Origin of the sequence: Listeria sp. ILCC797 (assembly GCF_900186185.1) — a bacterium.
GTDB lineage: Bacteria > Bacillota > Bacilli > Lactobacillales > Listeriaceae > Listeria > Listeria goaensis.
Map to the genome: position 1 here is coordinate 57,672 of NZ_FYBS01000010.1, position 56,927 is coordinate 114,598.

The 56,927-nt window shown below is 40.1% G+C and carries 61 protein-coding genes (2 of these 61 cut by a window edge); 40 read left to right on the plus strand and 21 right to left on the minus strand.

Annotation, left to right across the window (positions count from 1 at the left end; translation table 11 throughout):
• Positions 1 to 135 carry the 3' end of a tRNA (uridine(34)/cytosine(34)/5-carboxymethylaminomethyluridine(34)-2'-O)-methyltransferase TrmL gene (gene trmL / locus BN1609_RS10780; RefSeq protein ID WP_088809121.1) on the plus strand. Its footprint begins 375 nt before the window's first position, so the window shows 135 of its 510 coding nt (coding positions 376-510); the start codon falls outside the window, past its left edge; the stop codon is at positions 133 to 135.
• A 13-nt stretch (positions 136 to 148) separates the two neighbouring features.
• Positions 149 to 886, plus strand: a complete 738-nt coding sequence (gene nfsA, locus BN1609_RS10785) for an oxygen-insensitive NADPH nitroreductase (protein WP_088815325.1) — start codon at positions 149 to 151, stop codon at positions 884 to 886.
• 44 nt (positions 887 to 930) lie between these two features.
• On the opposite strand, the gene BN1609_RS10790 is transcribed toward nfsA, so the two are convergent.
• The 3 genes from BN1609_RS10790 to BN1609_RS10800 form a co-directional block, all read right to left on the minus strand.
• A complete protein-coding gene (locus BN1609_RS10790) occupies positions 931 to 1,095 on the minus strand; it encodes a lmo0937 family membrane protein (RefSeq protein ID WP_088809119.1) in 165 nt (54 codons plus the stop codon).
• A 65-nt stretch (positions 1,096 to 1,160) separates the two neighbouring features.
• Positions 1,161 to 1,631: a low molecular weight protein-tyrosine-phosphatase gene (locus tag BN1609_RS10795; RefSeq protein WP_088815324.1), complete on the minus strand. Its 471-nt coding sequence runs from the start codon at positions 1,629 to 1,631 to the stop codon at positions 1,161 to 1,163.
• On the minus strand, positions 1,628 to 2,353 hold the full coding sequence (locus BN1609_RS10800; RefSeq protein WP_088815323.1) for an SMI1/KNR4 family protein: 726 nt from the start codon (positions 2,351 to 2,353) through the stop codon (positions 1,628 to 1,630). The genes BN1609_RS10795 and BN1609_RS10800 overlap by 4 nt, the downstream gene beginning before the upstream one ends.
• Positions 2,354 to 2,536: 183 nt before the next feature.
• Between BN1609_RS10800 and BN1609_RS10805 the strand changes: the two genes are divergently transcribed.
• The 5 genes from BN1609_RS10805 (at position 2,537) to BN1609_RS10825 (ending at position 6,326) form a co-directional block, all read left to right on the plus strand.
• Entirely contained in the window at positions 2,537 to 3,010 is a 474-nt protein-coding gene (locus BN1609_RS10805) for a DNA starvation/stationary phase protection protein (RefSeq protein WP_088840847.1), read from the plus strand.
• A gap of 211 nt (positions 3,011 to 3,221) precedes the next feature.
• Positions 3,222 to 3,524, plus strand: coding sequence for a HesB/YadR/YfhF family protein (locus BN1609_RS10810; protein ID WP_088809115.1), 303 nt, complete (start codon positions 3,222 to 3,224; stop codon positions 3,522 to 3,524).
• Between the two features lie 100 nt (positions 3,525 to 3,624).
• Positions 3,625 to 4,764, plus strand: a complete 1,140-nt coding sequence (locus tag BN1609_RS10815; protein WP_088815322.1) for an MBL fold metallo-hydrolase — start codon at positions 3,625 to 3,627, stop codon at positions 4,762 to 4,764.
• A 9-nt stretch (positions 4,765 to 4,773) separates the two neighbouring features.
• Positions 4,774 to 5,004, plus strand: coding sequence for a DUF3006 domain-containing protein (locus tag BN1609_RS10820; RefSeq protein WP_088815321.1), 231 nt, complete (start codon positions 4,774 to 4,776; stop codon positions 5,002 to 5,004).
• 200 nt (positions 5,005 to 5,204) lie between these two features.
• Positions 5,205 to 6,326 (plus strand): M20 family metallopeptidase, encoded by a 1,122-nt coding sequence (locus BN1609_RS10825; RefSeq protein WP_088809443.1) that lies wholly within the window; start codon positions 5,205 to 5,207, stop codon positions 6,324 to 6,326.
• Between the two features lie 63 nt (positions 6,327 to 6,389).
• Here BN1609_RS10825 and BN1609_RS10830 read toward each other — a convergent pair whose 3' ends face one another.
• Complete coding sequence (locus BN1609_RS10830; RefSeq protein ID WP_088809442.1) at positions 6,390 to 7,595, minus strand: MFS transporter; 1,206 nt, start codon at positions 7,593 to 7,595, stop codon at positions 6,390 to 6,392.
• A gap of 6 nt (positions 7,596 to 7,601) precedes the next feature.
• Complete coding sequence (locus tag BN1609_RS10835; protein ID WP_088840848.1) at positions 7,602 to 8,270, minus strand: FadR/GntR family transcriptional regulator; 669 nt, start codon at positions 8,268 to 8,270, stop codon at positions 7,602 to 7,604.
• 125 nt (positions 8,271 to 8,395) lie between these two features.
• Between BN1609_RS10835 and BN1609_RS10840 the strand changes: the two genes are divergently transcribed.
• Entirely contained in the window at positions 8,396 to 9,448 is a 1,053-nt protein-coding gene (locus tag BN1609_RS10840) for an AI-2E family transporter (protein ID WP_088809111.1), read from the plus strand.
• The gene (locus BN1609_RS10845; RefSeq protein ID WP_088809110.1) at positions 9,438 to 9,881 is read left to right on the plus strand and encodes a GNAT family N-acetyltransferase; all 444 of its coding nucleotides are present in this window, start codon (positions 9,438 to 9,440) and stop codon (positions 9,879 to 9,881) included. The genes BN1609_RS10840 and BN1609_RS10845 overlap by 11 nt, the downstream gene beginning before the upstream one ends.
• 41 nt (positions 9,882 to 9,922) lie before the next feature.
• Here the strand turns inward: BN1609_RS10845 and BN1609_RS10850 are convergent, their stop codons facing one another.
• Both BN1609_RS10850 and BN1609_RS10855 read right to left on the minus strand, forming a co-directional pair.
• A complete protein-coding gene (locus BN1609_RS10850; RefSeq protein ID WP_088840849.1) occupies positions 9,923 to 10,798 on the minus strand; it encodes an alpha/beta hydrolase in 876 nt (291 codons plus the stop codon).
• 21 nt (positions 10,799 to 10,819) lie between these two features.
• A complete protein-coding gene (locus BN1609_RS10855; RefSeq protein ID WP_088809108.1) occupies positions 10,820 to 11,638 on the minus strand; it encodes an alpha/beta hydrolase in 819 nt (272 codons plus the stop codon).
• A 136-nt stretch (positions 11,639 to 11,774) separates the two neighbouring features.
• On the opposite strand from BN1609_RS10855, the gene BN1609_RS10860 reads away from it, so the two are divergent.
• From BN1609_RS10860 to BN1609_RS10890, 7 genes are all read left to right on the plus strand, one after another.
• On the plus strand, positions 11,775 to 12,236 hold the full coding sequence (locus BN1609_RS10860) for a DUF4064 domain-containing protein (RefSeq protein ID WP_088840850.1): 462 nt from the start codon (positions 11,775 to 11,777) through the stop codon (positions 12,234 to 12,236).
• 92 nt (positions 12,237 to 12,328) lie between these two features.
• Positions 12,329 to 12,568 carry a hypothetical protein gene (locus tag BN1609_RS10865; RefSeq protein WP_240310325.1) on the plus strand — a complete coding sequence of 80 codons (240 nt, stop codon included), beginning with the start codon at positions 12,329 to 12,331 and terminating at the stop codon, positions 12,566 to 12,568.
• 165 nt (positions 12,569 to 12,733) lie between these two features.
• A complete protein-coding gene (locus tag BN1609_RS10870; RefSeq protein ID WP_088809105.1) occupies positions 12,734 to 13,051 on the plus strand; it encodes a hypothetical protein in 318 nt (105 codons plus the stop codon).
• 15 nt (positions 13,052 to 13,066) lie between these two features.
• Positions 13,067 to 13,915, plus strand: a complete 849-nt coding sequence (locus BN1609_RS10875) for a PspA/IM30 family protein (protein ID WP_088809104.1) — start codon at positions 13,067 to 13,069, stop codon at positions 13,913 to 13,915.
• Positions 13,916 to 14,072: 157 nt separating this feature from the next.
• Complete coding sequence (gene nagA / locus BN1609_RS10880) at positions 14,073 to 15,206, plus strand: N-acetylglucosamine-6-phosphate deacetylase (protein ID WP_088840851.1); 1,134 nt, start codon at positions 14,073 to 14,075, stop codon at positions 15,204 to 15,206.
• Positions 15,207 to 15,225: 19 nt separating this feature from the next.
• Positions 15,226 to 15,930: a glucosamine-6-phosphate deaminase gene (locus BN1609_RS10885; RefSeq protein ID WP_088809102.1), complete on the plus strand. Its 705-nt coding sequence runs from the start codon at positions 15,226 to 15,228 to the stop codon at positions 15,928 to 15,930.
• Positions 15,931 to 15,946: 16 nt separating this feature from the next.
• A complete protein-coding gene (locus BN1609_RS10890) occupies positions 15,947 to 16,669 on the plus strand; it encodes a GntR family transcriptional regulator (protein WP_088815317.1) in 723 nt (240 codons plus the stop codon).
• 33 nt (positions 16,670 to 16,702) lie between these two features.
• On the opposite strand, the gene BN1609_RS10895 is transcribed toward BN1609_RS10890, so the two are convergent.
• A complete protein-coding gene (locus BN1609_RS10895; RefSeq protein WP_088809100.1) occupies positions 16,703 to 17,659 on the minus strand; it encodes an LCP family protein in 957 nt (318 codons plus the stop codon).
• A 212-nt stretch (positions 17,660 to 17,871) separates the two neighbouring features.
• On the opposite strand from BN1609_RS10895, the gene BN1609_RS10900 reads away from it, so the two are divergent.
• From BN1609_RS10900 to BN1609_RS10915, 4 genes are all read left to right on the plus strand, one after another.
• The gene (locus BN1609_RS10900) at positions 17,872 to 18,936 is read left to right on the plus strand and encodes a glycosyltransferase family 4 protein (RefSeq protein ID WP_088809099.1); all 1,065 of its coding nucleotides are present in this window, start codon (positions 17,872 to 17,874) and stop codon (positions 18,934 to 18,936) included.
• Between the two features lie 129 nt (positions 18,937 to 19,065).
• Positions 19,066 to 19,974 (plus strand): peptidase U32 family protein, encoded by a 909-nt coding sequence (locus BN1609_RS10905; protein ID WP_088809098.1) that lies wholly within the window; start codon positions 19,066 to 19,068, stop codon positions 19,972 to 19,974.
• Positions 19,975 to 19,985: 11 nt separating this feature from the next.
• Complete coding sequence (locus BN1609_RS10910; RefSeq protein WP_088809097.1) at positions 19,986 to 21,212, plus strand: U32 family peptidase; 1,227 nt, start codon at positions 19,986 to 19,988, stop codon at positions 21,210 to 21,212.
• Between the two features lie 358 nt (positions 21,213 to 21,570).
• Positions 21,571 to 24,591 (plus strand): putative mucin/carbohydrate-binding domain-containing protein, encoded by a 3,021-nt coding sequence (locus BN1609_RS10915; RefSeq protein WP_088840852.1) that lies wholly within the window; start codon positions 21,571 to 21,573, stop codon positions 24,589 to 24,591.
• 90 nt (positions 24,592 to 24,681) lie between these two features.
• On the opposite strand, the gene yjbH is transcribed toward BN1609_RS10915, so the two are convergent.
• Both yjbH and BN1609_RS10925 read right to left on the minus strand, forming a co-directional pair.
• Entirely contained in the window at positions 24,682 to 25,491 is an 810-nt protein-coding gene (yjbH, locus tag BN1609_RS10920; protein WP_088809095.1) for a protease adaptor protein YjbH, read from the minus strand.
• A gap of 208 nt (positions 25,492 to 25,699) precedes the next feature.
• Positions 25,700 to 26,284, minus strand: coding sequence for a CYTH domain-containing protein (locus BN1609_RS10925; protein ID WP_088838802.1), 585 nt, complete (start codon positions 26,282 to 26,284; stop codon positions 25,700 to 25,702).
• Between the two features lie 104 nt (positions 26,285 to 26,388).
• Between BN1609_RS10925 and BN1609_RS10930 the strand changes: the two genes are divergently transcribed.
• From BN1609_RS10930 to BN1609_RS10965, 8 genes are all read left to right on the plus strand, one after another.
• The gene (locus BN1609_RS10930; protein ID WP_088809441.1) at positions 26,389 to 27,051 is read left to right on the plus strand and encodes a GTP pyrophosphokinase family protein; all 663 of its coding nucleotides are present in this window, start codon (positions 26,389 to 26,391) and stop codon (positions 27,049 to 27,051) included.
• Between the two features lie 24 nt (positions 27,052 to 27,075).
• Positions 27,076 to 27,870, plus strand: coding sequence for an NAD kinase (locus BN1609_RS10935; protein ID WP_088809093.1), 795 nt, complete (start codon positions 27,076 to 27,078; stop codon positions 27,868 to 27,870).
• Positions 27,871 to 27,884: 14 nt separating this feature from the next.
• On the plus strand, positions 27,885 to 28,766 hold the full coding sequence (locus tag BN1609_RS10940; protein ID WP_088840853.1) for an RluA family pseudouridine synthase: 882 nt from the start codon (positions 27,885 to 27,887) through the stop codon (positions 28,764 to 28,766).
• Between the two features lie 71 nt (positions 28,767 to 28,837).
• On the plus strand, positions 28,838 to 29,626 hold the full coding sequence (gene fabI / locus BN1609_RS10945; protein WP_088840854.1) for an enoyl-ACP reductase FabI: 789 nt from the start codon (positions 28,838 to 28,840) through the stop codon (positions 29,624 to 29,626).
• A gap of 148 nt (positions 29,627 to 29,774) precedes the next feature.
• Positions 29,775 to 30,026: a hypothetical protein gene (locus tag BN1609_RS10950; protein WP_088809090.1), complete on the plus strand. Its 252-nt coding sequence runs from the start codon at positions 29,775 to 29,777 to the stop codon at positions 30,024 to 30,026.
• 13 nt (positions 30,027 to 30,039) lie between these two features.
• Entirely contained in the window at positions 30,040 to 30,402 is a 363-nt protein-coding gene (locus BN1609_RS10955; protein ID WP_088815313.1) for a hypothetical protein, read from the plus strand.
• Positions 30,393 to 32,006 (plus strand): T7SS effector LXG polymorphic toxin, encoded by a 1,614-nt coding sequence (locus BN1609_RS10960; protein ID WP_088809089.1) that lies wholly within the window; start codon positions 30,393 to 30,395, stop codon positions 32,004 to 32,006. The genes BN1609_RS10955 and BN1609_RS10960 overlap by 10 nt, the downstream gene beginning before the upstream one ends.
• Positions 32,007 to 32,046: 40 nt before the next feature.
• Positions 32,047 to 32,862 (plus strand): hypothetical protein, encoded by an 816-nt coding sequence (locus BN1609_RS10965; protein ID WP_088809088.1) that lies wholly within the window; start codon positions 32,047 to 32,049, stop codon positions 32,860 to 32,862.
• Between the two features lie 55 nt (positions 32,863 to 32,917).
• On the opposite strand, the gene dltD is transcribed toward BN1609_RS10965, so the two are convergent.
• The 5 genes from dltD to BN1609_RS10990 are packed head-to-tail and all read right to left on the minus strand — an operon-like array spanning position 32,918 to position 37,333.
• On the minus strand, positions 32,918 to 34,201 hold the full coding sequence (gene dltD, locus BN1609_RS10970) for a D-alanyl-lipoteichoic acid biosynthesis protein DltD (protein ID WP_088838797.1): 1,284 nt from the start codon (positions 34,199 to 34,201) through the stop codon (positions 32,918 to 32,920).
• The gene (dltC, locus tag BN1609_RS10975) at positions 34,198 to 34,437 is read right to left on the minus strand and encodes a D-alanine--poly(phosphoribitol) ligase subunit DltC (RefSeq protein WP_088809086.1); all 240 of its coding nucleotides are present in this window, start codon (positions 34,435 to 34,437) and stop codon (positions 34,198 to 34,200) included. The genes dltD and dltC overlap by 4 nt, the downstream gene beginning before the upstream one ends.
• A gap of 13 nt (positions 34,438 to 34,450) precedes the next feature.
• Positions 34,451 to 35,635 carry a D-alanyl-lipoteichoic acid biosynthesis protein DltB gene (dltB, locus tag BN1609_RS10980; RefSeq protein WP_088840855.1) on the minus strand — a complete coding sequence of 395 codons (1,185 nt, stop codon included), beginning with the start codon at positions 35,633 to 35,635 and terminating at the stop codon, positions 34,451 to 34,453.
• A complete protein-coding gene (gene dltA, locus BN1609_RS10985; protein WP_088838895.1) occupies positions 35,632 to 37,152 on the minus strand; it encodes a D-alanine--poly(phosphoribitol) ligase subunit DltA in 1,521 nt (506 codons plus the stop codon). Before dltA ends, dltB begins: the two co-directional genes overlap by 4 nt.
• 34 nt (positions 37,153 to 37,186) lie before the next feature.
• Positions 37,187 to 37,333, minus strand: coding sequence for a teichoic acid D-Ala incorporation-associated protein DltX (locus tag BN1609_RS10990; protein ID WP_088809084.1), 147 nt, complete (start codon positions 37,331 to 37,333; stop codon positions 37,187 to 37,189).
• A 237-nt stretch (positions 37,334 to 37,570) separates the two neighbouring features.
• On the opposite strand from BN1609_RS10990, the gene rpiA reads away from it, so the two are divergent.
• Positions 37,571 to 38,239 carry a ribose-5-phosphate isomerase RpiA gene (rpiA, locus tag BN1609_RS10995; protein ID WP_088809083.1) on the plus strand — a complete coding sequence of 223 codons (669 nt, stop codon included), beginning with the start codon at positions 37,571 to 37,573 and terminating at the stop codon, positions 38,237 to 38,239.
• On the opposite strand, the gene BN1609_RS11000 is transcribed toward rpiA, so the two are convergent.
• The 3 genes from BN1609_RS11000 to BN1609_RS11010 form a co-directional block, all read right to left on the minus strand.
• Complete coding sequence (locus BN1609_RS11000) at positions 38,236 to 38,859, minus strand: DUF1361 domain-containing protein (protein WP_088838796.1); 624 nt, start codon at positions 38,857 to 38,859, stop codon at positions 38,236 to 38,238. The genes rpiA and BN1609_RS11000 overlap by 4 nt on opposite strands.
• A gap of 92 nt (positions 38,860 to 38,951) precedes the next feature.
• Positions 38,952 to 39,383, minus strand: coding sequence for a GNAT family N-acetyltransferase (locus BN1609_RS11005; RefSeq protein ID WP_179946371.1), 432 nt, complete (start codon positions 39,381 to 39,383; stop codon positions 38,952 to 38,954).
• Between the two features lie 17 nt (positions 39,384 to 39,400).
• Positions 39,401 to 40,150 (minus strand): esterase family protein, encoded by a 750-nt coding sequence (locus BN1609_RS11010; RefSeq protein WP_088809081.1) that lies wholly within the window; start codon positions 40,148 to 40,150, stop codon positions 39,401 to 39,403.
• Between the two features lie 197 nt (positions 40,151 to 40,347).
• Between BN1609_RS11010 and BN1609_RS11015 the strand changes: the two genes are divergently transcribed.
• From BN1609_RS11015 to BN1609_RS11030, 4 genes are all read left to right on the plus strand, one after another.
• Positions 40,348 to 41,394: a branched-chain amino acid aminotransferase gene (locus BN1609_RS11015; RefSeq protein ID WP_255377373.1), complete on the plus strand. Its 1,047-nt coding sequence runs from the start codon at positions 40,348 to 40,350 to the stop codon at positions 41,392 to 41,394.
• A gap of 346 nt (positions 41,395 to 41,740) precedes the next feature.
• Entirely contained in the window at positions 41,741 to 44,725 is a 2,985-nt protein-coding gene (locus BN1609_RS11020) for an immunoglobulin-like domain-containing protein (RefSeq protein ID WP_088840856.1), read from the plus strand.
• A gap of 155 nt (positions 44,726 to 44,880) precedes the next feature.
• Positions 44,881 to 45,072, plus strand: a complete 192-nt coding sequence (locus BN1609_RS11025) for a hypothetical protein (RefSeq protein WP_088811074.1) — start codon at positions 44,881 to 44,883, stop codon at positions 45,070 to 45,072.
• Positions 45,073 to 45,094: 22 nt separating this feature from the next.
• Positions 45,095 to 45,757: a type II CAAX prenyl endopeptidase Rce1 family protein gene (locus BN1609_RS11030; protein ID WP_088816518.1), complete on the plus strand. Its 663-nt coding sequence runs from the start codon at positions 45,095 to 45,097 to the stop codon at positions 45,755 to 45,757.
• A gap of 33 nt (positions 45,758 to 45,790) precedes the next feature.
• Here the strand turns inward: BN1609_RS11030 and pdxT are convergent, their stop codons facing one another.
• Together pdxT and pdxS are read right to left on the minus strand one after the other, a co-directional pair.
• Complete coding sequence (gene pdxT, locus BN1609_RS11035; protein WP_088811072.1) at positions 45,791 to 46,357, minus strand: pyridoxal 5'-phosphate synthase glutaminase subunit PdxT; 567 nt, start codon at positions 46,355 to 46,357, stop codon at positions 45,791 to 45,793.
• Between the two features lies 1 nt (position 46,358).
• Positions 46,359 to 47,246, minus strand: coding sequence for a pyridoxal 5'-phosphate synthase lyase subunit PdxS (gene pdxS / locus BN1609_RS11040; RefSeq protein ID WP_088811071.1), 888 nt, complete (start codon positions 47,244 to 47,246; stop codon positions 46,359 to 46,361).
• 111 nt (positions 47,247 to 47,357) lie between these two features.
• Here pdxS and BN1609_RS11045 point away from each other — a divergent pair, with 111 nt between their 5' ends.
• The 3 genes from BN1609_RS11045 to BN1609_RS11055 all read left to right on the plus strand — a co-directional run bounded on the left by BN1609_RS11045 (position 47,358) and on the right by BN1609_RS11055 (position 50,802).
• Complete coding sequence (locus tag BN1609_RS11045) at positions 47,358 to 48,773, plus strand: PLP-dependent aminotransferase family protein (protein ID WP_088816519.1); 1,416 nt, start codon at positions 47,358 to 47,360, stop codon at positions 48,771 to 48,773.
• Positions 48,774 to 48,830: 57 nt separating this feature from the next.
• Entirely contained in the window at positions 48,831 to 49,298 is a 468-nt protein-coding gene (locus BN1609_RS11050) for a MarR family transcriptional regulator (protein WP_088811069.1), read from the plus strand.
• Positions 49,299 to 49,398: 100 nt separating this feature from the next.
• On the plus strand, positions 49,399 to 50,802 hold the full coding sequence (locus tag BN1609_RS11055; RefSeq protein WP_088840857.1) for a DHA2 family efflux MFS transporter permease subunit: 1,404 nt from the start codon (positions 49,399 to 49,401) through the stop codon (positions 50,800 to 50,802).
• A 20-nt stretch (positions 50,803 to 50,822) separates the two neighbouring features.
• Here the strand turns inward: BN1609_RS11055 and BN1609_RS11060 are convergent, their stop codons facing one another.
• On the minus strand, positions 50,823 to 51,164 hold the full coding sequence (locus BN1609_RS11060) for a YxeA family protein (RefSeq protein ID WP_088816522.1): 342 nt from the start codon (positions 51,162 to 51,164) through the stop codon (positions 50,823 to 50,825).
• A gap of 194 nt (positions 51,165 to 51,358) precedes the next feature.
• Between BN1609_RS11060 and BN1609_RS11065 the strand changes: the two genes are divergently transcribed.
• The 4 genes from BN1609_RS11065 to BN1609_RS11080 all read left to right on the plus strand — a co-directional run.
• Positions 51,359 to 52,693: an MATE family efflux transporter gene (locus tag BN1609_RS11065; protein ID WP_088840858.1), complete on the plus strand. Its 1,335-nt coding sequence runs from the start codon at positions 51,359 to 51,361 to the stop codon at positions 52,691 to 52,693.
• 439 nt (positions 52,694 to 53,132) lie between these two features.
• Positions 53,133 to 55,406: a ribonucleoside-diphosphate reductase subunit alpha gene (locus tag BN1609_RS11070; protein ID WP_088811065.1), complete on the plus strand. Its 2,274-nt coding sequence runs from the start codon at positions 53,133 to 53,135 to the stop codon at positions 55,404 to 55,406.
• A gap of 86 nt (positions 55,407 to 55,492) precedes the next feature.
• A complete protein-coding gene (locus BN1609_RS11075; RefSeq protein WP_088811064.1) occupies positions 55,493 to 56,542 on the plus strand; it encodes a ribonucleotide-diphosphate reductase subunit beta in 1,050 nt (349 codons plus the stop codon).
• On the plus strand, positions 56,539 to 56,927 hold the 5' portion of the coding sequence (locus BN1609_RS11080) for a flavodoxin (RefSeq protein WP_088840859.1). It continues 46 nt past the right edge of the window; only the first 389 of its 435 coding nucleotides appear in the window; it begins with the start codon at positions 56,539 to 56,541; its stop codon lies beyond the right edge, outside the window. Before BN1609_RS11075 ends, BN1609_RS11080 begins: the two co-directional genes overlap by 4 nt.

Sequence of the window (56,927 nt, forward strand, 5' to 3'; positions counted from 1 at the left end):
CCGATGACGGATAAAATCAGGTCGCTTAATTTGTCGAATACGGCTGCGATTTTAATTTATGAAGCTTTGCGGCAACAAAATTTTGGCGAACTAGATCAGGCGCCGCACTATGAACACCAAGTTTTTGAAGATTAAAGGGGTAGTTAAAATGAATGAAACGATTGAACAAATTTTAGGGCATTATTCGGTACGTGAGTTTGAAGATAAGCCGCTTTCGGAGGAGCAAATTACCTTGCTCGTGAAAAGTGCACAAGCGGCTTCTACTTCCAATTTTGTTCAAGCCTATTCGATTATCGGGGTAAGTGATAAATCGCTTCGCAGGGAACTAGCAAAAATTGCGAACAATACGGGCTACATTGAAAAAACGGGGCAATTTTTCGTTTTTGTCGCAGATTTAGCAAGGAATAAACGCATTGCGGAAGCATACAACGCTTCGGCCGATTCTTTAGAAACAACCGAGAAGTTTTTAGTGGCGGTTATTGATGCGGCGCTTGCGGCCCAAAATATGGCGCTCGCAGCCGAATCGATGGGGCTCGGGGTTTGCTATATTGGTGGAATCCGGAATGATTTGAAGAAAGTGTCGGAGCTATTGAACATTCCGGATTATGCGATTCCACTATTCGGTTTAACAGTGGGACAGCCCGTGCAAAATTCTGCGCCTAAACCGCGAATGCCAGAAGGGTTAATTTATCATGAGAACACCTATAGGAATAAAGAAAAAGAATTGTATTATGCGTATGATGAAATCATTCGTGACTATTACAAGGAACGAACTGGCGGCGCGCGCATTGAAGCTTGGACGGAACAAATTGCAAAAGGCATGAGCCAAAAAACGCGTATGGAATTGAAGGCTTTTATCGAAAGTAAGCATTTAGGAACAAAATAAAAAAAGCGTTAGTGATAAACTCACTAGCGCTTTTTTCGGTTCTATTACTGGTTTCGCTTGTTTCTAGCAGATTGAATTAAGTTCCAGATAATGAGAACTAAAATCACAACGAGGAGGATGTTAATTAAGCCACCTGCGATATGAAAAATCAATCCGATAAGCCAAACGACGAATAAAACGACAATAATTCCCCAAATGATACCTAACATATTAAAACCTCAAATCCTTTGATTGTACGTTAATTAGTACCACAATTTGGCATGCGCCAAACATTTTAAAGGTTATGTTTCGTTCGAATCGTTTGTAAAAGTCCTTCTGTTCCCGCTGTGACAAGACGTTCTGTTTCATCAAAATCTCCCGTATAATACGGATCGGGGACGCTCGAACGGTCACTATTTGGTACAAAATCCATCAATTTATAAATCGAGGCTGAGCTGTTTGCACCGCCTAACGCTAAAATATCTTCTAAATTGGCATCGTCCATTCCGATAATGTAATCCGCCGTTTCAAAATCCGCTAAACTAATTTTCCGCGCGCGCATATGACTGAAATCAATTTGATGTTTTTCTAAAACCTTTTGCGTACCGCGATGAGGCGGATTTCCTAAATTCCACGTACCCGTTGCCGCCGAATCGATTTCGAATTGGTCAGCTAAATGCGCGTCCTCCACTTGTTTTCTAAAAAAGCCTTCCGCCATCGGAGAACGACAAATATTCCCAAGGCATACAAAAATCACTTTAATCATGATGATTCTCCCTTCCATTCCTTCTCTAAAGTCGAAATATCAATACCGCAAGCTTGAAACTGCTGAAAAAGTTCGTTCACAAGAGCTTTTGGTAATTTTCGTCTAAAATATAAAATTTGATTTTCGAATAGCGTAAAAGCATTTTTCGCGTCACCTTCCAAAATAAGCGTCCTAATATGATGTAAAAACCACGGCTTATCTGCTTCGTCTTCAAGCAAGGTCAAAATTTTCCTTCTCCCATCAAAGTCCGCCTGAAGGAGCATCTGATCAAGTTTCGCGTGCCCATAAGTTGTCACATTTTCATATTCAAATGGCTCAAAGTAAAGCTGCGCTAAAAATGTATCAAAGTTTGCGGCAATCGTAAGCGTCTGCAAGGTTTCAAAATCGGCGTATAAAATGCTCGGCAAAGCCGTTTTATAATCAAAACCAAGATAGCGTTCGCCGTCCTTAGAAAAATAAATAATCTTTCCAGAAAGTGGATTTTCAGATGCTGCCGGAGGCTCTGTGATTAAATTGTGCAGGCCAAAAATTTGATAGACTTCCAGAAAATCAAAGCCATAAGATGTTGGCTCGCTCGTTTTAAAATGATTTTTTTGAATGAAGCCGCCATTTTGTTTCGCGATTAGTGCCCGGTACGCCGTAGGTAACTGAATTTGATTTGCCGCTTCAAACGCTTCGATGTCACGCGCTAAAGCAGGCGCCGTTTTGGATGCTAGCCACATTTTAAACACCTCCAAATTCCATTATGCTAAAGATTTTTAAACGTTGCAACAATAAATCGTTTAGGAAAATGATTTTGTGGTAAACTTAGATTGTGATACTTTCCACACTGGACAAAATGTGGGGATTAGTTTATAATAATTATTATATAATAGTAATTATTATTTAGGAGGAGAAAAGATATTATGAAAACAATTAACTCGGTAGATACAAAGGAATTCTTAAACCACCAAGTCGCTAATTTAAACATATTCACGGTAAAAATTCACCAAATTCATTGGTATATGCGCGGACGCAGTTTCTTCACCTTACACGAAAAAATGGATGACTTATATAGCGAATTTGGGGAACAAATGGACGAAGTAGCGGAACGTTTACTTGCGATTGGCGGTAGCCCGTTCAGCACATTAAAAGAATTTTTAGACAATGCGAGTGTTGAAGAAGCACCTTACACGAAACCAAAAACGATGGAAGAGTTGATGGAAGATCTTGTAGGCACGTTGGAACTTCTCCGCGATGAGTATAAGCAAGGGATTGAGCTTTCTGAAAAAGAAGGCGATGATGTTACAAATGACATGCTAATCGGCTTCAAAGCAGAGATTGACAAACATATTTGGATGTTTAAAGCTTATCTTGGCAAAGGCCCTTTGGATAAATAAGGAGAGAAAGATGTGGCGCGCAGTCACATCTTTTTTTTGCACAAATGATGTTATATAACAGAACTTGTATGGGAAAATTGTTATCTAACAAAATGTTTAAAGTTTTGCGAAAAGAGGTATAAAAAAATCAAGCATAAAAGCAGAATGCATGATTAATCATTAAAAATCTGCTAATCTAACTATAAACCATTAAGGAATGAGGAGTGAAATTATGGAAATCAAAGTGACGGAAAATGCCCAAAGCTGGTTTAAAGATGAGTTCGATGTATCAGGCGATAACGGTATTCGCCTTTTCGCTAAATACGGTGGCTCCAATAGTTCCTTGCATCCAGGTTTTTCAATTGGAGTTTCTGCTGCTGTCCCGAACGAAGCCGTTGTAACCGATCAAGAAGAAGGCATTCTGTTCTTTATCGAAGAGCATGATTATTGGTTCTTCAAAGAGCACGACTGGGAAATTGACTATAATCCTGAAACAGAGGAAGTCAAATATTCCTTCACGGAAACGGTCAAGTAAATGCAAAGTTAATGAACTGCAAGCGTAAAGCTTGCAGTTTTTTTAGATTGACGCAAAACGTACGTTCTGTTAAGCTACTAAAACAGGGGGTTTTTACTAGATGAAAAAATTAGTAGTTTTATTTGCTGCACTACTCGTATTATCGGGTTGTAGCAACATGTCCATCGTTTCAGGAGAAGCGGAAAGCAAGGTTTCTTCGGAAAAGTTAGATGGCGCAAGTTTTACATTTTTTGACGTTGGTCAAGGGGACAGCACCCTAATTGAGGCGGACGACGGCACGACCATTTTAATTGATACTGGGCGGAGCGATGACAATCGCATTTTGACGTACTTAAAAGAAAAAAATGTCGAAAAAATTGATTTGCTTCTTTTGACGCATCCGCACGCCGATCATATTGGCAACGCCGATAAAATTATTCAAACATACAAGCCAAAGGAAATTTGGATGGACGGCTTAACTTTTAATAGCTCAATTTATGAGCGCGTTATTGATGCGGCGCTTGATTCCGGAGCGGCATATAAGGAACCCAGAACAGGAGATGAGGCGTCTTTTGGACCGTTTGAACTCTCCGTTTTAAGCCCAAAAACACTTAGTAACGATGCAAATAATGATAGTATTGCAATCAGGCTTACATACAAGGACATTTCGGCGATTTTCACTGGGGATGCTGAAAAGGGGCGCGAAGAGGAGATGGTGGACAGCGGCATCAACCTGAAAGCCGACATCTTAGACCTCGGGCACCATGGTTCTTCCACTTCAAACCAACCTTTTTTCTTGGATAAAGTAGAGCCGGAAGTAGCAATTTATTCTGCGGAAAAGGGGAACAGTTACGGGCATCCTCACGTCGAGGTTTTGGAATGGCTAAAAGAGCGAAACATTCAAACTTACGGAACAGATGTGAACGGTACGGTGACGATTACGACAGACGGACAAACGCTTAATGTGGCTACGGAAAAAGCGGGCACGCCCAAATCCGGAAGCAGTTATAAAGCGGATACGAAACAACGGGCAGAATCCAAAACCGACGAAGGAAAGTCGGAAGAAATGCCAACTTCCATCAATTTAAATACGGCTTCACTAGAGGAATTACAATTTTTACCGCTTATCGGTCCAGAACTGGCAGGCAAAATCATTGCGGAGCGGCCTTATGAAAAGGTTGACGATTTAAAACGGATTAACGGAATTGGTGATGGCATTGTAAGACAAATCAAAGCGCAAGGAATTGCGGTAACGAAGTAGGTGAACAGAATGGAAGCAGTGCTTGACCGAATTGAAGATGGCATCGCGGTGTTTCTTATAAAACCAGATGAAACGGAATTTGAAATCGCACAAGCTAAAATTCCAACCGACCTAAAAGAAGGCGACGCCGTTTTGATTGCAGAAGACGGTACGGTGACAAAAAATGAAGCAGCCACTGCAGCGGCCAAATCGCGTATCGCAGAAAAATTGGAACGCCTTCGGAAACAAAACAGGCGTTGACATGAACGTGTAAGCGCGGTATATTAATAAAAAATCGGACCTCTTTTCTTTGAAAAGAGGTCTCAGATTGTAAGGAAAACTCTAAACTGAAGCAAAACGTACCATGGCACAATCAGACTGAGGTCTTTTGAATAGGGGGATGGATTTTGGAAGAGCAAATTTTGACGTATTTAGAGGAAAATCAGGCGACGTTTGTGGCGATGAGTCACGCGATTCATGCGCGGCCGGAAATTGGGAATGAAGAGTTTTTTGCGAGTCAGCTTTTGGCGGACACACTTGAAAAAGAAGGTTTCACTTTGAAACGCGGTGTTGCTAGTCATGAAACAGCCTTTATTGCCGAAAAAAGCAGTGGAAAAAAAGGGCCTCGAGTTGTCTTTTTGGCGGAGTACGATGCGCTTCCTGGGCTCGGGCACGCGTGCGGTCATAATCTTATTGGAACGACGAGTGTATTTGCGGCGATTTCGCTTGCGCGTGTTTTGGCGGAAATTGGTGGAGATGTGCTCGTTTACGGTACGCCAGCTGAGGAAGGCGGGCCAAATGGCAGTGCGAAGGGAAGTTTCGTGCGCGAGGGATTATTTGCTAATATTGACGCAGCACTTATGATTCACCCAAATGGGAAAACACATGTTACGGTGCCAGCCCCGGCCGTTGATGTGCTTGATTTTGAATTTATTGGAAAGGCGGCACACGCAGCAACTAATCCGGAGGCAGGAATTAACGCGCTGGACGGCGTCATTCAATTCTACAACGGGATTAATGCGCTTAGACAGCATTTGCCAAAAGATGCGAGCATTCATGGTATCATAACGGACGGCGGTAAAGCGGCGAATATTGTGCCAGATTACGCGAAAGCGCGCTTTTTCGTTCGCGCCGCGAAGCGCAAGAACTTAAATACTTTAACCGAACGCGTTATCCAAGTCGCAGAAGGTGCCGCTTTACAAACCGGCGCTAAGATGAACGCAATTCGTATTCAAAACGGAGTTGACAATGTCTGGGTAAATAAGCCGTTTAATCACCTTTTCGCCGAGATTGCAAAGCAGTTAGATATTCCGTGCGATACAGACGGGGCTGGGGTCGGGTCGAGCGATGCAGGCAACGTCAGCCAAGTCATTCCAACCATTCACCCCTTTATTAAAATCGGACCAGAAACGCTCGTCGCTCACACAGATGAATTTCGCGAAGCAGCAAAATCAAGCGAAGGAGATAAAGCCCTTTTACTTGGGGCAAAATTACTCGCTTTGACTGCGCTACAACTTTACAAGGATAGCGACCTACTTGAAGAAATCAAACAAGACCAGTTGCGCCTTGCGAAATTAGAATAAAATAAGACGGAAGACAGATGGCCAGTCTCGCCATCTGTCTTCCGTCTTATTTGGCGTGAGCTTTTAAGCATCAAAAATCGTTTTATTGCGAGCCGCGCCCATACCACAAATACAAAAAACGCCAAGTGCGAGCAGAAGAATGATGAGCGGCACCATAAAACTTCCTAGCCAGTCATGCAAAATGCCGAACAAAATCGGCCCACAAGCTGCAAGCAGATAACCAATTGATTGCGCCATACCTGACATATCCGCCGCTTCTTTCGCCGTGTTGGTCCGCAAATTGAAGAACATCATACAAAGACTAAAGGAAGTCCCCGAGCCAATGCCAAGACATACTATCGCAACAGCGAGCACCGCAAGGTTTTGAATCGGCAAGAGCAAACCTAAAATGCCAAGAACCATCATAATCGCTGAAAATAAAACGAGTGCGCGCTGATTCTTCATTTTAAATGCAATGATAGGAACGATAAACGTGATAGGCATAATGCCGAATTGCATGAGCGAAAGCATAAAACCACCTTCAGCGCTAGAAAAGCCTTGTTCTTGAACCATGACAGGCAAGAATGCCACCGAAATGTAAAAGACAGCCGATTGAATTCCCATCATTGCCGCAATTTGCCACGCCATTTTAGAATGCCATACATTCCCCGTTTGACTTTGTTCCACTACATGCGTCTGTTCCAATTGGGCTCGTTTGGTTGAAAGTTGTGGCAGCCAAATTAAAAGGGCCACCGCCACAAAGCCAGCCCAAATAAAAAGTGTCGCCTGCCAATTGCCGCTGAGCTGAGTCGCAATAGGAACACTTAAACCAGAGGCAATCGCCGCAAATAAGTTCATTGAAATGGAATAAATTCCAGTCATCATGCCAAGTTGAAACGGAAACTCTTTTTTGATTAAACTAGGAATAATCACATTTCCAAACGCAATCCCAATCCCGATAAAAAGCGTGCCGACAAGCAAAAAAGTTAGATTGCCGATAGGACGAATGATACTGCCAAGTAAAATCATAAGTAGCGTATAAAAAACGAGTTTTTCAACCCCTGTTTTTTGACTAATTTTTGAAACAAAAGGAGAAATAAGCGCAAACGCAATGAGTGGCAGAGTCGTTAAAAATCCTGCCAGCGTATTCGAAATAGGCATGCTTTCGCGAATATAATCGAGCAGTGGACTGACAGCCGTGAGCGGCATCCGCAAATTGACAGCCACCAAAACGATGCCAGTCATTAAAAATATCTTTTGATTGCGTGCAACCTGTTTGTTTTCTAGCATAACCAATTAAAACCCCTCATCTGAAATTCTATTTTTGTAAAGTGAAATGTAGGAATCCACCTCATGTTGTGCTTTTTTGACATCTTGATGTGAAATAGCCTCAACTAATGCCTCATGACTATTCAAACGATCTGCCTGAAGCAACGTCGAGTGCATAATGGAGGTGTGAATTTTATCAAATAAATGTGCATAAATATCCGTGAGGAGCGCATTTTTCGAACAAAGTGCCATAGTATGATGTAACGCCATATCCGCTTGAATAAATTCGTCAATATTAGCCGCCTGCTGGCATTTTTTCACAAGCGTATAAAGCGACTCAAGATCAGCTTCCGTTCGCCTAGCACACGCAAGAGCCACAATTTCACTCTCCAGCGCATGTCTAGCTTCAAAAATTTCGAGCAAAGAAGACTTCGAAACACGCTCCTGCAAAACAGCTTGAAGCGGACTATTCGCCACAACAAACGTCCCGTTCCCTTGACGTACTTCTAAAAGCCCCATTTGGGATAAAGCTTGGACGGCTTCCCGGAGAGTATTTCGACTAATTTTCAAGTCTTCCATCAAATGTTTCTCACTCGGAATTTTATCGCCCACTTGCCATTCACCTGAATGGATTTTTTCTTCAATAAAGGTATAAACTTGTTTACTAAGCGTTGTTCGCTCAATTTTCGATTTCATAAAATCCCTCTTTCAATTAAAGGTAGGATGATAGGCTTATTGTAAAGGAATTTTAAATGGTTGTAAATAGCGATGAGGAAGGAGATGTGCTATCATTGAAAGTATTGAAGAGGAGGAATGGCGAAATGGAATGGTTCGCACAGTTCTTAAAGAAAGACACCCCGAGACGACTTTTTGTTTTTGTCATTCTTGGCGTGCTCATTTATTTAGTTCGCAGTATGATAGATTTAATTTTACTCACGTTTATCTTTGCGTTTTTAGTCACAAGGCTCGAAAATGTGATTTTAAAGCGCGTTCGAATTCCGAGACGACTCATTGTTATTTTTTTGTACATACTCGTTGCCGCGCTTTTATATATCGCGATTGTTTATTATTTGCCGATTCTTATCCAGCAAATTTCAGATCTCGTGAATATGCTCGTTGCCATGTATAACCAGCCGGGCGACAATACGATGGTAAATTGGATTGTGGATTTGTTGAAGCAATCGAATATACAGAAATATTTAGAAGCTAGCGTGGAATTTGTTATCGCATCATTATCAGGCATTGGTGCCATTGGGATGTCCTTTTTCTTAGCGCTCATTTTAAGTTTGTTTTTCTCGCTCGAAAAAGAGCGTGTCACGCAGTTTACATCACAATTTTTCACAAGCAAAATTGGCTTTATTTTTAAAGATTTCGCTTATTTTGGAAGCAAATTCGTTTCAACATTCGGTGTCGTATTAGAAGCGCAACTTCTTATTGCACTTGTAAACACATTTATTACGACGATTGCCCTCTATCTTATGGGCTTTCCGCAGCTTCTTAGCTTATCCATCATGGTTTTCGTACTCGGCATGATTCCTGTTGCAGGTGTCATTATTTCTTGTATTCCGCTTTCGATTATCGCGTATTCCATCGGCGGGTTTACAGATGTGTTTTATATCTTGCTCACTGTGGTCATCGTGCACGCCATCGAAACGTATATTTTAAACCCAAAATTAATGTCTTCAAAAACCGATTTACCAGTGTTTTATACGTTTATTGTGCTGATTTTTTCGGAAGCATTTTTCGGCGTTTGGGGGTTGATTGTGGGGATTCCAGTATTCGTATTTATTTTGGATCTTTTAGATGTGCGGAGAACGAGCGAAATACCACGTAAAAACTTTTTCGGTAGGAGGAAGAAAAACGATGATGCGTAAAATCACGGAAAACTACCCGTATGCACTACTTTACGATGCTGATCCATCAAAGGAAATCGTCGCAGATTACTTGGCACGCGGCGAATGCTACGGTCTTTTCGAGCATGAGCAACTCATCGGTACAATCGTTTTACTAAAAACCCGCCCCAAAACCATTGAAATCATGAATATCGCTATTTTGGAAGAAAAAAGGGGCTTAGGCTACGGAAAAAACCTCATTACGCAGGCGATTAATATCGCACAAAAATACGGCGCCAGAACAATTGAACTCGGAACAGGCAATTCCAGTATGAGCCAGCTCGCGCTCTACCAAAAATGTGGATTCAGAATGACACATATCGAAAAAGATTATTTCACGAAACATTACCCCGAACCCATTTTCGAAAATGGCATTGAATGCCGCGATATGATTCGCCTATCCTTAAACTTGTAAAAGAAAAATCACGCCAGGCCGGCGTGATTTTTTGCGTTATCTTATCCGTTTGAAATCCATAAAAAGTCGCCGATAACAGCATCGACTTCCGGGTTTTCATGCAATTTGCTATGTCCAGCATTGCCGCCTTCAAAAACCTTTTCTTCATAGTTTAATATATCCGAAAAAATGAATTTCCCAGAAAGCGCGCTTGAAACAGGGACGCTCCCATCACTTTTTGTGCCATCCAATTTGTCACCAGCAATAGTGTATACTTCGAGCGATTTAGGAATCGATGCTTGATGTTGAATAAAATTCGCATAGCGTTCCGTTTCTGTTTTTGGTCCTGTATCCGTCAAATCATATGCGCTGTTACCAATTGCTAGCCCGTTTAGCGGGGCGCCAATTAAAACGAGCTTTTCAAGCGTCGGGTATGCGGCGTCATTTCCAGTTTGCTCCACATAATTTGTCAAACTAACGCCGCCCATCGAATGCCCGACTGCATTCATCTTTGTAATATGGTAGTCCGATTTTAGCGCTTTACCTACCGTTTTCAACCATTCCGTCTGATTGACCATCGAACTTTTATTATTTTCGAATAAAACTTGAATGAGTGGATTATGACTAAATTTGTCATAGTTACCCGTAATATCAAGTGTGCCGTCTGATTTAACCGTAATCACAAGTGATTTCGTTGCATCATTTTGTGATTCGAGTCTCTTTATCATGCCACCAAGTGAATTTTTTGTGCCTGCGTAGCCATGAACAAATAGTGTCGGAATAGCGATTTCACGAGGCTTTTTCACATCAGCTTTCGCTTTAACCGTTTGTTTCGCCTTATTGTCATCCGCATTCCGCTTATCCATCGTTTGAAAAATAAAACTAAAACCTAAAAAAAGGAGACAGAGTGCGAGTATTAAAAAGATGATTTTTTTCATATCGAAGAAATTCCTCCATTTTTATTTTCCAAAAAGAAATGGAATAACTTGCTTGTCAACAGCAGGGAGTTCGTGCATATTGCTATGCGTCGCATCCGGCTCTTCTATAACATGTGTCGTCACTTTTTGGTTTTTAAAAAGTGTTTTCCCATACAGTACGCTGTCCACTTTTACTTCCCCGTCACTGTTCGTGCCGTCTTCTATATTACCAGCAATAATCAAAATCGGGATATTTTCGGGTAAAACTTTCGCCATTCTCGCGGCAAAATTTGAATGGACTTTTTCCTCGTTTCGGATATCAACTTGCTCATCGCCGTTTATGTACTCTTCAGGGTAAAGTGGTACGGCCAAAAATACAACTTTATTAATGGTCGGGTAGTTTGGATCTTTCGAATACGATGCTAAATATGCCTCCCAGACACCACCGCCCATCGAGTGCGCCACTGCGTTGAATTTTGTAATGTGTTGGTGCTTTTGCAAATAAGCCATTACCTTTTTCATCCACATCGCTTGCTGCGTAATAGTTGCGCGATTATTGTCAAATACAACATTAATAAGCGGATTCTTAGCGCTAGAGTTATATTCACCTTCTGTTGAAATTTCGCCAATTTTGCTGACATGGACAATCATCGCATCCGTTGCGACATGATATTTTTGGTCAAAACGGCGAATCATGCCATGAAGTGAGCGATCCGTTCCGTGATAACCATGAATGAAAATCGTTGGAACTCCAGTGCTTACAGCTTCAGGCCTTACTGGATTTAGCTGGATTAGCGAGAAAATCGCTCCTACAACACATAAAATCGGCACTAGATAAGCTAAGAAAATTCGCTTCATCATGCGAGTTCATCCCCCTAATTCAAAGTCTGATTTGATTATACATGCTTTTAAATGAAATTGCACTTACTTAAAAACTTGGAATAACAGAACATTTAATAGTATACTGAACTAGTAAGAGAGTTAGGAGGAGTTTATTTTGATTAAAAGAACAGGTGAAGTGGTTTTAACCAGTATCGGTCTAGCTTTATCTCTCATTTTACAAGGCCTCATGACCTACTATGCTTTCGCTTTTGTAAACTCAACTGCTACACAAAGCGGGCGTGAGATATTTATAGCAAACTATGAAGAAACATTACAGAAATCGGGGATAAGTTTGGCTGATGCGCCGTCCAGTATGCAGTTAATTGATGTACTAGGCAAGTATTCGATTTTTCTCCTTGTCTCTTTAATTGTAGTCATCATTTTAACAGCACTAGGCTTTATTTTCATTGTTGGCAATAAAAAGCCCGTTCTTGCCGGCTTCTTATTCCTATTCGCGGGTCTTTTCGTTGTTGCATCAACTTTCTTGGTAGGCTTCATTCCAGCCTTGCTATTCCTGATTGCGGCAATTATGTGTTGGGTACGCAAGCCAAAAGTTAGCCCATTTGATTCATTTTAAGCACATATACATAACAAAAACGGTACTTTTTAAGTATCGTTTTTGTTTGAAAAAATTTCCAAACGGGAAAGAATCAAATGGGTAATAAGGAGGTGCGGGTTTTGCGAAAAAAATCTAGCTTAGCGCTAATTGGTGCCGTTTCTGGAGCTGTGGTTGGCGTATTATCTTATATCGTTTACCGGCAACGAACGAATGATCCTTTTGACAGTGTGAATGACATTCGAAAGAAATATGAAGAGGAAGAAGAGAAAGAAACCGAAATTGAGGCAGAAAATATGGTATCCGAAGGCGCGATGTCAAGCGTAAATTATGCAAATAGGTCGCAAGAGTAATAGTGAAAAGTGGTATTAACGTTTGTTTAATGCCATTTTTTTCTTGTTTTTTTTAGCAAAAGGGAAGTAAGCCTATAGTCTGATTTGAAGTTCCTTCTATAGTTGCTTATTTTTGTTGAAAATTCGCGTTATGATGGATACAGTTAAAGTAAGGAGGCAAAAATGATGAGAGGCATAATCATTGCGATACTCGTTGTCATCTTAATTGGTCTAATCTTAACGCTATTATGGCCTGCAATTATGGCAACACTCGGAGCCGTTTTAGGTTTCTATTCGCTTAAAAAATTACTTGAAACAAAATCAGTCGGTGAAAAAGTCGTATACGGTATACTTATTGGTATCGGAGCCTTAATGATTCTTACAAATTTAAAAGGCGCAATTGTTGTCCTAGTCATTGCAGCAATTGTTTACTTCCTAACTAAAAATAACCGTAATAAACGAAATGATAACAACGATACATTTGATTACCCATATAATAAATAATTGGAGGAGAACAAAATGGCAAATTTCTTTGATAAAATGAAAGAATGGAATAAAGAGGTCACTAAGAAAATTGATGAGCGCGCTGAAAAACGTCGCAGTTCGGTAACATATTACATGGATAAAACAAAAGCTGAAATGAAAGACGCAGAACGCATGGTTGAAAAACAACGCGAGTTAAAATCCTTATTTTATAAAGAGTATAAAGAAATGGAAACTTATGTTGAAAAGCGCCGCCGCCAAGTAGAAATTGCTGAGGAAGCTGGCGAAACTAAGCTTGCTGAATTTGCAAAAGCAGAAGTGGCACAATACGAAGAACAATTAGAAACAACAAAAGGTCACTATGAACAAGCTTCCAAACAATTAGAAGATTTAGAGCTCCGCATGCATGAAATGCGCTTAAAATGGAAAAACTTAAAAACACAACACTTAGCTGAAATGGCTGAAAAAAATGCTGCTGAAACTTCAGAAAAAATGGACAAAGTAATCCATGATATGAGCTGGGGCAGCGTTTCTGACTATCACGAAGCACAAAAACAACGCGATCTAGCTGAAGAGGCAAACAAAAAAGCAGATATGGCTAAAGAACTTTCGCAATCCTTTGATGAGCTGATGGATGAACTTGAAAAGAAAACAGCCAAAAGCAAAGAAGTTATTAAAGATAAAGCGCAAGACTTTACAACGATGGTAGATGACATCATCGAACGCGAAAAACAAAACTTCAAGAAAAAAGATCAAGCATCCATGGAAGAACTTCTAAATGATCTTGAAAAAGAATCCAAGAAAAAAGAAAAGGACGACAACAAAGAAGTCTTAATTCCTGAACTTGAGAAAAAAGAAGAAGAAAAAAATAAAGACAAAAAATAATCATCGAAACGTATCAAGCTAAAACCACCTTACTAGGTGGTTTTTTAGTTGCTTAAATTCTCTCTTTGAGGGTAAAAAGAAAAAAGATAAGTTGCTTTTTTTGAAAAAAGCGGTATAATAATTGGTATAGACCGATTGAGAATAGGAGGCTTTCGTAATGACTGTAAAAGTAATTACAAATGCAACAATTTATACAGGAAAACTCGTTTTGGAAAATGCTTACATGCGTTTCGACAAACAAGTAGAGGAAATTGGTTCCATGAGTAACTTTAAGCCAAATGGCGGAGAAGAAATCATCGATGCCAAAGGACAAAAAGTTGTCCCCGGTTTTATTGATGTTCACTCACATGGTGGTTACGGTCATGATGCGATGGACGCTGATCCAGTAGCACTCAAAAAACAAGTTCGTGGCATGTTAAACGAGGGGATTACAACGTATTTTCCTACAACGATGACGCAGTCGCACAAAAATATTGAAGCAGCATTAAAAGTAATTGGCGAAGTAGCAAAAGAGGAGCCAGTTATCGGTGGTATTCATTTAGAAGGTCCATTCGTTTCTGTTGTATTTAAAGGTGCTCAACCTGAAGAATACATCCAAGCTCCAGACCTTGAACTGTTCAAAAAATGGTATGACATTTCAGGCGGGCTAATCAAAGTGGTGACGTATGCCCCAGAACATGAAACCTCTCCTGCTTTTGAAAATTTATGCCAAGAACTCGGTGTTGTTCCTAGTGTCGGGCATTCCAATGATGTGCGCGAGCATTTGAGAACCAGTAAGGCAACCCATGCGACACACCTTTACAATGCCTGCCACCGAATGACGCACCGCGAACCTGGTGTTCCGGGTCACGTTTTACTCGAGGACGGCATTCAGGCGGAGCTTATCGTTGACGGCATTCATGTTAACAAAGACATGGTTAAGCTAGCCTATAAAATGAAAGGCGCACACGGTATTTCACTTATCACGGATTCGATGCGTGCGAAAGGGATGCCAGAAGGGAAATCTGAACTCGGTGGTCAAACGGTTATCGTGAAGGATAAACAAGCGCGTCTTGAAGACGGAACACTCGCTGGAAGTGTGCTGACTTATGACGATGCTTTCCGCAACATGATTAAATTTACGGGCTGCTCAATTGAAGAAGCGGTACTTATGAGTTCCGTCAATCAAGCAAGAGAGTTTAATTTAATCAAAAAAGGTGGTCTTGAAGCAGGGAAAGACGCTGACTTTAACCTTTTTGATGATGCCCTAAACTTAACTGCCACATATTCTTATGGTCAAAAAAACGTTTAATTGAGAGGAAGAAGTAAACATGCAACTTATTAAAACAGCAGACAAACTAGAAGGTTCTAAAAAAGGCCTAGAAATTATTGAAACAGCAATCCGAAATGGTTCTGTGAAAACGTTAGGGCTTGCAACAGGAAGCACACCTGAATTGTTTTACGGAGAATTCATTAAAAGTGACGTTGATACAAGCGATATTACAACTGTAAACTTAGATGAGTATGTAGGTCTTGCAGCAGACGACCCAAACAGTTATCATTACTATATGAACGAGTTACTATTCTCTAAACGAAAATTTAAAGATAGTTTCTTACCTGACGGCGAAGCAACAGACGCTGAAGCTGAATGTGCACGTTACGAAGAAATTTTAAATACGCACCCAGTAGACATTCAAATTTTAGGTATTGGAACAAATGGTCATATTGGTTTTAATGAACCTGGAACTTCTTTCGATTCTTTAACGCATAAAGTTCTTTTAACAGAATCTACGCGTGAAGCAAATAAGGTTCACTTTGAAAAAGAAGAAGATGTACCAACACATGCTTACTCCATGGGGATTAAATCGATTATGAATGCGAAAAAAATCATTTTGTTTGCGTTTGGAGAATCTAAAAAAGAAGCGATTAAAGCAACTATAAACGGATCTGTAGATGTAAACTGCCCAGCTTCCGTATTACAAAACCATCCAGATGTGACAATTATTGTGGACGAAGAGGCGGCTTCACTTCTATAAAAAAGAGGGCTGAAAAATGATCGATAAACAATCGGGAATTCCAATTTACATTCAAATCCAAGCCGAAATTAAACAAAAAATTGAGGCGGGTGTTTGGCAGGTCGGGACAGCAATCCCGGCCGAACGCCAACTGGCAGAAATGTTTCACGTGAGTCGTATGACGGTTAGGCAAGCCATTCAAGGTCTTGTCGATGATAATATTTTGCAAAGGCGCGTCGGGGCTGGCACGTTCATTGCGGAAAAGAAATTGACTGAACGACTCGAAGCAGTAACAAGTTTCACTAATTTAATGTTGCAGGCAGGAAAGAAGCCTTCCACGCGCATCGTTTCTTACGGTATTCGGCCTGCTAGTACGCAGGAGCAAGAAGCACTAGCAATACCAGAAAAAAGCAATGTTATGAAAATTGAACGGATTCGTTACGGAGACTCAGTTCCCATTTTATTCGAAGTAGCAACAATCCCTGAAAATATTGCGGCGCTTCTTACAAAAGAGGATATTATGAATTCGTTGTATGAAGCGGTGGAAACAAAAATTGGTCAGCAAATTGGTGAGGCAGAACAGATTATGGAGGCAGCGCTTGTTTCAGAAAAGGTTGCGCCCTATTTGGATGTAAAACTAGGTTCACCGGTTATGAAACTCAGACAAATTACATTTTTAGAAGATGGTCGACCATTTGAGTTTACTCGCTCGCAATATGTGGGGAGTAGATTTCAGTTTGTAGCTAAAGTTAAACAATAAAAAGAACTTCCGTGAGGAAGTTCTTTTTTTGTCTTATTTCATTTCAAGATTTTTAGCTAGTTCATCGTGCAGGCGTGCTCGTTCGGCGTCGGATACGACATAGTACCACGGGCCGCCATCAACACGGCTACCTTCACCTTTGACTTGGAGGTTTTCGATATTAGATAGTGCGCCGCGATAATCTTTCGCGATACGTGTAATATCGTTCATTGTAAAGTCGGTTTGAATGTTGTCGCCAATGGCATTTAAAATGCCGTCAAAGCGCCAAATAATACCTGTACTTAATGCTTTCTCAGCAACAGCAGACATAACTTGTTGTTGCCGTTTTTGACGCCCAAAGTCGCCTTCTGCATCAGTTTTACGGATTCGTACATACGCTAACGCATCTTCACCGTCTAAATGAATTTTTCCTTTGTTAAACACCTTTTTGCTACCATCAGCCGATTGTGAGGCAAGCGTCAGACCGTCTTTATCATTGACAACATCAATACCACCCACCGCATCGACTAAATCGCGGAAGCCTTCCATGTTAATCTTGATGTAATAGTTGAATGGAATGCCGTTTAGAAACTGTGTTGTTGTAGCGTCCGTCATTTTAACACCGCCATAAGCATAGGCCGCATTAATCTTATGCGGATTTGAATCGTATCCAGGAATGGTGGTTTTTGTATCACGCGGGATACTCAACATTTGAATTTTATTTGTATTCGGGTTTACAGTTGCCGCAATAAGAGTATCTGAACGCCCTTTATCACCAGCGCGTTCATCGACGCCTAGAATTAAAACAGAAAAGGGTTGTTTCTTTTCTAAATCAACACTAGCGTTTTCTTTTCCTTCAATTGGGGTATGAATTTTATTAAAGGTTGATGTTGTTTTCCAGTAAGCGTAGCCTAAGTACCCAGCAATTCCGAGAACAAGAACTAGCAAGATTGTAAGAAATATTTTTAAGCCTTTGCGCTTTTTCTTTTTATTAGATCGCAAATTGTTCATCCTTTCTTATTCAATACTTTCATTTTAATACAAATTAAGTCTAACGTCAGCTTTTTTAGGAAAAAGTCGAAAAATCGACACAAATTTTAGCATTTAGTATAAAATTAGTTTACTAAGCTTTAAAGAAGAGCTTAAGATTTAGGATTTACGTTGTTTTTTTAAGCATAACGACGTATAATAAGTACAGAATTTAATGTAGGGGAGGCCTTGCCTTGTTACCTTCGATTGTTATCCTTTGTCTGATTGCATCAATCGTGTTAACGCCGCTAGTGCGACAAGTCGCTTTATATTTTGATGTGACGGATAAACCGGATAAAAGACGTGTGAATGTACGACCAATTCCTAGCCTTGGTGGTCTGGCTATTTACATAAGCTTTTCAATTGGGCTTTTTTTACTCCCGATTGATAAAACCTTCATTTGGCCACTTTTTCTAGCTGGTACGATGATGATGATAACAGGATTTATTGATGATTTATTTGAAATTAAAGCACGCTATAAATTAATTGGCCAAGTTTTAGCCGCGTTTATTATCGTTTTTTGGGGCGGAATTTCCATAGAATTTATTAATCTGCCATTCGGCGGGGAAATTCATTTTGGCATTTTCAGTGTACCGCTAACGATTTTATGGATTGTTGCCATCACGAATGCAGTCAATCTTATTGATGGTTTGGACGGTTTGGCAGCGGGTGTTTCTACAATTGCGCTGGTTACAATTTTAGGCATGGCCTTTATTATGTCAGACCCAATTGTTATTTCGATTGCCGCAATTTTAATTGCCGCAACTTTAGGTTTCTTACCATATAATTTTAATCCAGCGAAAATCTTTATGGGCGATACGGGCGCGTTATTTTTAGGCTTTATCATTGCTGTATTATCGGTGATGGGCTTTAAAAATGTTACGTTTGTTTCCCTGATTGTGCCAATTTTAATTTTAGGTGTGCCTATCTCGGATACGATTTTTGCGATTATTAGAAGAGCTGTCACCAAACAGCCGATTGCAATGGCCGACAAATCGCATATTCACCATCAATTGATGAATTTAGGCTTCACACATCGGCAAACCGTTATTTTAATTTACGCGATTGCAGCACTATTTTCACTGTTTTCATTCATTTTTACTATGTCAACGATTTGGGGCTCCATCTTGCTGATGGGCGTACTTCTTCTCCTCGTTGAAATCTTTATTGAATCGCTCGGCTTAATCGGTCAAAACTACCGACCAATCATGAAACTACTACGAATTGAACAAGCACGCGATGATGACAATGAATCTTAAAAAGCTAGGATTCCCTCGGGGCCTAGCTTTTATTTTGGCGAAAACAACATACTTGCGAAGTATTGCCCGTATGGCAGACTTGTGATACATTATTCATTGTAAGTTAAAAGGAGAAGAGGAGAATTAAATATGGAAATTATTGCGACAGCAGAATCAGCACTGCAAGCCGAAAATTTGCTTCGCGCCGGAGTCGATACGCTCTATATTGGAAATAGTCGTTTCGGCCTTAGATTGCCAGCTTCTTTTTCAAATGAGGAATTAGAAGAAATCACGAACTTAGCCCATTCTTTTGGGAAAAAGGTGATTGTGGCGGTGAACGCTTTGATGCACAATGAGCACGTCGAAGAGATTCCGGCATTTTTAAAAGCGCTTGATAGAATGGCGGTAGATAAAATTGCTGTAGGGGATCCAGGCGTTATTTTGATGCTTGAAGAGCTGGAATTATCTGTGCCATTCATTTATGATGCGCAAACTTTTGTGACGAGCGCCGAACAAATTGATTTTTGGGTAAAACAAGGGGCCACTGGTGCGGTACTCGCACGCGAATTAACTCGGCCGGAAGTCGCGCAAATTGCGGCACGCCTAGATATTCCCGTAGAAGTGCTTGTTTACGGGCCAACTTGTATTCATCAATCGAAACGAAAGCTTGTCACGAATTATTATAATATAGTTGAGCTTGACGAGAGTGCTGACAAGACGCGGGGGCTTTATTTACGAGAGCCAAATGATGCGGACAGCATGTTGCCGATTTATGAAGATGAAAATGGAACGCATATTTTTAGTACAGAAGATATTAGTATGATGCCCTATTTGGAGGAGCTTTTTGACGCTGGTGTGACAACGTGGAAGCTCGATGGGATTCTTTTGCATGGCGCGGATTTTGTTGCGATTGCGAAGCTTTTTGTGGAAGCAAAAGAGGCGCTCATGGCGGGGAATTTTATTGCGGAAACATTTGTTAACCGTTTAGCAAATCTGGCTCCAGATACACGTGAACTAGGTGCTGGGTTTTATTTGAAAAATCCGGATGAAGTCAAGTAGGGGGAATATTGATGAAGACAACATTAAAAAAACCTGAGGTGCTTGCGCCAGCAGGGAATTTAGAGAAGTTGAAAATTGCGATTCGCTACGGAGCGGACGCTGTATATATTGGTGGACAGGCATTTGGGCTTCGCTCACGTGCCGGAAATTTTAGTTTTGAAGAAATGCAAGAAGGCGTAGAGTTTGCACATGGTCACGGGGCAAAAGTTTATGTCGCAGCGAATATGGTTGCCCATGAGGGGGATACAGAAGGCGCGGGTGAATTTTTCTTAAAGCTACGCGACATTGGTATTGATGCAGTTATCGTGTCCGATCCTGCACTCATTCAAATTTGCTTTGATAGCGCGCCGGGACTTCCAGTTCACTTATCAACGCAAGCATCGGCCACGAATTACAAAACGCTTGAATTTTGGAAAAAAAGAGGGCTTGAGCGTGTCGTTTTAGCGCGCGAAGTCAGCATGAAAGAAATTCGCGAAATCGGCGAAAATACGAATGTTGAAATGGAAGCTTTTATCCACGGAGCGATGTGTATTTCTTATTCAGGTAGATGTACACTTTCGAATCATATGGCGAATCGTGACGCAAACCGCGGTGGTTGTGCGCAAAGTTGCCGCTGGAAATATGATTTGTTTGAGATGGACCACGGAAAACCACAAAACTTGGTGGACGATGACGAGGAGCCATTTTCCATGAGTGCAGTGGACTTGTCAATGATTCGCTTTATTCCTGACATGGTGGATGCTGGCGTCGATAGTTTGAAAATCGAAGGCCGAATGAAGTCCATTCATTATGTGTCAACGGTTGCGAGTATTTACCGGAAAGTGGTAGATGCTTACTGCGCAGATCCGGAAAACTTTGAGTTTGATCCAGCGTGGGAAGACGAGCTTTGGAAAGTGGCGCAGCGCGAACTTTCAACAGGGTTTTTCTACAAAGAACCAACAGAAGATGAGCAGCTTTTCGGAAAGACGCGGAAAATACCGCAATATGCTTTTGCCGCGCAAGTGCTTGATTATGATGAAAAAACGAAGATTGCAACCTTGCAACAGCGGAATAATTTCGGTGTCGGTGATGAAATTGAATTTTACGGGCCGAGCGATACGGGCTTTAAACAAGTGGTGCGTGAAATCTGGAATGCAGACGGCGAAGCAATTGACCGAGCACCAAATGCAATGATGACCGTTAAAATGGTTGTAGATAAACCAGTGGAAGCATTTTATTTTATGAGGAAGAAGAAATAAAAAGGATGAGGATATCTGTTATGGATATCTTCAGCTTGTAGAAAAACTCTAAACTTAAGCCAAACAAAACATACTACGCACAATCAGACTGATGACAAATGGTGAGATTTTCATGGATTGCCGAGTACCGCACCGGAGCGGAGGCAAGAACTACGAAGATTGCTGTTTGTCACCAGTCTGATCTTTTTTTGTATAAAAAAGCCTAAACGATAGATTTAGCAATCTTTTGTAATTTTTATTTTGAAATAAAATCGGTCTGTTTTGAGCCTAAATCTCCATAGAATGGACACTATTTTTCAGAATTTTTGTGCTATACTAAAAATGCTGCAGCGATTCATGGTTTTATAGGAGGAACGAAATGAAAAAGATTTTGTTTGGAATGTTGTTATTTTGCCTAGCGATGGTCGTATCTGTACAAGTTTCTTATGCAAATGGCGTTAATACTAAGCATATTTTTAGTATCGAAGACCCCACTTGGATTAGAAATTCAGGTATGAGCAAGGGAGTGAATCACGATAGGCAAGATTTAGGTTTTATTTTACAAGCTGGGAAAGTTTTAAAAGTTCGTCAAACAAATCCAAATTTTGGGCGTACACTTAAGTTATCATTACTAGGCAACGATTCACAATTTGAAAAATCGGTGAATGTTGGAACAAATTGGGTGACCATTAGTAGCTCAAAAAGTTTAGTGCCTTTCATTGATACACCGTTTGGAGATACAAGTGCTACCATTCAGTATGAGGTCGTTTCAAATGAAGCACAAAAACCGTTACCTACCTACAAGAGTCAAAACAGCGAACGAGATTTCTTCAGAATGTGGGATCAATTTAATAGTGAATATGCGCTAGTTCAAGGAAAAGATTTTCAATTGTTCGTTCCGAAAGGGGACAAAGAAAAACTTAGAAATATGAGAGATTTCAACTCTTTGGACGCATTAATTGGGCATTATGAAAAACTATTTAAGATGTATAATCAAATTGCTGGTTTTGACGGATTGACAGCTTACAACAAGAATTCTGCCAACCGTTATTTCTTGAAAGCCGATGCAAACGGTCCTGGTGGAGCTTATTATAGTTGGAACTGGACCGCGATGACCAGTCCTTCGATTGAGTCATGGCTAAAGGAAGCTGACTGGGGACAGCTTCATGAAATTGGACACGGCTACCAAGCTGGATTTGATAGCAAGGGAATGTATACTGGGGAAGTATTCAATAATTTATATGGCGTTCAATATCAGTATGAGCACTACGGAAAAGCGGCGGATAAAAATGGTTGGCTTTTCGACTACGGAAATAAGAAAGCAGTTGAGGAAGGTTTGTATGAAAGTTTAATTGAAAAAAATGGGACATATGAATCTGTTGGGCTTAGGGAAAAGTTAATTTTACTTACGATGCTTAGACAAAAAGCGGGAAATGATGCGTTACCTGCCATGTATCAAGGTTACCGCAAAGCTGCAAACGAACCTGACTTTAATCCAGAAGCCTACGCATTGCCAGATTTATTTAATGAATATTATAGCCAATATAGCCAGCTAGATTTCTCACCAGTTTTAGAGAAATGGGGACTGACATTAAGTGGAAATCAAGAGTTTGTGAACCGTGCGAAAGGTTATCCAGCCGTGGCTTCGCTTGCTCATATTGTACCTAAAGATAAGCTTGCCAGTGCACGGAATTTACTTGATGCTAAGCTACTCATTACATCGAATTTTGAGATGGTCAAAAATGAAGAAATTGCATCGCTTGATTTAAAAGGCGATTTAACGCTAACATTAAAAGCTGATAATATTTCAGATTTAGTTGGAAGCAAAATTCGTTTGAAAGATGGAACTAGGACGGTTCAAGAAAAAGTAATTAGCAACGGGTCAATGACTTTTACGAGTGTTCCAAACGGCGTATACAGTCTAGAAGTGGTTGGTAGTCAGGCGGACAAGTATGACGTTAAGACATCATACGTATATGTAAAAGAAGCGAAAAACAATGCAAATATTTCTTTGACTAAAATTAATAAAAGTTTTATTGGCAACCAAACGATTCAATTTTTAGGACTTAGCAATCAACCTTTTGCCAGTTTTCAAACTGATGTAAACCAAGGAATGGCCAAGCTTTCAGTCGTTTCAAGTACGCCGCATAGCTATTTCGGAAATCGGAAATACGCAGAAATTACCGTTAAAAACGCATCGGGTGCAGTTCGCTATCACAAAATAATAAACGGTACTAATGCTTCGACTGGGATAGATGAATTTGCTTTTAGAGAAGGGGATCGTGTAGAGGTTTATCACGCGGAAACAGCAGGAAGACTCGTTTCAAAAGAAAGTATTGTTGATTCGTCAAGGAGTGATAATGTGTGGGTGATGACGAAATGGGGATTAAAAAATCAACAATTACAAAATAACGCGGAACAAGATTTTCAAAAAAAAGTGGTAGCAATAGGTGATGCGCTCCTGAAAGACGAAACAATGAAAGCTGCGCCGCTCTCACTGGTTGAGGGCAAGAAACATCTACTTGTGGCCATTCAGTCGCTTACTGAACCGGCTAAAACGGAGTATTTGCAGAAATATAAAAATCTTTTTCCCGGGAAAGAAGAAAAGAATTTCGTGAATGATTATGTGTATACATTTAAAGGGTGGGGGAACCATCTTATCGCGACAATGAATGTGTCGCCAAAAGATATGCAAGCAACTGTTGCGATTAATGCCAACATGCCACATTCTTACTTTGCGAGCTCATATGCCTCCATTACGATTTTAGATAGAAATGGTCTGGAAAAATATACGAAAGATTTTGTAGGCACAACGAATTATCCAGCAAGCACAACTCAGATTCACTTAGCTGAAGGGGATTACATTAAAGTCACGCATAAGGAATCGGGTTCACGCTTAACAATTCAAGAGAAGACGCACCAAACTTTCTTGAAAAAAGGGGATTTAATTACGTATCGTGTGACTAACACTGGCTTAGAAGAAGTGAGTACATCAGAAATTCCAGTGCCTAAAGCTGCCGGCTATGACTTTCAATATGTGTTGAAGGGATTAAGTAATCATGTTGTTGCGACGATGAACGTTTCGCTAACCGACATGCAAGCAACTATTTTGGTAACGGGGAATCGTCCACATGATTACTTCACAGCTTCATATGCCGCGATTGATATTGCGGATAAAAATGGAACAAGGAAATACCGCCAAGATTATTATGGGACAACAGATTATCCTACGAAAACAACGCGCATCAATTTGGCAGAAGGCGACCGCATTAAAGTAAGTCATCGTGAGGCCGCTAGTAGACTAACCATTCAAAACATGCAAAACGGTAGTTTATTAGAGAAAACGAACCTTACTACTGTTTATATTGTTAAAAAAACAGGTTTAGAATTAGTTAAATGATTTTGCGAGCCGATTCCAATTTTTGGAATCGGTTTTTTATGCACAAAAAAAGAGCGGTACACGACTCGTTACCGCTCTGATTTAACATTTTTAACCGATATACTGCCAAACAATTTCACCGTCTTTTAATTCGACGGGTGTTACTTTTTGTTGGAGGCGCCACTTTTTCATTTGGCGTTCAATTTGGCATTGTGATACGTTGTAGAATTGCGCCATTGAGTGGGAACTTGTTACTTTAACGAGCTCAATGTATTCTTCCATCGATGGCTTTTCTTCTGGTTCAGGGAAATGGTTTAAAAGCTCGGATAAAATATGGACATAAATATCATAACGATGTAGGCCTGTAATTTTCAGACCGGCATCTTCAATGTTGCGATTAAAGAAAACAACCGTTGGATTTTCGGTAATCTCCATTTCACGCGCCACTTTTTGATCCCCGATATAGGAGCGTTTAGCGATGTTCGAACTAAAGTCTTTACGGAACTCGGTTAAATCAAGTCCAGTCGAACGTGCTTTTTCAAAAAGGAGGCTTTCATTTGAAATATCTTCTTCGTTCACAAAATAAGCTTCTTGAAGTTTGCGTAAAAACGAGATTCCAAGGTTTTTTCCTTGAAGTTCAGCTGCTTTAACGGCAAGACAAGAAACATAGGAGCGATGAGCAAGCATTTGTTGTTCTTTCAAAGGAAGATTTTCTTTGGAACGCTTTTGCTTACGCATGAAAGTTTGAAGATTATTATGAAGAATATATCTTAATTTAAAATAGTTACCATATTCCATTTGCAGGCGCCGAATGTTTGCTTCCATATCGAAACAGTCTTTACAGGCTGGATCGAAAAATAAATAAATCTCAATCGGCTTACTATTTGCGATGGACGTATAATATAAATTTTGATTAATCATTTTTAATCACCTGATTTTTAATTTCTGACATAAATTCGTTGTCATAGTCTTTGTACCAGTGTGAAAATGTTCTTTAGCATTTGCTGATACACTTTTTATCTATACTCATTTTAGCAGTCACCTAATAAATTAACAAATAATTGTACCTGAGAAAACAGAAGAATTTGCATAAGTTTAATAAAATCGCCATATTTACCGCTTAATTTTATTAATTTATATCACTTTTATATGTATAGTTATAAAAGCGTTCGATTTTATTTAAAGCGGGATGGGGAGAAATACGGTTTTTCTCTAAGAAATGATTGAAAATTTCTTGTCCTTTTTCAAAATCGGAAACTTCATATTCTAAATCAAAATCAATTTTGTCGCCGTAAAAATTTTTATCGAATACTAAAAGGCCTTTTTTGTAGGCGACTTCTGCGCGTCTTGTTTTTAGGGAACCAAAATAGTGTAAGTCCTCATGGGACACGTTTAGTGTGGCTAATTTATCACGGACTGGTCCGGTTGGAATATTGGCGCCGTCAAAAATGGCTTTTGCTTGGTCACTACCTAGAAGTTGTGAGGTTTCAAGTAGGCCATCGCCTTGTGGGGTTTTGAGTGTCATTTCAAAGTGCGTTCCTTTTTGGCGAATGCGAAGGGCACTAAGGCGCTGTTTTAGAGCAAAGTCTTGTGTATCGAGATAATAATTTGTTTGCTCGAAAAAATCGGTTTCTTTTAAGCGAAATAAATCGCAAAGGGTTTCATACTCGTTTTCAGACAAAAGATTACGGAACTCGATTTCCAGTTCTTCCATGGGCATTTTCCTCTTTTCGTGCTTTTCTTCTATAGTAACATAATGAGGAAAATATGGTAAAATAAGAGGGTATGAATAAAAGTTCAGTCTATGAGGTGAGTTTTTTGAACCATTGGGAAGATTTTTTGGCACCGTATAAGCAGGCTGTCGATGAATTAAAAGTGAAACTGAAGGGAATGCGTGCGCAGTTTCAGCTTGAAAATAACCATTCACCGATTGAGTTTGTCACAGGACGGGTAAAGCCGATTGCGAGTATTTTAGATAAAGCGAATCAAAAAAATATAGCGCTAGATCGTTTGGCGGAAGAAATGCAGGATATTGCGGGTCTACGTATGATGTGCCAATTTGTTGATGATATTGAAACGGTCGTTCATTTGCTTAGACAAAGGAAAGATTTTCGGATTGTGGAGGAACGTGACTATATTGCGAATAAAAAGCCGAGCGGTTATCGTTCGTACCATGTGGTGATTGAATATCCGGTGGAAACAATTAGTGGCGAGGAAAAAATTCTTGTCGAAATTCAAATTCGGACGCTGGCGATGAATTTTTGGGCAACAATTGAACATTCTGTAAACTATAAATATCAAGGGGAGTTTCCAGAAGCGATTAACACGCGTTTGAAACGTGCGGCGGAAGCGGCTTTTCAACTTGATGAAGAGATGAGCCAAATTCGCGAAGAAATTCAAGAAGCGCAAGTTTATTTTTCGAAAAACAAAGATGTGCCGAAAAGTAAGACGCAAAGTCATCATGAATTGCCTAAAAAATAGTGAACGATAAAAGGAGAATGCACAGTGAAATATGTGATTACATCGAAAGGGGACGAAAAGTCCAATTTACTTAGGCTAACGATGATTGCTGCTTTTGATGAATACGAAATGGAGTATGATGCGCTAAATCCAGAAATTGTCATTTCCATCGGTGGTGACGGGACGCTGCTCGCTGCTTTTCATGAATATGAACATCGCTTAGACCGAACGGCGTTTGTTGGGATTCACACGGGGCATTTGGGCTTTTACGCAGATTGGCGCCCGAACGAAGCGGAAAAGTTAGTGGAACGCATTGCAGAAGGCAAATATGATAAAGTGTGCTATCCGCTCTTAAAAACGACCGTCCACTACGAATTAGGGAAAAAAGAAGCCGTTTATTTAGCTTTAAATGAATCCACGATAAAAAGTTCCGGAGGTCCCTTTGTCGTTGATGTTATGATTAATGAAAGTCATTTCGAGCGCTTCCGCGGTGACGGGCTATGCATGTCCACGCCTAGTGGCACAACAGCCTACAACAAATCGCTTGGCGGCGCCCTTATGCATCCATCTGTCAAAGCCATGCAGCTTACGGAAATGGCTTCCATCAATAACCGCATTTACCGGACGATTGGAAGTCCGCTTGTTTTTCCAGAACATCATCAAGTGAAATTAAAACCAGTAAATGACAAAGACTTTCAAATTTCAGTGGATCATTTAAGTATTTTGCATCGCGATGTGCGCGAAATTGTATATGAAGTAGCAAGTGTGGAGATGCAATTTGCTCGTTTTCGGTCGTTCCCTTTTTGGAAACGAGTGCATGATTCCTTTATTGAAGACTAGGAGGAAAAAAGGTTTTGTTTTTAGAGTGGCGAGTTAGTGAACAAGAAACGGGCATTTTACTTCGAACGTTTTTACGACATCATCATATTTCAAAACAGTTACTTGCTTCGGTGAAATATAATGAAGAGGGCAAAATTGAAGTAAACGGCGAGGAACAAAATGTGCTGTATAAAGTTCAGGCGGGGGATAAGATTGGTATCCATTTTCCACCTGAAAAGGAAAACACGCGTTTAATTGCGGAGTTTAAACCGCTAAATATTGTGTATGAGGACGATTTTATTTTAGTTTTGAACAAGGAAGCGGGCATGGCGAGCATTCCGGCGCAGTATCATCCGAGTGGGTCTGTTGCGAATCATTTAAAGGGTTACTATGAAACAATTGGTCTCGATTCGGCGATTCACATTGTGACGCGTTTAGACCGTGAAACATCTGGTCTGATGTTGATTGCGAAAAATCGGTTCGCACACGCTCGTCTAAGCTGGACGCTTCAAAAGGGGCTGTTAAAACGGCGCTATCAGGCGCTTGTTTCGGGCAACTTGGCGGAGGACGAGGGTTTTATTGAAGCACCAATTGGGCGTAATAGCGATATTAGCATCATGGAACGCATGGTCGCGCCTGACGGGAAATATGCGAAGACAAACTACAAGCGAATTGGCAGTTACACGTCGTTTGATCATTTGCAAATTGAGCTTGAAACAGGAAGGACGCATCAAATTCGGGTGCACTTTTCTTATATCGGCCATCCTTTAATCGGTGACACGATGTATGGTGGGCCAAATGAATTGTTAGCACGAAACGCTCTACACTCGTATCATCTACACTTGGTGCATCCTTTTACCGAAGAGTATATGGAGTTTGAAATCCCTTTGCCAGAAGATTTACAAGCGCTTCTTTAGAAAAATGTGGAAAATGAGCTTTAAAATGATGTAAAATAGAAAAGGCAATGCAAATTGAGGAGGAATTAGTAATGAATTTAACTTTAGAGGGAAAAACGTATGTTGTGATGGGGGTAGCGAATAAACGCAGTATCGCTTGGTCGATTGCGAAATCTTTAAATGATGCGGGGGCAAGTCTTGTCTTTACATATGCGGATGAGCGCGCGAAGAAAAGCATCGATGAACTTTCTAGTACACTTTCGGAAAAAAATCATGCGGCACCTGTCGTTCAATGTGATGTAACAAGCGAAGAAGGCATTAAATCCGCTTTTGAAACGATTAAAGCGCACGTTGGAAAAATTAGTGGTCTAGCGCATTGTATCGCGTTTGCCAACAAAGATTTCCTAGCTGGCGATTATTTAGAAGTAGACCGCGAAAGTTTCTTACAAGCGCACGAAATTAGCTCCTACTCCTTTACAGCTGTTGCGCGCACGTTAAAACATTTAGATATGCTAACAGAAGATGCGAGCTTACTGACACTTACGTATCTTGGCGGCGAGCGCGTTGTCGAAAACTACAATATTATGGGTGTAGCAAAAGCTTCTCTTGATGCTACTGTCAAATATATGGCGATGGATCTTGGCAAAGTTGGCGTACGCGTCAATGCAATTTCCGCAGGCCCAATTCGTACATTATCCGCACGCGGAGTAAGCAGTTTCACGAAATCTCTTGCAATTGTGGAGGAAAAAGCACCGCTTAAACGCTCGACACAGCCTGAAGAAGTTGGCGATACGGCACTCTTCTTGTTTAGCCCACTTTCAAGAGGCATTACAGGCGAGTTAATTCACGTCGATAGCGGTTATCATATTATCGGATTCTAAAGTATGCATTCTAGGCTCCTGTTTTCTGTTTTTTAAGGGAAACACGGAGCCTAATTTTGTGTCATGAGACGAGCGTAGACATGGTCCGGGGCGTGTGCTATATTTAAAATTGGAAGAAAACAATACATATAGAAAGGAAACACAAGGGATGGGGAAAATAGCATCTAATACGACTATAGCAAATACAGCAGTTGCTGATGTCAAAGCAATTTCTGTTAATAAGGGAGAACAGGTTTCTTTAGCTAAAAGTACGATTTCAAGCATGCAAACAGGAAAAAAAGTGAATAACCAGTTGTTACCAAATTTAGCTGAGCTTGTAGATTGTGTGCAGGCCGAGAGTGAGAAATTTCCAAAAATAGCCGAAATGATGGCTCTTCAAGATAGCCAGATTAAATTTTAGGAGATGAAAAAAGTTGGTAGAGAAAACGAATGAGGGAAAACGAACTGCTTATAATCAACTAATTGTAGAAAAAGAGAATCAGATTGACCAATTGAGTGAGGAACGAGCTACAATAGAAAATGCGCTAGAGCGTTTAGAAGTGGATTTGCAGAACGGGTTTCAAAGATTACAAATATTGAATGAAGAAAATGCGAACTATCAGCATAAAGAAGATTTTCGAATGCAGCAAAGGAATGATTGTATGGCGCATAGTTTTCGGCAACAAATACGAAACGCCCACGAAGAGTTTACATTTGCTTTCAAGAAAGAGATTTGTCAAATGGATGAGGAACGAGAAACTCTTTATAAGGAAAGGAATGAACTTCCTTGGGACTAATTTATTCAAGTAGCGAATCAAGCAAGTTAATCCAAGCTCTGTCTAAAAATTTATCAAGTGGGAAAGAAACCATCACACAGCTAAAAGCTGGAAGCCAAAAAGTGATTCAGGCTGTGGACGGGCGCAAATTGTCTGGAGCTGCTTATACAGCTGGGAAAGGATTATTTACAGATCTTGTTATACCAACTATTACAAGAGTGACTACTGCATGTGATAGTATTGAACAAGAATTAAACAAATATCAGCTTGCGGATGCCGTTGTTTCAAGTGAAGACTATTTGGATGAAGACAATCTAAATCAACAAATAGCAACGCAAAAAAATATGAAAGCATCTGTTGAAGGAACAACAGTTATTATCGATATGTTTTTAAGAATGAATAAAAATACAGCATTAATTGATGTTGCACAAAATCACAAGAGAAAATTAAGTCAAATGTCTAACAGTCTTGACCAAGAAATTGATGAACTTCAAAAGAAAATTGAGAAGCTTTATGAATTTGAAGGGCAAACAAAAGGTTTATTTAATAGTAGTCTGGATGATATGAAATTAGCGATGCAAAGTGTGTTAGTATTGAATAGTATAACGATAAAAAAAGATGGTACATACAAATTTCCTAAAGGTGCCGATAAAAGCTGGTTTACGGAGCTGAAAAGTAAGGAACAGCTAGAAGAAATGGAAAATCAGGAGAAGAAAGTAGCGATTAAAGAATTAAATGAGCTATTTGAAAAAAATCCAGCGGCAGCAATTGAGAAAATCAAAAATAATGATCGTTTGTTTGACTATGTGATAGGCGCTTTAGACAAATTTCCTGATAGCTTACAAGATGCAGCTCTTGGAATTTTTATTGCACAAGAAAGCTGGAATAAATTGCCTAAAGATGTGGCTACAAACGTTTTAAACAGTCCTAAATTTGCTTCCTATCTAGGTGAAGCATCTTTTGCAACACAAGCAGTTGTATATAATGGTTTAACTAAATTGAGCGAAAAAGGCTGGAGCGTCTTAGCACCAATTGGCTATTCGACCAAAATTCTTTCTAGAACAAGTGAAGGTGCAAAACTAATTGCGAGCTCTAAAGTTGGCTTGGATGTATTTAAAAAGTTGAAGCCGGTTTCTGAATTTGTTAAGGCGCATCCAGTGGCGAGGGAAGGTATTGGATATGGCGGAGACACATTAAGCATCACAGCGTATGCTTATGAAGAGTACATCAATCCAGAGAGTCCAGCTTATGGGGATGCAAGTAAAGCAGTGTATGGTGGGTTGAGTCTATTTATATGGAATGCTGGACCGCTAGAAGGGGTACAGTATGGAGGGCCTATTGGAGCCATAGCCGGGACATTAAATACGATGATTAAAGGCGTGGATATAACTACTCCTGAGATAAAAGTTAATATTGTCTTGGGAAATATTCATATTAACTCTCATAGTTTTTACTTTGGTTTAAGTGGTAGTGCTGAAACAAGAGAGAATAATAAGAGAGAATGGCTTGATGAACAGTATAAGTTGTACGGAAAGCATGATAGTGTTGCACCAGATAAGCATTATCGAATAGGTGTGCAACCTCAGAGTGGTAGCCCTAATTTTAATCCAATATTTGAAAAATAATCAAATCATAATAGATTCCCATATGGAATGGAGTATTTAAATGAAAATTATCGCAAAACAAACCTCATTTGAGCAGGCGAGTCGATTTGTAGATATACAGAAGCTTGTTCAACAAACAAAAAATCCTACGGAAAATTTATTCACCCGTGAGCTGCAAATAATATTTCTTGCATTTTTTTGTGGATTCATTGCGCTGCTACCGTTAAAAAATTCGTTTGTTATTACAAGTATTCTAATTACTATAATTTTGATAAGCCTTGCCTTTTACTTTATTATAAAATCTAAAAATAAATCTTTGAGCGATTTTGGTTGGGTAATAGCCAAATATATGATGGTTCAAACACTTAGCATAAGCTTAGTATTAGGCATGAGAATTGATGGAAATAAACCGTTTGGAGAATTTTATCTTTTGCTGGCGTTCTGTTATTTGATTATTATTTTGGTGCTTTGCTATTTTCGATGTAGCTATTTGGTTCAGAACTATCTAAGGAAGCATGGTATGGATATAAAAGAGTCAAAAACGTCAAAGATATGGAATAAAGGGATGTTTAAACTATCAATAGGTTTAGTAGTGATTATTATTTTGGGAACACAATTTTATAGGCTTATTAAATGGTGGTTTATTAAAGATGATAAGTCTCTTGATAAAATATCTATCCAAAATGAGTGGTTAGGGACGTTTGTTATATTAGTTATTATTGGATTATTAGTAGTTCTCCTAATTGTCTTTTCATTGCTTCCAATTCTGTTATTTAATGCAAAAGTAGTCGTAGAGGGAATCATGTTAAAAGAGTATGCAGAAGAATTCCGGAATCAGTCCGGACTTACTGAAAATGAATGGTACGGGGAGAAATAAAGTAGTTAAATTAAAAACAGCTCAGCAAAATCCGGATTTTGCTGAGCTGTTTATTTTAATTTTTCGTTTCTAAATCTTTTTTAAGTTCTTTTGGCAGTTTTGCTTTGTGAAAATAGAAATCACGAGGCGTTTCTGGGTAGCTTGTTGGCGCTTGTTGTTTGGCGAATTTGGCGATGGCGTCGTCAATTTGCACCCAGCCGCGCCAACTTAAATGGATAGGGTCTTCTAAAAAGTAAGGCGAGTCTTGACGGTCTTCAAGCGAAATATAACGGAAGCCGTTTTGCTCCACTTGCTCTTTTGTTTTTTTATAATATTCGTCAAGTCCCTCTTGTTTCATGCCGATAAATCGCAGCCATTCGCCGTTTACAGGAGGATTTACAAATAATACATCAGCACCTGCATTTTTGAAGGCGTCCATCACAAGTTGCAAATCGTCATATTCAGGTGAGCTTGCATAACTTAAATTTTGACGACTATCTTTAAGTTTAGCCATATTTGGTGAAATTTTCTTATCGAAATATTTTTGTTTCACATGAAATGGATTGTCACCAGTACTTTTTTCACCAAGCGAAGCGGCCATTTTGTCTAGTTCATCGAAATTTAGAACAGGAGGAAGCTTTTTAACGCCTTCCTGAATTCGCTTCTCTTTTGAGCCAGTGACTAATTTTGATTCGAGCTCATCTTTTCGGATTAAAATACGGTACTCGATTTCCGCAGCGGCGCGCGTTAGCATGGAGTCGTGCGGCTTGTTTGGTCCCGGTGTAGTGATGTTTTCGAGCAATTTTGTGAGCGTTGAGTCGTTTTGGACGACTTTGTAGCTAAGAAGCCGCCTTGCAGCAAACCTACGCTCCGGTGTATCTTTTTCTTCCTGAAGCGCAAACGTGTACGCTTGAATGGGCGAAAATGTTGCGCCAAAATGAGCATCATCTACGCCATTTGGTTGGAACCATTGTGGCGATAAAATAAAGACGACTTTTTTCCCTTTCAGTTGATCGGATAGCATGTTGATGTCCAAATAATGAAAGAGCGACTGCGTACCAGGCTGGCCGATTAAAAACGGCGTGTAGCTTGTGCCGTATTTTTTTGCAATGACGCTCGGGTGGAAGGGATCAATGCGCGATAGTTCCGAGGAACCGAAAATGGGCATGTAATCTTGATTCATCGCTGTTTGTTGCAAAATTTTCCCACCTACGACATTCCCGTTCATGGACGTAGCCGCATTTTGAACGGCCGTATTTGAAACGCCACCAAATAGCGCACTCGGTCCGAAAAGAATAAACAAGAAGACACCGCAAGCCACTAAAATGGGGCCAAATGTCATCCATAGTTTTTTTCTCATGATTTGAGGGCCTCTAATTGCTTAATCACAAGTTCTGGCGTTGCCCATTCGTCGCGGTCGAATTCGGAAACGGGAACCGTAATATCGAGACTACTTTCAATTTCAACAAGGAGTTGCACTGTTGCCATTGAGTCGAGTAAGCCCTCGTCAAATAAGCGGACGCTTGTATTTTCTTTTACTTCTTCTGATTCTGTAATTTCTTCTAAAATATCTAAAACTTGATCACGAAAACTCATTTTTATTACCACCTTAGAAAGTTATTTTATCAAATATGCCAGAGAAAATGAGGAAGCCGAAGCAAACGAAGTTAAACGTAATGAACATTCCAATAACATAAGTGATTTTATTTTTTGGATAAAACTTATATTTTTTGTTGATGCGCTCAAAAATGTCGAAACCGACGATAAGCAACGCTTGGTATAAGCCGTAAACAACGTAGTACCAGTGAAGGCCGTGCCAAATTCCCATGATGAAAAAATTGACAAAGTATGCGATATAAGCGATTGTAAATTTACTTTTAATCCATTTCTTTTTCGTCAAAAAGAAGACGAACCGCATGAAAATGAAGTCGCGGAACCAAAATGAAAGCGTCATGTGCCAACGATTCCAGAAGTCCTTAATGTTGCGTGCGAGAAACGGTTTGTTGAAGTTCATTGGTGTTTGGACGCCGAGTAGGTAGGAAACCCCAACAGCGAACAAACTGTAACCTGCAAAATCAAAAAATAAGTACATACTATACGCGTACATATAGCCAAGCAAACTCATATTAAAATCAACATGTTGGATTAAAAGTCCTTCAAGTGGGGTTTTCCAATGAACATCGATTAAATAGGCGATGATGAACTTATAAAGGAAACCTAAGAAAATATAAAAAATACCACGGTTTAAAAGTTCTACATATTTCGAGGGTTCAAGCGGATTTTTAACATCCTTCTGGAATCTCCGAAATCGGTCTATTGGGCCAGAAGAAATGGTTGGAAAGAACAGCAGAAAATTCACAAATTCCACGGAATCATATTCTTTTATGAGTCCATCGCGAATTTCCATTACCATCGTAGTGGCTTTAAACGTTAAATAGGAGATTCCTAGAAAGCCGACGAGTGTTGTGTGATCCGCAAGCAATGGCTGCACTTTAACAATTGCAAGCGGTAAAATCGACAGGATTACAGCAAGGGTAAAAATACCGCCATGATTTTTGTTTTGAACACGTCTGTAATGAAAATAAAGCCGGACAACAATGAGTTGCCAAAAAATGAAAACGATAAAGGCAATGCCTTGCACTAAATTGCTTGAAAACATGAAGAAAATGAAAAGTAACGTGACAAACGCGTTATAAACTGGAAGTCTTTTCCCCATTAAATTTGCAATCACAATCGGTGCGATAAAAAGTGCGAGGATTGCAAAGTAAAAGATAGAGCCGTATGGGGTGGTCATTCGTTCACCTCATTTTCTAAAAGTTTTCGATCGATTTTTCCATTATTAGTTAAAGCAAATTCGGTCTTATAAATCCATTTCCGAGGAATCATATAGTTTGGCATTTTATTCGCGAGTTCCTGTTTAATGGCTTTCGTCAATTTGAACGGCTTATCAAAGTCATGCTCATTTGCGACAACAAACGCAACTAATGAATCCACCTTTCCTTCCACGTATTTTGGAATAACGACGGCACTTCTAACGTAGCTGACTTCTTTTAAGTTGTTCTCGATGTCTTCAAGCTCGATGCGATAGCCGTGTAGCTTCACTTGGAAATCTAAGCGACCTTGGAAAAACAATTGATTATTTTTAATTACACCGCAGTCACCCGTATGATAGGCCATGAAATCAAAAGCTTTAGAAAAAACTTCTACGGTTTTTTCGCGGTTGTTTAAATAGCCTTTTGAAACGCTCGGTCCGACGAGCACAATTTCCCCTTTTTCACCATCTGGTAGGCGTTCATGTGTTTCAGGGTCAGTGATGAAAAGGCGCGTATCAGGCTTGACTTGCCCAAGTGGGAGGCTCGGATAGGCGGCGATGACTTCATTTGTAATTTCAATTTTGGTAACGGCAACGGTTGCTTCTGTCGGCCCGTAAGTGTTATAAATTTTGGCGTCTGGAAAGCGGGCAATTAATTCGCGTGCAGTTTCTTTGGTTAGGACTTCCCCGCAAAAAATAAATTTTGAGAGCGAAGGATTATTAGCGCCGTTAAAATGGGGGTCAAGTAAACAAATGTCAGCGAATGACGGCGTTGAAACGAAGACGTCAAGTCGCAGTCGCGGAATTTGACTGTACAAGTCTTTTAAATTGGCGCTGCAAGTCTTATCCACGGGAACTAGCGTGCTCCCTGAAAGTAAGCTTGGATACAGGTCCATAACGGAAAGGTCAAATGAAAAAGGTGCTTGATTTAAAATGCGCAAACCTTCTGTTAATGAAAAATCTTGCAGCAGCCAATTGGAAAAGCTGATTAAATTGTTTTGGCTAATTTGAACGCCTTTCGGTAGGCCAGTGCTGCCCGATGTGTAAATAATATAATGCGTATCATCACCTTGAACGGCGCTCGCTAGGCGTGGCTTTTTGCCCGTATTTAAGCGAATAAATTCAGCGATTTCGCTAGCAGTGAGAACAGGTTTATCCGTTTCAACCGGAAGTTCTTCCACAGCAAGCACGCAAGCTGGTTCTGCTGCGGTCACAATTTGAGTAATGCGCTCCCTTGGCATAGAAGTATCAACGGGAACATACGCATGTCCACTTTTTAAACAAGCCATAAAAGCGACTAACATAAGCGAGGACATGTGTCCGTAAACGACAATTGGCGCCTCTTTTGGAAAAGCTTTTTCTTCTAAAAAAAAAGCAAAGGAATCAGATTGATTTTTTAGTTCCTTGTAAGAAAGTGTGGTACCATTATATTCGTAGCAAACCTTCTGCGGAGTGAGAGTAGCCCATTCATCAATGCGTTCTGTAAGTGAGGTGGTCATCGTTTGTAAACCCACGCGTAATCATCCTTTCTTTTTAAAATTCGTTATAAATAAAATTGGTGCTATTTGGGTTTTTGAAGCCGTAAAACCATAAAAGTCCAAGTAAAACAGCTAAATAGAATGCTGTTTTAAGTATAAAAATCGTGGCTGGCTTATGAAAAAACAACTTTACTTTTTGCATCTATTCACCCCGTTTATGTCTATTATGTTACAAATGTTAAATTTAAATACGTAACTATCATATAATGTAACTCACTTGTATTGAAAAGTCTAATTACATTTTTGTAAGATTAGAGTGTGAATACGAGAGAAGAAAGACGAATTTTTAAAGATTTATGCGAGAATACGCTATAAAATGCATTTTTTGTCGAGAGGATTCTTTTAAAATTGTAAGGTTAAATAAGAAGGAGTGGACAGAATGGAGTCAAAACGTATGGCAGGCGAGAAGGCTTGTGAAGCAGTTCAAGATGGCATGATTGTTGGTCTTGGAACAGGAAGTACGGTTTTTTATACGATTGAAAAACTAGGGGAGCTTGTGCAAGCTGGCTTGCAAATAAAAGGCGTTGCGACATCAATTGAAACGGAGGAACTGGCGAAAAAGTGGCATATTCCTTTACTTTCCTTTAACGAAGTAACAGAAATTGACGTCACAATTGATGGCGCAGATGAAGTTACGCGGGATTTTGCAGGGATTAAAGGCGGCGGCGGTGCGCTTCTTCGCGAAAAATTAGTTGCGCTTATTTCAAAACGGAATATTTGGGTCGTGGATGAATCAAAAGTGGTGGAAGTGCTCGGAAAATTTTGTTTGCCAGTTGAAGTGCTCCCTTTTAGTTATAAATATGTGGAACGAGCACTTAAAAAGCAAAATATCGGGGCAAATGTGCGTTATGCGCAAGATGGAGAGGTTTTTCTGACGAATAATGGGAATATGATTTTAGATTTAGAGATTTATCCGCTATTAGACGCAAAAAAACTGGCTAACGAATTAGACAGTTTATCAGGCATTGTGGAGCATGGTCTTTTTTTAGGTATAGCGGACGAGCTTATTATTGGCAAAAACGATGGAACCGTTGAAATGTTAAGTTAATTTGTGGATTTTGGGAAATAGCGAAACATAAGGTAAAGCATTAATTGTAAAATGAAAAAATAGATAATAAACTCAAATTGAAAGCCCGAAACATTTAAAATACTGCGTAGAACGTTGCTCGGCTCTGTCAAAAGGTGGACAGTGTGCAGGCGATCAAAGCGTCCTAAATAAATACCGTAACTTGATAAAAGTAAAATGATGGGGACGAGAATGGATTCACGCCAATTCGTGCGCTCTTTTATGGCATCTAAAATGAAACGAAGGGACAGGTTGCCAACGAAAAGGCCAAAAAACACCGCTCCCGACATGACGGTAAAGCTTTGCCATAATAAACTATCTTTTTGAAGAATACCGTTATAATCATAAATATTAAACTGTTTTAAATGAAAGAAGTCGGTAACTAAATAAAAAGCATTAGGGAAAAATAGGAGCCAAGCGGCAGCCAAAATCCAAAAAATGATGGCAGGTCGCTTTTTTTTATGTAGAAAAACAGCTAGTTCAAAAGGAATATAAGCTAATGTGATATTTAAAATTAAAAAATGATAGTAATCAAGTACATAAAAGAGGAGAAGCATCGTACTTATGTAAAAAATGCGGCAACCCCAAATTAATTTATTCATATTAACCACTCCTTTCAACAAGCTTCATTATACATGAAATTGTGTGTTCTTTAACAAATATTAATAAAAAAATAGCCTTAAAAGGCTATTTTTTAAATGTTTTTTTCCATTTCTTTATGTTCGATGCCTGCATCCATGAAAATATCGGAACAAACTGTGTAACCGAGCTTTTCATAAAATGGAATCGCTGTGACTTGACCACCCAGTTTTAGTTTTGATGCACCTTGTTGTTTGGCTTCTTGTTCAATGGTTTCCATAATTCTTCGACCGGAGCCTTTGCCACGTGCTTTTTTCTGTGCACAAATGCGTTCTACTTTTCCGTAATTAGGCAGGATACGCAAACGGCCTGTGGCAAGTGGTGTACCGTCGTCATCATAGTCGATAAACATGATTGTGGAAGGATCGTTATCAAATTCGTCCCATTCTAATTCTGGATCAACATGTTGTTCGGTAACAAATACATCAAAGCGAATTTGTAAGGCCTCTTTGCGCATTTGTTCGTTTACTACTTTCTTTACTGTCAAAATTCTTTCTCCCTTCGTTAAACGCCCATGCTCTCTAAATCAAATGTATGAGTTGGAAGCATAAAAGTTAAGCTAGTTTTAATAAACGGTTGCCAATATTTCCAGCGGTGACCACCGTTAAATAGATGAAATTCAGACTCAAAACCTTTCTTTTCAATAAGAAAATGGAGTTTTTCGTTTGGTTCTAAGAAATTAGCGACTTGGTTATCGGTCGTTTCCACTTCAGTTTCTGCGTCCCCGATGATATGGAAGACTTTAAGGGCAGCTGGGTTTGCCGATTGAACGAGTTCTAAAAGGTCATCATTTACAAAAGGCGAATGTAAAATGACATTTCCAAAGGTGAATGGATATTTAAGCGCTGCTTTTAAAGAAACGCTTGCTCCGAGTGAATCCCCCATTAAAAAGCGACTGTTTGCCATTTGAAAGGAAGGAAACTGATTTTCTAAATAGGGGACGAGTTCATGGGCTAAAAAGCGCATGTATGCTTCATTTTGTTCACCATCTGGATGATATTTTCTGCGTCTGTCCTCCACTGTTTTATACGGTAAACAAGCAAAAATGGCTTTTTGAATCCTGTTCTGGTTCGTCAGTTCATCGACAAATTTAGGCAACTTCCCAAAGCTTAAATAATCTTTCCCGTCTTGAACGATAAAAAGTGGGTATTTATAAAGAGGTGAGTAATCCGGTGGTAAGTAAATAATGATGTCCATTTCCTCATTCAAATGTTTACTAAACAATTTTTCTTCGAGCATTTTACCTTCAGCCATCGTCAATCTCTCCTCTCGCCAATTTTTATTTTTAAAGAATGTCTTCATTTTATCATGATTTATTGAAAAAGGGAGTATAATTTGCTTATTTTTAGTTAAAAAGTTAGAAAATACTCTCTATTTAGTTTATTTGCTGCTTCGAGCTAGAGAAAAAATACTGTAAGGCTAGAAAAGTTATGCTATACTTATGAAATAAGTTGAGTACACAGAAAGTAGGGAAGAAAATGGCAAAAGATATTGATTGGGCTAATTTAGGTTTTGGTTATATTAAAACAGATAAGCGCTATATTTCTCATTGGAAAGATGGCGAATGGGATGCTGGAACGCTTACTGAGGATAATGTACTTCATATTAGTGAGGGATCGACAGCCCTTCACTACGGACAACAGTGTTTCGAAGGTTTAAAAGCTTACCGAGCAAAAGATGGATCGATTAATCTGTTTCGACCGGATCAAAACGCGCAAAGAATGCAAAGAAGTTGTGAACGGCTTTTGATGCCAACGATTCCGACTGAAAAATTTATTGAAGCATGTCGAGAAGTTGTTAAAGCGAATGAAGAATTTATTCCGCCATATGGAACAGGTGGAACACTTTACTTGCGTCCGTTTGTTATTGGTGTTGGTGATAACGTTGGTGTTCATGCTGCACCTGAATATATCTTTTCGATTTTCTGTACACCAGTTGGCGCTTATTTTAAAGGTGGTTTGCAACCAGCTAGTTTCGTTGTATCAGATTACGACCGTGCTGCGCCAAAAGGAACAGGAGCCGCAAAAGTTGGTGGGAACTATGCTTCTAGTCTTTTACCTGGGAAAAATGCGCAGAAACGAAATTTCGCGGATGCGATTTATTTAGACCCTGCCACACATACAAAAATTGAGGAAGTAGGGGCTGCTAACTTTTTCGGAATTACGAAAGACAACCGTTTTGTTACACCATTTTCGCCTTCCATTTTGCCTAGTATCACAAAATATTCCCTTCTTTATTTAGCGGAACATCGCTTAGGGTTGGAAGTTGAAGAAGGCGATGTATATATTGATCAATTGGATGATTATAAAGAAGCTGGCGCTTGTGGAACGGCTGCTGTGATTACACCAATTGGCGGCATTCAAAACGGAGATGACTACCATGTGTTTTATAGCGAAACGGAAGTAGGACCTGTTACAAGGCAATTGTATGATGAGCTTTGTGGCATTCAATTTGGTGATAAAGAAGCGCCGAAAGATTGGATTGTAAAAGTAAAATAGGAGTTTCTCTCAGTTGATTTGAGTCACTCTCCAAAAGCTAGATGTTTGGTCTAACTTTTGGAGAGTATTTTTTTATGCCCAAAATCCGTTGTGCAAAATGAACGGAATAGCCTTCTTTTTTTTAACATGATAGAAAAAATGTCACAAAAATTACATAAAACAGGTAAATAAAGCCGTTTTTATAGCTAATTTGACTATTTTTCAGATGCTAATATGAATATATGTGTGCATATACATATGGGAAAAGGGGGGATTGATGAAGTTTTGAATAGGGAGGCTATAGGAAATCCTGACGTAAAAGGTATTTTCTATGTAAAAAATGAAATTTAAAAGGAGAACAAGCATCATGAGAAAATCTAAATTAAAGAAGATAGTAATCAGTACGATTACAACTACAATGGTAGCTTCTACAATTGCGACAGCGTTTCCATTTAATGCTTTAACAGTGAGAGCGGCTGATAGTGAAGCGCAAACACTAAAATTGAAATCAGGAGTTTTACAGTCTAATTCTGCAAACCTGTTAAAAAACAGTAATTTTAATGGTATTAGTAACTGGGATTTTCGTATTTGGGATGGCGCAAATGCATACAATGGTGGAACAACGGTAAGAAGCTATGATTATAATAGTTCAGATGGTTCCTATGCTATTAATGGCTACAGACCTAACACAATGAGTGTAAAACCACAGGGAAATGGCTCCATGGATATTTGGATGAATAGAACAGTTGATAACGGACCCGCAGGAATTATGTTCCAATCTGTTAATACAATTGCTGGTCATAGATATACTTTGAATTACACGGTTATTAATCAAAGTAATTCACTTTTTAAGGTCCACGCCCTAGATGGTTACAATAATATTAGTGCAAATGCAGGGACTTTAGCAACCACGGGTAGTTCTTGGTCTGCTAATTATGGCACTCAAAGTCTGACCTTTACGGCTCGGAGTAATTTTACAACTATCAGTTTTGACATCTTTAGAAGTGCAAATACAGGCAGCACACGGTTTTCTAATCTAAGTTTAGTTGATATTGATAATATGGACGAGACGACAATTAATCCGCTGACAACGAATTCTTTGACTGCGCAGGGAACGGCTGAGCCGAATGCTAGCCTTGTTATAACAGCAGGCGGAACAACGCTTACGACAACGACTGTAAACAGCGATGGTACTTATAATGTTACAATTCCAAAGCAAGCCGCTGGAACGATTGTAACCGCAGTTGCAACAATTAATGGACAATCAAAAAGTGCGCAAACTACAGTGTCACAAGGAAGTATTGCGCAAACAACGATTAATCCCCTTACAACGGATTCAACATTAGCAACCGGTAGAGGGGAACCAGGTGCCTCACTTGTGATTCGCAATCAGTCTGGGAATCAAATTGGAACAGGTCAGATACTTGAAAATGGCACATACAGTGTGACAATACCTAAACAAGTAGCTGGAACAATTGTGACAGCCACAGCAACAAAAAATGGGCAAACATCCAGTGCGAATACAACGGTAACGCAAGGGAATATTGCACCGACAACGATTAATGCGCTAACAACAGACTCTGTGAAGGCAGAAGGAACCGCAGAACCGGGTGCTACTCTTGTGATTCGTAATCAATTTGGTAATCAATTGGCGACAGGATCCATACAGCCGAATGGCACATACAGTGTGACAATACCCAAGCAAATAGCTGGAACGATTGTCACAGCAACTGCTACTAAAAATGGAGAGACATCCAGTGCGAATGTAACGGTTACACAAGCTGCTAGTGGTACAGTTGTTGTAAAAGAAGACTATTATGTCGGTTACGATAGCCGCATTAAAGCAGAAGCAACAGGGGATGTAGCGAAAGTTTATCTAGAAGTAGATGGTGTTAGAAAAACGACAATTCCTGTAACAGGAAACTTTGAATATTATGCGAAAAATGATATTACAAGCACAACCCAAACGGTATATCTTGTTGGACTTAGTGCGACAAACAACGAATTAGACCGTGCACGCGTAACTTTAAAAGATGGTCAATTAAAAATTGGAACTGTTTCACCAGATAGCTTTATTGTGGGCGTGGATGCATATGTGAAAGGGACGTACACAGGATCTGTAACGAAAGTCGGCCTTTCAGTGAATGGAACGATTCTTACGAAAATTCCAGTTGGCACGGATGGCACATTCCAATATTATGCGCGTCCTAATATTACAGATGCGGATACAGACGAAGTTTATGTAATAGGTTACAATTCGGAAAACGATGAAATTTCTCGGAAGAAAGTGACTTTATATGGACCAGATAGTTTAGTCGGCACCTTGACCGTTAATCCAAATTACTTCGCGGTTTCAACAGATTCGTATGTTCAAGGAACGTATACAGGAAATGTCAAATATGTATCGCTTGTTGTGAATGGAACCGAATATGTGAAAACACCTGTAAAAGATGCAACGACATGGAGCTACTATTCAAAAGGTAAGATTGCGTTGGGGGACACGGTGACTATAAAAGCTTACAACGGTGCTGGTGTTGTTGTAGACGAGGAAACCGTAAATGTCGTTGAAAATCCGCCAGGTGAGAGCACCGTTGCGGCAAATGATTTTGTTTTATATCAAGATAAATATGTGACAGGGACGTATACAGGAAATGTGAAATACGTTGCACTGAAAGTAAATGGTACAGTTTTAAACAAGATAGCGGTTGCGGGTGGAAGTTATTCGTACTACGCACGTCCTAATATTACTTCAAAAGAAGATGTAGTATCAGTCATTGCTTACAATGGTGCAAGTTCACAAGTAGCGGAAGCTCCTGTTGCTGTAAAAGAAACTCAAATAACAAGTGAAATTACAGCCAACAACTTTACATTAGGTGACAGTTCAATTGTCGGAACATATTCTGGCGATGTAGCCTATATTTCTGCCACCGTGAATGATGTTGAACTTTCTAAAATTCCTGTTGACGGAACAAATACGTATACTTACTACATCAAACGTTTTGTGACAAATGATCAAGATGAGATTATTATGAAAGCTTACAACGGGAGAAGCGAAGTTGTAGCAACAGCAAATGTTCGTATTAACCCGACAGGAGACCCAGTGTTGACAACGGATCCGTATACTGTTGGTACGTCTAGTTATGTAACTGGAACATACGGGGGCGGTGTAAAGTATATTGCGCTTAAGGTTAATGGTGTGGTTCAATCTAAAATACCAGCGAATACTGGCTCCACCACTACCTATCAATATTACGCGAAGTCACAACTCCGAACACCCGGTATGACAGCTTCAATGATTGGTTATGACGGAGCAAGTAATGCCATCATTGAAACTCCGATAACGGTTCAATGATTTAAATATGAAGAAAACAGCAAAATCCTTTTTAGGTTTTGCTGTTTTTTTGTAGCTTACATTAATGTAATGATTTTTGCGACCAATTCCCTATTCCAATTAACGCTTTTAAGTTTTAAAGTATATTATGTCAAATAAGTGAGGAGTTGAGCAAATTGGTTGTTAGCCAGCTTTTTTTCGCAGAGATGTTGGGAATTTGGTTTTTTATTCTGGCCGCGTTAATTGTGTTACTTTTTATATTTTTGATGGATAGGAAGAGTAAAACTTTAAAAGAGGCAGCGAAAAGGGAGGAAATGTTTGAAAAAAATAAGAAGTGGGAAGCAATAAGAAAAGTCTTGCCCAAGTAATCTTAGAGAGTAGGTGAAAACGTTGGAAAAGCTATTATTTCAATCAAAAAGAAATTATTTTCTAGTATTATTAGCAGTAGCTGTCGGTTTTGCTCAACTTATTATTCATAGTCCGCTACCACTTTTCATTCAACAAATTATTTTTACAGGATTGCCAGTTATAACTTGGATTTGGCTTGAAAAAGCTAGTTTTAAAGCCCTATTCTCTAAACTTACAGTGAAAGGGATAGTGAAAGCGATACTATGGACATTTGCTGCTAATCTATTGGTTTTTATTGTTTCTGTTCTTTATGTATCACTTGTTGGAAAAAATAATATAACAGCTAATCCAATCGTTGAAACTAGCCTTCATTTACTGAACTGGTTCGGTATTTTTATCCAACTTTTTGGAGAAGAAATTTTAAGTATTGCACTTTTGATAGCTATTTTTGCGCTGTGTAGAAAAAAACTAACACAAAAAACAAGCACATTGATAGCCACGATTTGCTGTGGGATTATCTTTGCGCTTCTTCATTTAAGTACTTATGGCTGGAATGTGGGGCAAGTTTTGTTGCTCTTATTTATTCCACGAGTGATTATGAACGATGTCTTCTTAAAAGCTGAAAAATCACCATCTATTATTTCAAGCTGGCTGACGCATAGTCTGTATGACACGTTAAGCATTATCGCATCGATTGTTTTATAAAAGAGCCACGTATAATCAATACGTGGCTCTCTTTTATAAACACTTTTCAATGAAGTAGGTCATGAAACGGGGATCGTTTGTTAGTTCGGGATGAAAAGCGGTGACGAGGATGTTTTTTTCATGCGCGGCTACAATTTTGTCATCGATACGTGCTAAAACCGTTACACCTTCGCCAACTTTTTCAATATAGGGGGCGCGAATGAAAATGGCGCGGAAGGGAGCTTCGCCAAGGGGAGCAATTTGTAAGTCTGCTTCGAAGCTCATTTTTTGGCGGCCAAAGCCATTTCGAACGGCGGTGTAGTCCGCGAACTTGAAGCTGGGATCGCCAGTTGAAATTGCGCTTGCAGAAAGGACGAGCCCGGCACATGTTCCGAAAATTCCACGGCCGCTATTCGCAAAATCAGATAGTGGCTCACTAAAATGGTATTTTTCAATCAGACGTCGCATAGTAGTGCTTTCTCCTCCGGGCAAAATCAGACCGTCAAGTGGGGCTAGTTCCTCCGGGTGTTTAATAGGCATCGCTTTGTGCCCGGTTTTTTCAATCATTGCCAGATGCTCTGAAACGGCGCCTTGTAGCGCTAAAACTCCAATGGTTTTCATATTACCAGCCTCGGTCTTGCATGCGTTCAGCTGGATCTAGTTTGGAGATTTCAATGCCTTTCATGGCTGTTCCGAGTTCTTTCGAAAGTTTGCCAATTAATTCGTAGTCTGTGAAATAGGTTGTTGCTTGTACGATGGCGCTTGCGAATTTGGCAGGGTTGTCAGATTTGAAAATTCCAGAGCCAACAAACACGCCGTCTGCGCCTAGTTCCATCATTAGTGCCGCATCAGCAGGTGTTGCCACACCGCCAGCCGCAAAATTGACAACAGGTAATTTTCCTAATGTTTTAATTTCCTTTAAAAGTTCATACGGTGCACCTAAATTTTTAGCGGCTGTCATTAGTTCATCTTGATTCATGCCTGTAATTTGACTAATTTGACTGTTCACTTTGCGCATATGTCGCACGGCTTCAACGATGTTTCCGGTTCCCGGTTCACCTTTTGTTCTGAGCATGGCCGCCCCTTCACCAATTCTTCTGAGTGCTTCACCTAAGTCGCGGCAACCGCAGACAAATGGTACGGTGAACTCGCTTTTTAACAAATGATATTCTTCGTCTGCTGGTGTGAGCACTTCGCTTTCATCGATATAGTCGACGCCCATTGCCTCTAGGACGCGTGCTTCGGTGATATGCCCGATGCGAGCTTTCGCCATGACAGGAATGGAAACGGCATCCATAACTTCCTGAACGATACGTGGGTCTGCCATGCGAGCTACCCCGCCGGCTGCACGAATATCGGAAGGGACGCGTTCGAGTGCCATAACAGCAACGGCACCAGCCTCTTCTGCGATTTTTGCTTGTTCAGCGTTGACAACGTCCATAATGACGCCACCTTTTTGCATTTGCGCCATACCTCGTTTAACTACCTCAGTTCCAACAACTTTATCCAAAAAAAACGCCTCCTTGTACGATTATATCTCTTATGTTAAGCTAATTCTTATAAAATAAAAACAGCCAATTGGTTGTTTTTTTACCCAGCCAATTTTAAAGGGAGTGATTTGATGTGGCAGCTAAATAAGGAGGTGTCGAAACCGTTTTATTTACAGCTTGTGCAATTAGTTGAAGCAAAAATTTCGTCGGGTGAGCTCTTGCCAGGCGAAAAACTTCCGCCTGAACGGAAACTCGCGTCTGAACTTGGTGTCAATCGGTCCACTGTCGCGCGCGCATTCGATGAGCTAAAAGCGAGTGGGGTGCTTGTTGCGGTTCAAGGAAGTGGTACGCATGTCAATGAGGAAAAATGGGGTGTCGCGGCTTTCCAAACAAATTGGCGGCATTACGTTCAAAAAGGCGCGTTTAGTCATGAGATTCCGTATATCCGGAAAATGGCGGAGGTGGCGACTGAAAGAGATGTGATTGATTTAGCGACAGGGGAGCTACCGCTTGACCTTGCGCCGAGTCTTTCGATGCCAGAAATGTCATGGCAAACTTTTTTGCGTGAGGAAAATCAGAATGACGCTTTGGGGTATTTGCCGCTTCGGAAAACGATTCGCAAAGAGTTGGAAGAAGAACAGGGGCTTTCTGTGAATGAAACGCAATTAATTGTGACATCCGGTGCGCAACAAGCCTTGTTTTTAATTACACAATGCCTGCTCTCACCATTTGATGCGATTGCGATTGAAGCGCCGTCTTATTTTTATTCCTTATCTTTATTTCAATCGGCTGGTTTGCGCATTTTTGCTTTGCCGATGGACGAGGAGGGGGTTAAAACGGAGGAATTGGAACGGTTGTATCAGAAACACCGCATTAAAATGGTGTTTGTGAATCCCACTTTCCAAAATCCGACTGGGCGGGTGATGTCAGAAGCGCGGCGCCGCGAATTTGTGAAAACTTGTGCGGCACTTCGGATTCCGATTGTGGAAGATGATCCATTCGGAGCGCTCACTTATGGGGGCAAAATGGGGATTACGCCGCTTAAAAAATTGGATGATGAAAACGTCCTTTACATTGGCTCACTTTCAAAAGTACTGGGATCCACAACGCGCATTGGGTTTTTAGCTGGTCCTGTCGCCGTCGTCCGGCGTTTGGCATCGGCACGGCAAGAAATGGATTTTGGTCTAAGCATTTTCCCGCAAGTGCTAGCGAATCAAGTTTTGTCACAGCCAAGCTATAAGGTGCACATTCAAAACTTACACGCAATTTTGTTGGAACGAGCAAACATCTTAACCGCTGCTTTAGAAAAATATGCGCCTGAAATTCACTTCGAAAAACCAGTTGGAGGCTTCCATTTGTGGGCGACGCTTCCGACTAAGTCTGTGCAAAAAGCCGATTTTGACGCGCTTCTGAAGGAGAAACTGTTGGTGATGCCAGGGTATTTATTCGGCGTTAAAGAGAATAAAGTGCGGCTTAGTTTTGCGCAAATCACGAAGGAAGCGGCGGAAAAAGCGGCAAAAATTTTGCGCGCATCTTATGAGAAGTGATTTTGTTGTATGGGAAACAAAACTGGGCTATACTAAAGTTGAGAACGGAGGGCGGCGATGGAAAAACAAGAAGAGGTTATAGTGAAATTTCGCGATTTGTTCAATAAAATGGCATGGCTAAATAAAGAAAAGATGGCAGAGGCGCTTGATGGCTACAAGCCTTCTGAAGTGCACTGCATTGAGTTTATTGGACAAAATGTAGATCCAAATGTAACTAAAATGGCAGAAGAGCTTTATATGACACGTGGAGCAATTAGCAAGATTACGAAAAAATTGTTGAAAAAAGGTTATGTAGAATGCTATCAAAAAGTGGCGAACAAAAAAGAAGTTTATTTTTCTTTAACACCAGAGGGGAAAAAAATTTATGATATTCACGACCGCTTGCATAAAACTTTCCAAGAGCGGGATCAAGTTGTCTTTGACCAAGTGGCGGAACCGCAATTTGACGCGATGCTGCGATTTATCGAGATGTATAGCGCGCATTTAGATAATGAGATAAAAAAAGAAGGGCGCGACATGCGCTAGAGAATCTCTTTTAAATAGAGGTTCTTTTTTTGTTGACAAGGAAACAAAGAGATGATATTGTTTTGTTGACGAGGAAACAAAAAACGAGAAGGAGAACAAAATGAAAGAAAAGATACCTAAAGAAACTTTAACAGCTGCGTGGGCTATCGCATTAGCTGCCATTGCGCCAATGCTAGACTCCACGATGATTAATGTTGCGGTGGATCAATTCAATCTGGAGTTCCATACAACAATTGATATCGTTCAGTGGGGCATTACGGGTTATGTGTTAGCACTCGCCATTGCCGTCCCGATTTCGGGGTGGCTCATGAATCAATTTAATGGGAAGAAAGTGTTTATCGGGGCGGTCATTGCGTTTGGTGCAACCTCCGTTTTAGCTGGCATTAGTTGGAACATCACAAGCTTTATTTTCTTCCGTTTGCTACAAGGCGCTGCGGCAGGCATTATTACACCCCTTATGACCACACTTTTGGTGAAAACGGCGGGGCCAAAAAATTTAGGAAGGGTGATGGCAATTGTTAGTACGCCGATGATTTTAGGCCCCATTTTAGGTCCTGTCATTGGTGGCGTGATTCTTCAATTTGCGAGCTGGCATTGGCTTTTCTTTATTAATGTCTTTGTTGTAGGCATCGCAGTGCCGCTCATGAATAGGTCGCTGCCTGATTTTCAGCCGTTTAATAAAGCGAGTAAACTTGACGTTTTAGGTATCCTAACGCTATCGCTGTTTAGTGCAGCCCTCATTTACGGCATTACAAAAGCGGCGAGCTATCAAACGTTTTACAATAAGGAAACCTTGATTTGGCTCGCAATTGGCTGTATCTCGGCCTTGGCGTATGTGATAAACAATCAGCTCAAAAAGAACAGAACCGTCGTCCCGCTCGTTTTATTCAAGTATAAAAGTTTTGCTGCTTCGAGTGCCGGACTGTTTCTCGCTAATATCGCGATTATGGGGCCGATGTTCATTTTACCGCTCTTTTTCATCCATCTACATCATTTTACAACGATAGAAGCCGCGCTCGCGCTCATTCCGCAAGGTGTCGGTATGTTGATTACTAGACCTTTTATTGGAAAAATGATTGACCAAGTTGGCGCAAAATCCGTTGTATTTATTAGTTTGGCGTTGTCGATTTTGGGCACGCTCCCGTTCGTTTTTGTCACCGAGCAAACGAGTATGGTGTGGCTGTCGATTTTCCTCTTTATTCGCGGTCTTAGCGTTGGCGGAATTAATTTGCCGCTGATGAGTGATGCCTACACGGGGCTAAAAGACGAACAAATTCCTGAAGCGAGCATCGGTGTGACGATTACGGAAAATCTTGGCGCGAGTTTTGGAACAGCCATCATAGCGACCGCTGTTGCAGCAGTAATGCAAGGCACAACGCCGTCCATTTCGGCGAGCCTAAACGGCTATCATGCAGGCTTTTTAGTATCGCTTATCGCGCTTGTTCTCATTGCCATTCCAAGTTTATTTTTAACACATAAAAAAACAGGAAGTAACATGTCGTAAATTTGACATTGCTTCCTGTTTTATTTTTCTGCTAAGTATTGAATGTTTTTCGGTAAAGTATTGATTTTTTTGTAGTTCATCACAAGCTTATTGCCAGAAACTACAATTTTATATTGCTCGTTTTTCGGAAGTTTTTTTTCACTTAAAAAGGATAGGGTTTTAGCATGCCCTTTGCTATCAAATACTTTTTCCGTATAAGAATAGCCTTTAAATTGGTCTTTTTTGACGATTTTACCTTCAGATTTCATTTTTACAAAATAAGGTGCTGCTGTTTTTTCGTCTGGTAACATATATTCAAAAACGAGGACAGTCACCATTAATAAACTGGATAAAAGTAGAATAAGTGCTTTTTTATTTTTCATTGAACTCGTCCTTTCTTTACTTGATGAATTACTTCAAGTTTAACGCAAATGTTCAAGTGAATCCCTCGGGTAAACTAACAAAACGCCGGATTAACCTTACAATTTTGTCATTTAAAAAAAGGGTTGCTTTTTCTGCGCAAATTATGGTTTAATAGAATAGCTAATAAACGTTAGGTAAAAAAGAAGGTGTTAGAATGAAATCAATCGATGCTCGTATGGAGCAAGATTCAGTATTAAAAGTTTTTCTAAGGTATTTAATCCCGTCACTAACCGGGATGCTACTTATGTCTGTCAATATCGTGATGGACGGCATTTTTGTTGGACACAGACTTGGCGGTGTAGCGCTTGCGGGCATTAATATCGCCGTGCCCGTTTTTTCCATCTTTACAGCAATTTCACTCTGGATTGGCATTGGCGGGGCCACACAATATTCGTTCGCTCTAGGGGAGAAGAAAATAAAAAAAGCACAGCAAATTTTTACGCGCTCCATCATTTTAGTTATCAGTATTACGATTATGCTGGCGATAATTGCGTTCATTTTCCGCGTGCCGCTCGCCTATCTACTTGGCGCAAACGATGAAACACTACCATATGTCATGGACTACATGAACGTGTTACTCCTTTTTGGATTCGTGTTAACACTTGAAAATATTTTAAGCATTTTTGTCCGCAACGACGGGGATCCTAATTTAGCGATGATGGCTCTAATTGCAACCGCAGTCATCAACATCATTTTAAATTACCTCTTCTTATTCGTCTTGAACCTTGGCGTAAGAGGGTCTGCACTTGCAACAATGTCTGCCATAACGATTGGCGTACTGATTTTGTGCACACATTTTTTCAAAAAATCTAGCCATTTAAAACTAGCCAAAAGTCGCGTCACGGGTCAGTCGATAAAACGTACACTCTCCATCGGCCTCCCTAGTTTCCTGTCAGAGCTAGGCATGTCGGTGTTTACGATGGGGTACAACATCGCTATTGCTGCCGTTGCAGGAACAGCAGGTGTGGCAGCCTTTTCCGTACTCAACTATACGCACAGCGTGATTTTAATGCTGTTTTTAGGCATGGGTTCGGCCATTCAACCGCTTATAAGCTATTACCGCGGAGCTAAAATGGCGGCACGAGAAACAGCGACCATCCGCTTATCGGTTTCCGTTGCTTTTGGAACAGGCTTGTTGTTCTTTATCGCAGGGCTCCTTTTCGCCGACAATATCGTCAATTTGTTTGGAAACTTTGACCAAGAAATCCATGACCTTGCTGTTCTAGGCGTACGCGTCTTTTTCTCCGGCTACTTATTTATGGGCTTTAACTTCGTGATGATGACCTATTTCCAAACAACCGACAGAATTGGTATGGCCACGTTCATTACTGTTGCACGCGAGCTCATTTTAATGGTCATTTTCCTAGTCATCTTACCGCCAATTTTAGGCGCAACAGGCGTTTTTGTGGCTATTCCTATTTCGGAACTCATCGTGGCCACTTCCATTTTCATATACGCCTATAAGAAACATGTTTTCAAGAAAGTATAAATTTGAAAAGCATTCGAATTCGGATGCTTTTTTAGTTTGTGAAAATAAATGATTCATAAATCATTTGACAATTTTCAATTACTAAATCTTGTTTTAAAGGTATGGAATTTCACTATAGGTTGTATGTAATGTGATGTAGTTTGTATAATGGTTCACAATGAAAAATAAGCGGAAAAAATTTTTTTAAGCTCTAAATGCTGATGATAGAATAGCTGAATGCGTTTTTTAATAAAAACCCCAAGCACTATATCTTGAATTCACAATGAAAAAGTTATACTATATATAGTGTCATAAAAATAAATTGCATCGTGGAATGTAACTTTTTTTAGCGCCATATTGGGAGCCTTCAAAAAGTTCATTTTTATGTGTTAACATAATTGCGTGCAATCGAATTGTATTGGAGTTTTATGTATTATTGTTAAGGAAATGGGGAGTGCAAATGACGACGTATATTATTAAAGATGGTGGAAATCGTAAATTACCGTTTGACAAAGAGCGTTTAAACAGATATTTAGACAAAATTCATGCGGAATTTCCGAAACTGGACATCGAAGAGTATAAACGTAAAATTTTTAATTTTATTGAGAAGAAAGAAGCGTATGCTGCAGATGAATTAGTGGATTACTTAATTCGTGAGGCAGAGGCGCGTACGGATATTCATTTGCCGGAATGGGAACATTTTGCAGCGCGTTTATACTTGAATAAGCTTTATAAAAAAGCAAGTAAAAATCGCTTTTATAATGATGACGATAAATATGGCTCTTACGTTGGTCTACAAGAAAGTTTAGGCGAAAGAGGGATTTATTCTGGAAATATTTTAAAGAATTATTCGAAGGAAGAATTAATTGAAGCAGGTAAAATGATTGACCCGGAGAAAGATAAATTGTTTACATACAACGGTCTTTATTTACTTGCGACTCGCTATTTAGCAACAGACCAGGCACGAAACGTTTATGAGCTGCCACAAGAACGCTGGCTGACAATTGCACTGTATTTAATGCAGGAGGAACCAAAAGCAAAACGTATGGAGCTTGTGAACGAGGCTTACTGGGCGTTAAGTAATTTATACATGACAGTGGCAACACCAACCCTTGCGAATGCTGGGAAAACGGGTGGGCAATTGTCGAGTTGCTTCATTGATACGATTGATGATAGCTTGCAAGGAATTTATGATAGCAACACGGATGTTGCGCGTGTATCCAAACACGGCGGCGGTGTTGGTGCTTATATCGGTTATGTTCGTTCAACAGGCGCTGCGATTCGCGGTGTGAAAGGTGCAAGCGGTGGTGTGATTCCGTGGATTAAACAATTGAATAATACAGCTGTAAGTGTCGATCAATTAGGGCAACGCAAAGGCGCTATCGCGGTTTATTTAGATGTTTTCCATAAAGATATTGAAATGTTTTTAGATTTACGTCTAAACAACGGAGACCAACGTTTACGCGCGCATGATGTCTTTACGGCAGTATGTATTCCGGACTTATTTATGGAAACCGTCGAACGTCGCGGCGATTGGTATTTGTTCGACCCGCATGAAGTCAAAGCGAAAAAAGGCTGGTACTTGCAGGACTTTTATGATGAAGAAAAAGGCGAAGGCTCTTTTAGAGAAAAATATGAAGAACTAGTGGCCGACGAAACGATTAGTAAAAAAATCGTGAAAGCAATTGATATTATGAAACGAATTATGGTAAGCCAACTTGAAACTGGGAATCCATTTATGTTTTACCGTGATGAAGTTAATCGCATGAATCCAAATAAACATGAAGGTATGATTTATTCGAGTAATCTATGTACGGAAATCATGCAAAATATGAGTCCAACAAGAATGATTCAGGAAATCATTTCCGGGGATCAAATTGTCATTACGAAACAGGCGGGCGACTTTGTTGTATGTAATTTGTCATCGGTGAATCTTGGTCGTGCTGTTACGGCGGGCGACGAAGTACTGGAACGCTTAATTGCGATTGAAGTGCGGATGCTTGATAATGTCATTGACTTGAATGAACTTCCGGTACCACAAGCGACCATTACAAACCGCAAGTATCGTTCAATCGGTCTTGGTACATTTGGTTGGCATCACTTACTTGCCCAAAAAAATATTGCGTGGGATTCTACAGAAGCCGAAGAATTTGCGGACGAGTTATATGAAAAAATCAACTTTTTAACTATAAAAGCAAGTGCCGAAATCGCGAAAGAAAAAGGCGCATATAAAATCTTCAAAGGTAGTGATTGGAATACGGGTGAATATTTCGCGCGCCGTAAGTATACAAGTGATGCTTGGCGTGAACTTGCGGAAGATGTGGCTGAAAACGGTATTCGAAACGCCTATCTTGTGGCAGTAGCTCCGAACATGAGCACGGCTCAAATCGCGGGTTCAACAGCTTCTATCGACCCAATCTACAGCGCATTTTATTACGAAGAGAAGAAAGATTACAGAAGACCAGTAATTGCGCCTGGTTTAAGCTTAAACACTTACCCGTACTATGAAAAAGGTGCGTATAAAGTGGATCAGTTTGCAAGTGTTCGTCAAAACGGACGTAGACAGCGCCACGTGGACCAATCTTTAAGCTTTAACTTCTATGTGCCAAGCGGTATTAAGGCTAGCAAATTGCTAGAACTACACTTAAACGCTTGGAAAGAAGGATTAAAAACAACCTACTATGTGCGCTCAAATGACATTGATGTTGACGAGTGTGAATGGTGCTCAAGCTGATAAAAATAAAACACGAATTTGGACTGGCGGTTGCTTTAAATCGCTAGTCTGAATGATTCTATCACATATTTGGGAGGAGCTTTAGGATGAGCGAACAAAACAAAGAATTAACGAGAATTAAAATATTAGAACCGTTAAGTCCCAACCGTTCAACGGCAATTATTAACGGGGAAACAAGCGGCATTTTAAACTGGAATGATATTCCTTATCCATCTTTTTACCGGGCGTATAAGGAACTTTCAACAAACTACTGGATTCCAGATGAAGTGGATATGAAAGGTGATGCAAAGCAGTATCCGGAATTATCAGAAGAAGAACGCTATGCTTTTGATGCGATTATCGGTTTACTAGCAACACTTGACTCGCCGCAAACGCGTTTCATTTATAACATTGCAGAATATGTAACCGATCCGGCTGTTCATGCGAATGCTGCCATTATTGCGCAACAAGAAGTGATTCACAATGAAAGCTATTCTTATGTGCTTGCATCGATTACAAATTTACAGGAGCAAAATCGGGTGTTTGAACTAGCGCGGACGCATCCGACAATCATTAAACGCAATGAGCCAATCATGGAAGCATACCATGACTTTATGCAAAATAAATCGGGCGAAACAATTGTTAAAGCGCTCATCCAGTCTTCTATTTTAGAAGGTATCAATTTCTATAGCGGTTTCGCTTATTTCTATAATCTTGTTCGTCAAAATAAAATGACGGGCACAGGTAAAATCATTAGCTTCATCAACCGCGACGAGCTCGCTCATTCCAAATTTATTTCAGAAGTGATTCGAGCGATTTTAGGGGAAAATCCAGAGTTACTGACAGATGAACTGATTGAGTATACAAACAATGCCTTTAAACATGCGGTAGAACTTGAATCCGAATGGTCCAAAGAAGTACTTCAAGGAATTGAAGGTATCGATGTAGAGGAAATGGTCGACTACGTAAAATACCGGGCGAACAAAATGCTTGGTATGCTAGGCATGGACGAACTTTATCCGGGTTACAGCGACAATACGATGACTTGGATTAAAGCTTACGCAGATAACTTTACAGAAACGAAAACCGACTTTTTCGAAATGCGCAATTCAAGCTATAAAAAGACGAATATCGATAACGGATTTGACGATTTATGAGAATTCTCCTCGCGTATGATTCGTTAAGTGGCAATACGAAGCTTGTAGCAGATGAAATTACGGCCGAGCTTAGAACGCTTGGGCATGATGTTACGGATTTCCGAGTTGCGGGAGACGCGAACTATCCACTTGACGAAAGCTACGACTTGTACATTTTAGGGGCATGGACAGTCGATTACGGGAGAACACCACCAGACATGAAAGATTTTATTTATGAGTTAGGAAAACCTAGCCATGTAGCATTGTTTGGGACGGGCGAAACACAGTGGGGCGTGGAAAATTTTTGTGGGGCTGTTGATAGAATGCAAAAATTCTTTGGAACGACCTATCCAACTTTAAAAATTGAACAAATGCCTCATACGGAAAAAGACAGACAAGCGATTAA

What these genes read in the sequence shown, in the direction of transcription:
- nfsA (WP_088815325.1), top strand. Translation starts at nt 149, where the DNA reads ATGAATGAAACGATTGAACAAATTTTAGGGCATTATTCGGTACGTGAG.
- BN1609_RS10790 (WP_088809119.1), bottom strand. Translation starts at nt 1,095, where the DNA reads ATGTTAGGTATCATTTGGGGAATTATTGTCGTTTTATTCGTCGTTTGG.
- BN1609_RS10795 (WP_088815324.1), bottom strand. Translation starts at nt 1,631, where the DNA reads ATGATTAAAGTGATTTTTGTATGCCTTGGGAATATTTGTCGTTCTCCG.
- BN1609_RS10800 (WP_088815323.1), bottom strand. Translation starts at nt 2,353, where the DNA reads ATGTGGCTAGCATCCAAAACGGCGCCTGCTTTAGCGCGTGACATCGAA.
- BN1609_RS10805 (WP_088840847.1), top strand. Translation starts at nt 2,537, where the DNA reads ATGAAAACAATTAACTCGGTAGATACAAAGGAATTCTTAAACCACCAA.
- BN1609_RS10810 (WP_088809115.1), top strand. Translation starts at nt 3,222, where the DNA reads ATGGAAATCAAAGTGACGGAAAATGCCCAAAGCTGGTTTAAAGATGAG.
- BN1609_RS10815 (WP_088815322.1), top strand. Translation starts at nt 3,625, where the DNA reads ATGAAAAAATTAGTAGTTTTATTTGCTGCACTACTCGTATTATCGGGT.
- BN1609_RS10820 (WP_088815321.1), top strand. Translation starts at nt 4,774, where the DNA reads ATGGAAGCAGTGCTTGACCGAATTGAAGATGGCATCGCGGTGTTTCTT.
- BN1609_RS10825 (WP_088809443.1), top strand. Translation starts at nt 5,205, where the DNA reads ATGAGTCACGCGATTCATGCGCGGCCGGAAATTGGGAATGAAGAGTTT.
- BN1609_RS10830 (WP_088809442.1), bottom strand. Translation starts at nt 7,595, where the DNA reads ATGCTAGAAAACAAACAGGTTGCACGCAATCAAAAGATATTTTTAATG.
- BN1609_RS10835 (WP_088840848.1), bottom strand. Translation starts at nt 8,270, where the DNA reads ATGAAATCGAAAATTGAGCGAACAACGCTTAGTAAACAAGTTTATACC.
- BN1609_RS10840 (WP_088809111.1), top strand. Translation starts at nt 8,396, where the DNA reads ATGGAATGGTTCGCACAGTTCTTAAAGAAAGACACCCCGAGACGACTT.
- BN1609_RS10845 (WP_088809110.1), top strand. Translation starts at nt 9,438, where the DNA reads ATGATGCGTAAAATCACGGAAAACTACCCGTATGCACTACTTTACGAT.
- BN1609_RS10850 (WP_088840849.1), bottom strand. Translation starts at nt 10,798, where the DNA reads ATGAAAAAAATCATCTTTTTAATACTCGCACTCTGTCTCCTTTTTTTA.
- BN1609_RS10855 (WP_088809108.1), bottom strand. Translation starts at nt 11,638, where the DNA reads ATGATGAAGCGAATTTTCTTAGCTTATCTAGTGCCGATTTTATGTGTT.
- BN1609_RS10870 (WP_088809105.1), top strand. Translation starts at nt 12,734, where the DNA reads ATGAGAGGCATAATCATTGCGATACTCGTTGTCATCTTAATTGGTCTA.
- BN1609_RS10875 (WP_088809104.1), top strand. Translation starts at nt 13,067, where the DNA reads ATGGCAAATTTCTTTGATAAAATGAAAGAATGGAATAAAGAGGTCACT.
- nagA (WP_088840851.1), top strand. Translation starts at nt 14,073, where the DNA reads ATGACTGTAAAAGTAATTACAAATGCAACAATTTATACAGGAAAACTC.
- BN1609_RS10885 (WP_088809102.1), top strand. Translation starts at nt 15,226, where the DNA reads ATGCAACTTATTAAAACAGCAGACAAACTAGAAGGTTCTAAAAAAGGC.
- BN1609_RS10890 (WP_088815317.1), top strand. Translation starts at nt 15,947, where the DNA reads ATGATCGATAAACAATCGGGAATTCCAATTTACATTCAAATCCAAGCC.
- BN1609_RS10895 (WP_088809100.1), bottom strand. Translation starts at nt 17,659, where the DNA reads ATGAACAATTTGCGATCTAATAAAAAGAAAAAGCGCAAAGGCTTAAAA.
- BN1609_RS10905 (WP_088809098.1), top strand. Translation starts at nt 19,066, where the DNA reads ATGGAAATTATTGCGACAGCAGAATCAGCACTGCAAGCCGAAAATTTG.
- BN1609_RS10910 (WP_088809097.1), top strand. Translation starts at nt 19,986, where the DNA reads ATGAAGACAACATTAAAAAAACCTGAGGTGCTTGCGCCAGCAGGGAAT.
- BN1609_RS10915 (WP_088840852.1), top strand. Translation starts at nt 21,571, where the DNA reads ATGAAAAAGATTTTGTTTGGAATGTTGTTATTTTGCCTAGCGATGGTC.
- yjbH (WP_088809095.1), bottom strand. Translation starts at nt 25,491, where the DNA reads ATGATTAATCAAAATTTATATTATACGTCCATCGCAAATAGTAAGCCG.
- BN1609_RS10925 (WP_088838802.1), bottom strand. Translation starts at nt 26,284, where the DNA reads ATGGAAGAACTGGAAATCGAGTTCCGTAATCTTTTGTCTGAAAACGAG.
- fabI (WP_088840854.1), top strand. Translation starts at nt 28,838, where the DNA reads ATGAATTTAACTTTAGAGGGAAAAACGTATGTTGTGATGGGGGTAGCG.
- BN1609_RS10950 (WP_088809090.1), top strand. Translation starts at nt 29,775, where the DNA reads ATGGGGAAAATAGCATCTAATACGACTATAGCAAATACAGCAGTTGCT.
- BN1609_RS10965 (WP_088809088.1), top strand. Translation starts at nt 32,047, where the DNA reads ATGAAAATTATCGCAAAACAAACCTCATTTGAGCAGGCGAGTCGATTT.
- dltD (WP_088838797.1), bottom strand. Translation starts at nt 34,201, where the DNA reads ATGAGAAAAAAACTATGGATGACATTTGGCCCCATTTTAGTGGCTTGC.
- dltC (WP_088809086.1), bottom strand. Translation starts at nt 34,437, where the DNA reads ATGAGTTTTCGTGATCAAGTTTTAGATATTTTAGAAGAAATTACAGAA.
- dltB (WP_088840855.1), bottom strand. Translation starts at nt 35,635, where the DNA reads ATGACCACCCCATACGGCTCTATCTTTTACTTTGCAATCCTCGCACTT.
- dltA (WP_088838895.1), bottom strand. Translation starts at nt 37,152, where the DNA reads ATGACCACCTCACTTACAGAACGCATTGATGAATGGGCTACTCTCACT.
- BN1609_RS10990 (WP_088809084.1), bottom strand. Translation starts at nt 37,333, where the DNA reads ATGCAAAAAGTAAAGTTGTTTTTTCATAAGCCAGCCACGATTTTTATA.
- rpiA (WP_088809083.1), top strand. Translation starts at nt 37,571, where the DNA reads ATGGAGTCAAAACGTATGGCAGGCGAGAAGGCTTGTGAAGCAGTTCAA.
- BN1609_RS11000 (WP_088838796.1), bottom strand. Translation starts at nt 38,859, where the DNA reads ATGAATAAATTAATTTGGGGTTGCCGCATTTTTTACATAAGTACGATG.
- BN1609_RS11010 (WP_088809081.1), bottom strand. Translation starts at nt 40,150, where the DNA reads ATGGCTGAAGGTAAAATGCTCGAAGAAAAATTGTTTAGTAAACATTTG.
- BN1609_RS11020 (WP_088840856.1), top strand. Translation starts at nt 41,741, where the DNA reads ATGAGAAAATCTAAATTAAAGAAGATAGTAATCAGTACGATTACAACT.
- pdxT (WP_088811072.1), bottom strand. Translation starts at nt 46,357, where the DNA reads ATGAAAACCATTGGAGTTTTAGCGCTACAAGGCGCCGTTTCAGAGCAT.
- BN1609_RS11045 (WP_088816519.1), top strand. Translation starts at nt 47,358, where the DNA reads ATGTGGCAGCTAAATAAGGAGGTGTCGAAACCGTTTTATTTACAGCTT.
- BN1609_RS11050 (WP_088811069.1), top strand. Translation starts at nt 48,831, where the DNA reads ATGGAAAAACAAGAAGAGGTTATAGTGAAATTTCGCGATTTGTTCAAT.
- BN1609_RS11055 (WP_088840857.1), top strand. Translation starts at nt 49,399, where the DNA reads ATGAAAGAAAAGATACCTAAAGAAACTTTAACAGCTGCGTGGGCTATC.
- BN1609_RS11060 (WP_088816522.1), bottom strand. Translation starts at nt 51,164, where the DNA reads ATGAAAAATAAAAAAGCACTTATTCTACTTTTATCCAGTTTATTAATG.
- BN1609_RS11065 (WP_088840858.1), top strand. Translation starts at nt 51,359, where the DNA reads ATGAAATCAATCGATGCTCGTATGGAGCAAGATTCAGTATTAAAAGTT.
- BN1609_RS11070 (WP_088811065.1), top strand. Translation starts at nt 53,133, where the DNA reads ATGACGACGTATATTATTAAAGATGGTGGAAATCGTAAATTACCGTTT.
- BN1609_RS11075 (WP_088811064.1), top strand. Translation starts at nt 55,493, where the DNA reads ATGAGCGAACAAAACAAAGAATTAACGAGAATTAAAATATTAGAACCG.